The organism is Thermosediminibacter oceani DSM 16646, from assembly GCF_000144645.1.
Classification (GTDB): domain Bacteria; phylum Bacillota; class Thermosediminibacteria; order Thermosediminibacterales; family Thermosediminibacteraceae; genus Thermosediminibacter; species Thermosediminibacter oceani.
Genome location: NC_014377.1, coordinates 2,015,217 through 2,072,314, shown reverse-complemented (window position 1 = coordinate 2,072,314; position 57,098 = coordinate 2,015,217). Strand labels below are relative to the sequence as shown.

Here is a 57,098-nt window from a genome sequence, read left to right as displayed (position 1 = left end):
TGTCGGCAGTTTTTTCTTCGATGATCCTCAAGATCAAGTGGGATCCATTATCTTTGTTTTTACTTTCTTTGCATTTTCAACCTCTTATATGATAGACCAATACCTATAAGCAAAGATGGAATGAAATTCGCAAAGAAAGTTAATGACCGAAAAGGTATACCTAAAAGAAAACAACTCATGAGAATTGGCATGTAGTAAAGATAGAATGGTATCCAGTATTCGTCTATAAATTCCTCAGGTAGTATATTTACTTTTTCGCGGGTTATAGAAAAGGTGTATAACCATAATCCAAGTCCAATAACCGCAATAAGACTCCCTGCAAGAAAGTGGTATTTTTTATCCATTTTAGTATCTAAAAGCGTACCTACATATACATAGGAGAGCATCAGCACTATTGCTAAAGGTACTCTAATTGCTATATGAATTATATATTTCCAAATTATCTGTCCAGTTACAAAAAAAATTATCAGAAGAAGGATGAAAGAGGCCACTACAAGAATAAAATGTGCTATCAGTGCTTTAATATTATTTTCCACTTTCAATCCACTCCATTTCTTAATATTCTAAAAAAAGTAGATTCTCTATCATTATACATTAAAACTCTATTCACAAAATACATTTTTCGCTTCCAACAAAAACCGTTTTTAGGTAGTGCGTCCTAAAAGCGGTTTTGTCTACAAGCTGAGACCATCCTCATTTGATGGTCTTTTTTTCTGTTTATTGCATAATTAAAATGGACAGAGTTGCAAAATAAAATCCCCACTTTTGCAACTCAAAAATCCCCAAATTTGCAAAGGTCATTGCAGGCACCCCTAAAAACCTTTACCCTTGTAGTTAGGGAAATCTTAACTGCAAGGGAGGATTGGAGGATGCTCACAATGACCCATATTGATAATATCAGAAAAGCGTTCTTTATGAAAGGGCAAAATATCAGCGAGATAGCCCGGGAATTCCAAAAAGACCGAAAAACTATACGCAAGTATATTTATCAAGAAGACTGGAACACCAGGGTTAAAGTTGAAGAAGTTAAACATACCTTCCCAAAACTCGACCCTTTCAAGGCGGATATAGATCAGTGGCTTGAAGAAGATAAAAAAGCTCGCAAAAAGCAGAGGCATACCGCCAAAAGGATTTATGACAGGCTCTGTGAAAAATACCAAGATAAGTTTAACTGTTCTTACCGCACCGTAGCAGGCTACGTAGCCATGAGAAAAAAAGAATTGTACCAGGACAACTCATGTCGTCTGCCGCTGGAACATATCCCGGGTGAAGCGCAGGTGGATTTCGGTGAGGCAGACTTTTACGAAAACGGGACGCTGCATCACGGATTTTATCTGAACCTGTCGTTTCCCTACAGTAACGTAGGATATACCCAGCTTTTCAAGGGAGAAAACCAGGAATGCCTGTTTCAGGGACTTAAGGACATATTTGAACACTTGGGGGGAGTACCCCGTAAGCTATGGTTTGATAACGCCAGCACTATCGTGAAACTCTCGAAAAATGGAGAGCGCAAACTAACCGACGCCTTCCTGAGGTTCAAGCAGCACTATGGTTTTGAAGCGGTATTCTGTAACCCTGCTTCCGGCCATGAAAAGGGTAATGTGGAAAACAAGGTGGGATACCACCGGCGCAACTTCCTTGTCCCGGTCCCCAGGTTTGAAAAGCTGGAGGATTTTAACCGCGAACTTTTACGATTGTGCGACCGGGACATGCACCGCGAACACTACCGGAAGGAGGCATCCATAGCCGAACTTTTTAATGAAGACCGTAAGGCTCTGCTTGAGCTGCCTACCGTTCCTTACGAGGTAGCCGGTTACATAACAGTCAAAACCAACGCCTACGCCAAATTCAGCTTGAACGGTGGAAAGCACCTATACTCTACCGCCCCCAAATACGCCAACAGCCGGGTGCTTGTAAAGATAACAGCCCATGAGGTCATACCGCTGGATGAGAGCCACCGGGAAATCGTGCGCCACCGGCGGCTTTACGGGGACAACAAGCAAGAAAGCATGGACTGGCTGCCATATCTTACCCAGCTTTCCCGCTGTCCGGGAGCCCTTAAGTATTCGGGAATATACAGCATGCTGCCGGACCCACTCCGGGAATACCTCGACGGCTTAAGCAAAAGTGAGCGCGGCAAAGCGCTCAAGGCTTTGGCTGTGCTTTGTACCAAAAGCAGTTTTGAACAGGCTGTGAACGCTGTAGCCGAGGCTCTCCTTTACGGAGTGCAGGATTTAGACAGCCTCGTAGCCATCCATAACAGGATAACGGGTATAACCCCGCAGTTGGAGCCGGTAAAGATTCCGGAAGGGGTTCCTGAACTCACTGCATTCCGCTTCAATGCAGAAGACTATGACAAAGCCTTTCTGAAAGGCGGTGCCAATTTATGCTGAAGGACGAAATCGCCGCCTGCTGTAAAGCATTAAAACTCAGCCGCAATCTAGTGGAAAACTGCGACAAGATCGAGGCTCAAAGCCATGAAGAATACCTGCTGAAGCTGCTAAGATTAGAACTGGAGCACAGAGACGCAAGCCGAAAGGACAGGCTTTTGAAAAATGCGGGCTTTTACACGATAAAGACCTTTGCCGGCTACATATTCGATGAAATCAAACTCCCGCAGGGGCTTACACCGCAGGACCTAAAAGATTGCAAATTTCTCGAAGAAAAGAAAAACCTGATCCTTTACGGCAACGTGGGAACCGGCAAAACCCATCTTGCCACCGCCATCGGTGTGGAGGCCTGTAAAAAAGGCTACAACGTAAAGTTTTTCCGCACTGCAGCGCTGGTAAACCGGCTGGTGGAAGCCCGGAAGGGAGGTGAACTTTCCGGGTTACTGAAACAGCTTTCCAAACCAGATCTTCTGATCTGCGACGAATGGGGCTATGTTCCTTTGGACCGCGAAGGAGCGCAGCTACTTTTTCAGGTGATTTCGGACTGCTATGAACGTCGCAGTGTAGTAATTACCACTAACCTGGAATTCAGCCGCTGGGCGAGCATTTTCTACGATGAGCAGATGACAGCAGCAATGATTGACCGGCTAATACACCACAGTTACCTATTGATCTTTGATGGTCAAAGCTACCGGATGAGGCAATCACTCATGAGGCAATTAAGTTAACATAAAAATTCCCCACCGGTGCCTGGGGAAAAACCTTTGCAAAAATGGGGAATTTCCTCTTGCAAAAAACATTTTTTCTTTAAATGAACTATATGGTCTTTCTTTTTATGAAGGAAAAAGAGGAAGCCATATCGAAGATAAGAGAAGAATGTTTGATAAAGGGATGGTATTAGGCGAAAAATATAAGATTTAAACCGAGTTAAACGGCATCATTGTTCATAGCGCGAAGAGATTTGCAGGAAAAATGGTAGAGAAGTTGTGGATACTAGAGGGATGAGGGTGGCTCAACCTCTTTTTTTTTATAACTTCCTTTTTACACAATCATGTGGGGAATTGATAAATAGAATTTTATGATAAATAGGAATTGACAAATAGAAACTAGAGGTATATTTTAATATTAGTTGGAGGTATATTTTTATAAATCAAAATAATTGCGCAGATATACGCTAAAGAATATTCTTGTCGTTGTTGGTATTGGTGCACTTATTCTTGTTTTAGCGTATTTTACCCACGGAAAGTTCCTCAGCGAGAAAGTGTTCGAACTTGACGATGCAAGAGTGGTTCCATCCGTCGAAATAGAAGACGGTGTTGACTACGTTCCCACAGATGCAAAATATTTAGCAAGTCAGCACTTCTCAGCCATCGCCGGTACAGGTCCGGTAACAGGTCCGGTCATCGCAGGTATGACCTATGGTTGGTTCCCAACCTTACTTTGGATTCTTTTTGGTACTATTTTTATCGGCTGTGTGCATGACATGGGCGCTTTGGTCGCTTCGATTCGTCATAAAGCGGCAGGTATCGCAGATACTATGAGAAATTATGTATCTAAGCGAGTCTGGATTCTTTTCAACCTTTTCATTTTCTTTACACTGGTAATGATTATTGTCGCTTTCACGGATATTACAACTTCGTCCTTCGTCAACACAATCGAATTGGCTGACGGTAAAGTCGTCGGTGGAGGCGCAATCACTACTTCTTCTATTCTGTATTTGATCCTACCTGTGATCATGGGCTTATTGCTGAAATACACGAAAAATAGTTACTGTCGAACTAGGGTATGGACATCTTCGCTTTGCGAGGATGAACGGCTATCTTCTGGACTCAATTAAATCACAGGCTATCGACGTAGATAATGACTCAATAATCGATGGTTGGTTTTATTGGTGGGATGCCAGTGGATATGAGCAAGGTAATTTTAGTTATGAAAACACCTCATCAAATTATCCATGGAATAAAATGACCGATTCAATATATATAAAATAACAATCAAGATAGGAGTGAAGAAAAAAATGAGAGTCAACACAAATTATTATCAAACGACGCCATATGTCAGAGCAAATATGAAATCTAATGTACGGAATAATCCGAAAACATATTCCTTGACGCAGGAAAATGTAAAGACGGAGTATAAAACGGAGTATTCTTCAAATATTTGGGAAGAACTTGCTAAAGAATATGACATTAGAAATGCTTCTTTCGAGGAACTTCATGATATAGCCTTTAAGCTATATGATACAGGAGAAATTTCATTTTTTGATTTGGGGGTATTAATTTTTGATCCGAGTAAATCCCCACAAAAAGTAAGACCCAATATATTCTTAACAAAAGCCAACCCAGACGGTAAGAGGGATTGGATAGCAGAATACGAAGCGAGGGCGAACATGGATTTGAAGATAGGAAATATGCTTGGTTATAAAAGTAATCGCCGCATACTTGATATTTTGAGACGCCTTCAGTAAGAAGTAAATCGGCAAGATACCATAACATTAATGCTGGTGGTATACTCACAAGCTGTGGCACATCTACTAGAGCTGGATTATTTTATAGGGAGCTATGGACTATATAGAAAATTATATTAACGGGTATATTCATTAACAAATAATTGTCACAAGGGGCTTGAAATTATATAGGCAAGTCCCATGTGACATAATTTTATACATCGAAATTAAAAATCCAGTTTTATAGGGAGATGTTTTGTTTTATTGATGGTGTCAATAGCGGATTTAAATTGACCGACCCAGGCTTTTTTTAAAATTGAGTATTATTATGTGGGTTACCATACAATCCGGTATTTAATCTGAATCTATACGAGAAATAGGCGTAAAAGAGTAAGTTACTTCTAAGACCTCATGCTTTTGGCCACCCTAATTATATCCTCTCCGTTTCCATATAAAAGCTGCCTTAATACGCCATACACCCCATGAAAAATACAGCAGGACAAAAGCTGCATTGACCATTCTTTTCGCGATGGTAGTTTTTTTATTCTTTTTGGTCTCGGGTTCTTTTTCTATACCGAGCCAGGTTTCATCTTCGATATGTTTCGGAACGGGGACGTCTTCAGCGCATTCCTTTATTTTTTTGGACAGGTAAAGGTCGAAAGCATCCTTATCTTTCTTCATCGTATCCTACCCCTTCATTCTGCTCTTCCATAATATTACTTAAAAACAGACTGGCGCGGTAAAGCCTGCTTTTGACGGTTCCCACGGGCACCCCGAGATACTTCGATATTTCACCTTCGGAAAGGTCGTTGTAGTACTTCAACACCACGATCTGCCTGTAAATTGGGTTCAACTGCTTTAAAGCTTTATCCATATCTATTTTATTTTCAGCATCCATAATCGAATCGAGCGAAACTTCCAGGGCGGTATCATGGAAACTATCTTATCCATAAAGTCCTCATCCGTGAGCACATACTTTGCTTTCTTCCGTATAAGGCCTATGGCTTTTTTGGTTGTGATAGCGCTGACCAGCGCGGGGAACCGGGAAAGGTCTACTGGTTTTTTTCAAAATTTTGTAGGCAGCCCAAAAAGCCTTCTGAACGGAATCCTGGGTAATGTTCTCGTCCTGGGCGACTAGGAAAGCCGTCTTGTAAACTACATACGGTAGAGAATCTCTAAAAGATAAAATCTTCCATTCGATTGCACCTATTAAAAAAATTTTAATTTAACGGGAACTTTTTGTAAGCATAAAACGACGAATGGAAGGATTTCCCCGGCGGTGGATTGACTTTAGCGCCTTTTTCTTCAAAGGCCGTAGCTGTTTTAATGGAATCAAAAAATCCCGGCACAATACGCCCTTAAGCCTAAGATAATATACTCGATCAATGATAAAATCTTTGAGATGCCCGGGGATAAGTATCTCGTCACAATTTCAATGTCAAAAGAAGATATTGTGAAAAAATTAAGGAGATGAATGTTTACTGCATGACAAAAATGATTTGGCGGGAATTAATTTCCCCTTGACAACTTTCTCCGAGGATGGTAATATACAAAGGAAGTGAAAGTGAATATAGTCAGCCTTTAAACTGGTCCTGTGAGGCTAGTAAGGCGAAGGGGTTTGACATAAATATGAAGGAAAGCCTTTCTCCGCCTGACGGGGAAGGGCTTTTTTGATAAAGAAAAAAGCCTCTGCTGTCTATGTCTCACAGCAGGGGCTTAATTTTTGAAAGGAGGAAAATTATGAGAGAACTTACTGCAGGCGCAAGAGAACTGTCGGGTCCGATTAGAGAGGGAGACAGGATTTCACTCATTCAGCTTTTCATCCTGGGACTCCAGCATACTTTTACCATGTTCGGGGCCACGGTGCTGGTGCCGCTGCTTACCGGGCTTGACGTGGGAGTGGCCCTTTTCACGGCGGGGGTGGGCACCCTGTGGTTCCACCTGGTCACGAAAAGAAAGGTTCCGGTTTTCCTTGGTTCTTCCTTCGCGTTCATCGCGCCGGTAGCACTGGTGGTAAAACAGTGGGGGGTTCCGGCGGCCCAGGGCGGCATCATTGTGGCCGGTTTGCTTTACGTGTTGATGGCGGCGCTGGTTTACTTTCTGGGGCGCGAATTTATGGAAAACCTTCTCCCGCCGGTGGTGACCGGCCCGATAATAATGGTCATAGGCCTCAACCTTGCGCCGGTGGCAATTAAAAGCGCCTCTCAGAACTGGACGGTAGCCTTGATAGTGCTTCTTGCGGTAATGATGGTCAGCATGTACGGCAGGGGATTTTTTAAACTGGTACCGGTGCTCGTGGGATTAATTGCAGGTTATGCGGTGTGTTTGATTATGGGCATCGTGGACCTGAAACCCGTACAGGAGGCGGCGCTGTTTGCCATGCCGGCCTTTACAAAACCCGAATTCAACCTAGCGGCGATCGGTCTTATTGCGCCGGTGGCGGTGGCCACTATGGTGGAACACGTGGGCGACGTGCTCGCCGTGGGAGCAACGGTGGAGAAGGACTTCGTAAAAGACCCCGGGCTCCACAGGACGCTCATTGGCGACGGCATAGCCACATCTTTGGCGGGATTATTCGGCGGGCCGGCAAACACCACATATTCCGAAAACACCGGTGTTCTGGCGCTGACCGGGGTATGGAAACCTGAAGTGATGAGGGTTGCGGCGGTGATGGCCATACTACTTTCCTGCTTCCAGAAGCTCACCGCTCTCATAAGGACCGTGCCGGAGCCGGTTATAGGCGGTATCTCCATAATCCTGTTCGGCATGATAGCCAGCATCGGCGTTAGGACCGTTGTCGAGAACGCTGTGGATTTCAAAAAGACAAGGAACCTCATAATATCCAGCGTAATTCTGGTTGTGGGTATAGGCGGCGCCGTAATAAACCTCTGGGGCGGGATTCAGATAGGAGGCATGGGTCTGGCCGCCATACTTGGTGTAATCTTGAACCAGGTACTGCCGGAGGAGTAAGATTTATAGAGGCGGGGATTATTCCCCGCTTCAGACTGTCGACAAAGTAACTGTCGACAGTCTTTTTTTGCAAAAGCTAGTACAAAAATCATCAGCTTTTTAGTAAAATTAAAGAAGATACAAAAATATTGTGGGGCGATGAAATGTTAACGAAGAAAAATCGAGAAATAATAGAGCAGGTAGAATTAGTAAGCATCGATAGCTTAGTACCTCAAGACCATCTCCTTAGGGCAGTAGAAGAAAGCATCGACTTTAATTTCATTTATGATGAAGTAAAAGACCTATATAGCGAAAATACAGGAAGACCTAGTATTGACCCGGTAGTGTTAATTAAGCTACTCATGCTCCAAGCATTGTATGGAATCCGCTCCATGCGCCAAACCATCAGAGAAGTAGAAGTCAATGTAGCTTACCGTTGGTTTTTAGGCTATGGATTACAAGAAAAAATACCTCACTTTTCAACTTTTGGAAAAAACTATGAACGGCGGTTTAAGGAAAGTGATCTATTTGAAAAGATATTCGAGCGGGTGTTGATGGAAGCAATAGAATGCGGGTTTGTTAAAACAGATGCAGTATTTATCGATGCTACTCACATAAAAGCCAGTGCCAATAAGAATAAATATATCGAGAAAGTCGCTAAGCAACGGACTCAAAAATATAAGGAAGAACTTTTAAAAGAAATCAACGCCGAACGGGAAGCAAACGGTAAAAAGCCCTTTGAAGAAGAAGATGATGATGACGATAACAACAAAGGAGAAAATAGCTCTAAAAAAGTCAGGGTAAGCACCACAGATCCTGAAAGTGGGATGTTTCAAAAAGGGGAAAAAGAGCGCTGCTTTGCCTACACAGCTTCTGTAGCCTGTGACCGGAACAACTTTGTCCTTGGTGTCAAAATAGCACCTGGAAATGTTCATGACAGCCAGGTATTCTCCGATTTATTTCAAGAAGTAAACGATAAATTTTCTAAAATAGAGGCGGTAGTGGTTGATGCAGGCTACAAAACCCCCGGGATATGCAGAGAAATCATTGAGGCAGGAGCGCTTCCCGTTATGCCCTACAAGAGGCCGATGACCAAAGATGGCTACTTTAAAAAACGCGAATACGTCTATGACGAATATTATGATTGTTACATATGCCCCAACAACCAAATATTAGAATACAGCACCACCAACCGGGCGGGATACCGGGAATATAGGAGCAACCCCCAAATATGCTGTAAATGTCCCATGCGCCTACAGTGCACCAAAAGTAAAAATTACACAAAAATCATAACTCGGCATATATGGGAGCATTACATAGAAATAGCGGAAGATATAAGACACACCCAATGGGGTAAAGAACTATACAAAATGCGCGGCCAGACCATCGAGCGGGTATTTGCCGATGCGAAGGAAAAGCATGGCATGCGCTATACAAATCTACGAGGCTTGAGGAAAGTTGGACATTACCTCACGCTTCTTTTCGCATGCATGAATTTAAAAAAGCTGGCTTTATGGAAGAAAAGACGGGGAACGTTTCCGCCAACAGTCCCCGCTTTACATTCGTTTTTCTTAAAAATTTTCTTCGCCTTCAACAAAAAGCCGCTTTTAGGTTATGCATCCTAAAAGCGGCTTTGTCTACAAGCTGAGGCGGGGATTATTCCCCGCTTTTTTTATTTGCCTTTACCCTATAACTTTGTGCTATAATGAAAATGGTTCATTATGGTATCTGGAGGTCGCCATGTCGCATCCTTCTATAAACGAAAGGGTCATGATGATAAAGAGTAACAAGGATGAAGTAAACCGGTTAATTGAGGAGTACAGGCCTTTCATTGCTTCGGTTGTAGAAAAGTACCTGGGCCGCCGGGTTGAATACGGAATAGACGACGAGCTGAGCGTAGCCATGATCGCCTTCGACGAAGCCGTTCAGAGATACGACATAAAAAAAGGTAATTTTCTCGCCTTTGCCAGAAACGTGATAAGAAGCCGGCTTGTCGATTACTACCGGCGGGAACGGAAAAACAGGGAAACGGTAATGTACATCGTACAGAATCAGGAGGATGAGGAATACGAGCTGGACATCAGCATTGAGGAATCTATAAAAAAACACAGGGAAGAAGAGATAAGCGAACAAAGAAGGCTGGAAATCCTCGAAATAAAGAAGGAACTGGAAAAATGGGGGCTAACCTTTTCCGATGTGGCCAAAAGTTCCCCCAAACAGGAAGGCACCCGCCGGATTTATCTTCAGGTAATCGACTTCATAATGTCGTCACCGGAAATACTGGATACGATAAAACAGAAAAAATACCTGCCGGTAGATAAAATTGTAAAAGCGACTAAAATACCCCGAAAGAAGATCGAGCGAGGGCGAAATTATATAATAGCAGCGGTGATTATTTTATCGGGGGATTACAGATACATAAAAGAGTACATCAAGTGGGGGTAAAAAGGTGAAGGGTGTAATTGTCGACATCGAGGGAGAACACATCATAGTCGTAACTCCAAGGGGCGATTTTAAAAGAATATACAATGCGTATAAAGGCCGGCAGATCGGCGATGAAGTAGATTTCCCCGAGACCGCCGCAAACCGCCCCGTATTCTGGAAAATAGCGTCCCTGGCCGCAGTATTTGTAATTTTAGCGGTTACGGCGGGATACGGATTTGCCGCGTTTTTCCACCCGGTGACCTATGTGACAATGGACGTGAACCCCAGTGTGGAGATGTCCCTGAACCGGTTCAACCGCGTGATAGATGTCGAAGGCCTTAATGACGACGGTGCCCGCCTTGTGGGAGACCGGACTTCGTTCAGAGCCAAGCCTCCGGAGAAGGTCGTCAGGATGCTGCTTTACCGGGCTAAAGAACAGAACCTCCTCGGGCCGGATTCGGTCGTGATGTTCACCGTATCAAACGTGCACGACAAAAAGATGCCGGAACTCGAAAAAAAGTTAGAGGAGACGGCACGGAAGGAACTGAAGGGAAACACTGGTATTTCCATTCAGCAAAATGACTCGCGAGAAGTAAAAGTACTTGTTCAGGAAGCATCCATAGAAAAACACCAGGAAGCCAAGAAAATGGGGATATCCCAGGGCAAGCTTCTGCTTTTTGAAAAGCTAAAGAAAGCGGATCCGGCGCTGGACGTTGAACGCATAAAAAAGATGCGCGTCAGAGAGATGCTTGATGAACTTAAAGCAAAAACCGGTGAGGATTTGATAGAAGAAAGGGGAAACGATTCGAAAGAACAAGAAAAGCCGGTAAAAGACAGGGTGCGCGGGGAAATCAAAAAAGGAGACTGGAGCGAGTTCCGGGGCAATCCGTCAGGTTTAGTCCGGGACGAAAGGGACAGTGACCATTTCGACAACAGGAGGATCGTGAGTTTATCAGCGAGGGGCGGGAAAGAGCGGGAGAAACTCTTCAGCAAACTCCAGTTTAGGATTCCGGATTCGCAGGAAAAGGAAGGTAAAAAATATGTCCCCGCCGGCCACCGCAAAAACGACGATAATGATAAAAAAGACAGGTCAGCCGGAAGATACCGGAGGCCCCGGCCTGGCCGAGGACGCTGAGTTCAACCCGCTTAACAGGCGGGTTCTTTTTTGCCCGCCTGGATAAAGGATGCCGGTTACAATAGGCATTAATCAAAGGGCCGTTAATATAACGTATGGTGAGTTATTATAGAGATGGTAGACTGGCATGATTTTATGTGATATAATTCACAAAAGGCATAACCGAGAGATAGACGGAGGAAATGTGAGAAATTGAAAAATAAACAGCGAATATGTGGTTTGAATTTTATGAATTAATATAGTATAATGACCTATATGAAAGACATCAAAATATTACAATATGCTGTACTTTTAACACAAATAGGATTGAATATAGCACTGCCTATAATGGGCGGTGTTTATACTGGAGCCTATCTGGACAGAAGGTTTTCAACCGGTAGCGCTTTTTTGATATTGGGGGTAATACTTGGATTACTTTCAGGGGTAGCAGGTGTATACCGGTTGGTAAGCATTGAATTCAAAAAAAAGAAATAAATATTTTTTAGGGGAGGTGGAGGACGGTTGAAGGAAATCCTGAATGATATCAAAGATGCGGAGAACAGGGCCAGAGCAATGGTGGAAGAAGCTGAGAGGGAAGCAAAGTTGATACTCGCTGAAGCCAACCGCGAAGCCGAGGAACTGATTTCAAAGGCCCGCAAAAAGGGCGAAGAGACCTCTAAAAATATTATAGAAGCTGCAAAAAAAGAGGCGCAAAAAGAAGCTCTGGTTTTGAGGGAGCAGTATGAAGACAAAATTAAAAAACTTCGGGGAAAGGCGGAAGGCCGCATTCAAAAAGCTGTAGACTTAATTTTGGAGAGGATAGTGACTTCCTATGGCAATTGTTAAGATGAAAAAAATGTACCTCTTTGGCCTGCACAAAGAGCGGGATCAGATACTGAGCGCCTTGCAGAAACTGGGAGCGGCCGAAATCATAGATTTGAAAGGGGAAAATATAGACATTAATGCCACCAACGAAAAGCTCCCGGAGCAAGTAGGTAAAGAGCTATCGAAGCTCGAACTGAAGCTCGGCAGGCTGAAATTCGCCATCGATTTCCTGAAGCCTTACGGCCGGGAGCCAAACCCTCTTATCCACGGCAGGCCAAGGGTCGATGTGAAAAAGCTGGAGGGCCTCCTGAAGAGAGAGAGCGAGATTTTAACGCTCGTAGATTCGCTTTCCGACCTTGATCAGAAGCTTTCCAGGCTTAAGACGGAAGAATCCAGAATAAAAAATCAGATTGAATCAATGAAACCCTGGGAGCGGCTCGACGTCCCCGTAGAGGAACTGGGTTCCACCGGCAAGGTGGAAGTAAGGGCTCTAGCGGTCCCCAAGAAAAACCTCATGTCTTTCAGGGATAAAGCAGCTGAAAAAGACCTTCCCGCGGAAATAATCCCGGTGGGAGAAGGCCGGGAAGACAGCCTTTTATTAATGGTCTATCACCATTCGGCTAAATCCGAAATACAGGAATTGTTTAAGGAATTTTCAGTAAATATAGAAGAATTTTCGGGGTTTACGGGGACTCCGGCACGGATAGTCGAACAGCTTCAGGAGAGGTTAAAAGCCATCGAAGCTGAAAGGCAGAAAATAAAGACGGAGATTTCCGCTCTGGCGGACCGGCTCCTGGACTTTGAAACCCTCTACGATTACTGGTTCCTGGGAAAACAGAAAAAGGAGAACTTTCTGAAGATGGTGGGTACCGAAAAAGTCTTCCTTATGAAAGCCTGGGTTCCCGAGCCTTCGGTGGAAACCGTAAAAAAGGCGGTCACCTCAGTCACCGACGCCGTCCATATAGTTTTAGCCGAACCGTCGGAAGAAGACGACATTCCGGTGGTCCTGTCCAACCCGAGGATATTGCAGCCTTTCGAGCTTGTGACCGAGCTTTACAGCCTTCCCAACCCCAGAGAAATAGACCCGAATGCATTCATGGCACTCTTTTACTTCGTATTTTTCGGCATGATGGTCAGCGATGCGGCTTACGGACTGGTGCTGTCGCTGATGACAGGCCTTGCCCTCTGGAAACTCAAACTGAAAGGAATGGGCAAGAAACTGGCTGGGCTGCTGTTCCTGGGCGGGATATCGACTTTTATCTGGGGGATTTTGTTCGGCAGCTGGTTCGGTGACCTTATAAAAATAAAACCCCTCTGGATGAATCCCTTAGATGATCCCATGACGGTGCTGTTTTTAAGCTTTGCCCTGGGCATCATACAGATATATGTCGGGATAATTCTAAGCGCTTGTAAAAATATAAGAAGCGGAAATATTGCTGACGCCCTCATGGACCAGGGGCTGTGGCTGGTGCTGCTAACGGGGCTCATTATGATGGCGTTTCCCGGTTTGGCCGGGACGGCAAAATACGTAGCTCTCGTCGGCGCCGTGGGTCTAGTGCTTACGCAGGGCAGGTCTGAAAAGAGCATCGTAAAAAAGTTCACTTCGGGGCTTTTGAGCCTCTATAACGTGACCGGTTACCTAAGCGACGTGCTCTCCTATTCCCGACTGCTGGCGCTGGGCCTGGCGACGGGCGTTATAGCCACGGTCATCAATACCATGGCGAGAATGCTCGGAGTAAATATATTCGGTTATATCGCTATGGTACTGGTGATGGTAGGGGGGCACATATTCAACATTGCGGTAAACGTCCTGGGCGCTTACGTCCACGACAGCCGTCTGCAGTATATAGAATTCTTCGGCAAGTTTTACGACGGCGGGGGCAGACCCTTTGACCCCCTGAGGATGGAGACGAAGTATGTGGATCTGGAAGACGCTTGAAATAATTGATTTTATTTTAATAATTTAATTTTTTAAAGGAGGAGTTTAAAAATGGAAATCACACTCGGACAGGTTCTTGCACTCTTAGGAGCTGCCACGGCGGTTTTCATGCCGGGAGTAGGTTCAGCTAAAGGAGTCGGTCTGGTCGGTGAGGCTGCTGCCGGAGCAGTCAGCGAGGATCCAGGCAAATTCAGCCAGACCCTGATACTGCAGGCACTGCCCGGAACCCAGGGTATATACGGCCTACTCACCGGGTTCGTGGTGATGCAGAGGATAGGAATCTTGGGAGGAAATCTGCTACCTCTTACCACCCATCAGGGACTTTTGGTTTTAGCGGCATGTCTTCCCATAGCAGTAGTAGGACTACTTTCTGCAATCTCCCAGGGCAGGGCTGCGGCCGCCGGTGTAGGGATAATAGTCAAGAGGCCCGAAGAACTGGCCAAAGCTATAACCTATGCCGCCATGGTGGAAACCTATGCGGTGTTGGCACTGCTCGCTTCGATACTGATGTTATTCGGCATAAAGCTGGCTTAAGGAGTGCTTATAATGCAGGGCATTGCAAAGATAAAAGAAAAGATCCTGGAGGAAGCCGCAGAGGGAAAAAACCGAATAATTGAAAATGCGAAAAAGGAAGCGGCCGAAATCCTGGAAAAGGCCAAGAAAAAAGCCGCAGAACTGGAAGCCCATACCGAGGGGAGGGCCAGAAAGGCGGCCGGGGAGGAAAAGAGGAAAATCCTGTCCATGGCCGAATTGGAAGAGAGAAAGCGGTATCTGGAAGCCAAACAGGCCCTGATAGACCAGGCCTTTGCCGGGGCAGAAGATAAGCTTTTGAATCTGGATGCCGAAAGGTACCAAGACCTGGTCTACCGCCTTATACTGACCTCCGCCATTGACGGCAATGAGGAGATCGTAGTCTCCGAGGCTGATAAGAAGAGGATAACTCCGGAGCTGCTAGAAAAGGTTAACAACGCCCTGAAAAAGCAGGGCAAAGCAGGCAATATCAGGCTTTCGGGAGAGAAAAGACCTATAAAAGGCGGATTTATATTAAAATCGGCGACGGTGGAGATCAATTGCACCTTCGATTACCTGCTCAAGATCCAGAGGGAAGAGCTGGAGACCGAAGTGGCCCGAATACTTTTTGAGGAGTGATGGCGATGGCCCGGGATGAGGATTTCCTATACGCATCGGGCAGGATAAAGGCCCTGGAGACCAGGCTCTTGAGCAGGAACATCGTCCAGAGGGTCCTTGAGGCGCAGGACCTGGACGCTGCCCTCAGGGTCCTCGGCGAGACCGATTATGCCCAGGATTTCGAGGAACTGGAAAGTGTGTACGATTTCGAAAAAGCGCTGGAAAACAGCATGAAAAGGACTTTGGGCGTAATAAGAGAATCGCTCAAAGACCATAGAGTGGTGAGGTTTTTCACCCTCAAGTACGATTACCATAATCTAAAGGTCGTTTTAAAAAGCAGGATACTCGGCGTTGAGGCGCCGGAAAAACTCTCGACCCTGGGAGAAGTCCCGGCCGAGGAACTTTTCAAGCTGAGCAAGGGTGAAAGCGATGCGGCCGTTCCGAAACGCATGCGGGCTGCTTTTGAGAAGGCCGCTGAAGCCTACGAAGAAACCCGGGACCCGCAGCAGGTGGACCTCGTACTGGACAGGGCCTTATACGATGAACTCAATATGCTCGTCCGGGAGATCGGCCACGATTTTCTTAAAAGTTACCTGGACGCATTGGTGGACCTCACCAATATAAAAACGCTGGTCAGGTTAAAGTATATGCAGGCCGATCTCAGAACCCTGGAAAAATCCCTCCTGCCGGGGGGCAGCATCGATACCGGGTTTTTCAAGAAGATGTTCCAGGAACCGGTGTCAGCCGTAATCGATGCCCTGGCCTTTTCCAGGTACTCCGAGGTTGTTAGGGAAGGCCTAGAAAGCTGGGTCTCCACGAACAGCCCGGCGGTCTACGAGAGATTGTCCGACGATTTCCTGCTCAGCATGCTGCGGAAGGGGCTTTATAAGCCCTTCGGGCTGGAAACAGTCGTGGGATATCTCGGAGCCAGGGAGAACGAGCTCAAAATCCTGCGGGTCCTGATGGTGGGGAAGATTAACGGTATTTCTGAAGATATGATAAGGGAAAGGTTGAGGGATGTATATGTATAAGATCGGAGTTATCGGAGACCACGATACGGTGCTTTCATTTAAGTCAACGGGTATTGAAACCTTCCCCGCCGTCGACGAGAAAGAAGCCGCGGACAGACTCATGAAACTTGTTCGCGAGAATTACGCCGTTATCTTTATAACCGAACAGTTGGCCGAAAAGGTAAGGGAGAGAATCGACCTTTACAGGGATAAAATGTTGCCTATCATTACGTTGATTCCCAGCAACCGCGGTACTCTGGGAATCGGTATAAGTGATGTAAGAAAATCTGTTGAAAAAGCCATTGGAGTGGATATCATTTTTGAAAGAGAGGGAAGGGAATGAGCCAAGGTGTAATAGCCAAGGTTTCCGGTCCCCTCGTGGTGGCGACAGGCCTCCCCGAAGCCAAGATGTTCGACGTGGTAAAGGTGGGCACTCAGGGCCTTATAGGTGAAATTATAGAAATACGCAATGATAAAGTATCCATTCAGGTATACGAAGAGACTTCCGGACTGGGTCCCGGGGATCCGGTGGTATCCACGGGAGAACCCCTCAGCGTCGAACTGGGACCGGGAATGATTGAAGGTATTTTCGATGGAATCCAGAGACCTCTTGATGTTATCGAGAAAAAAGTTGGAAGCTTTATAACAAGAGGTATAGACGTCCCCGCATTGAACCGCGAGAAAAAGTGGGGATTTACACCCAGAGTAAGACCCGGGGACAGGGTTACCGGCGGCGATATTATCGGCACGGTGCAGGAGACCGTTATAGTCGAGCACCGCATCATGGTACCCCCCGGAGTTTCGGGCGTCGTCGAGGACATTAAGGAAGGCGAATTTACCGTAACAGAACCCGTTGCCAGGATAAAGACCGATTCCGGGCAGGTAGTGAAAGTTACGATGATGCAGAAGTGGCCGGTACGAAAGACCAGGCCGTACAAGGAGAAACTGCCGCCTGAAATTCCGATGTCTACGGGCCAGAGGGTCATCGATACCCTTTTCCCGGTCACCAAGGGCGGCACCGCGTGCATACCCGGACCTTTCGGCAGCGGTAAAACTGTAGTCCAGCACCAGTTGGCCAAGTGGGCCGACGCCGAGATAGTCGTATATATCGGGTGCGGCGAGCGCGGCAACGAGATGACCGACGTGCTTTTAGAGTTCCCGGAACTCAAGGACCCGAAGACCGGGGAACCGCTCATGAAGCGCACGGTGCTGATCGCCAATACGTCCAACATGCCTGTGGCGGCCCGTGAAGCTTCGATATACACCGGCATAACAATAGCCGAGTACTTCAGGGACATGGGCTACAGCGTGGCCTTGATGGCCGATTCCACGTCCCGGTGGGCCGAGGCCCTGCGAGAGATGTCCGGAAGGCTCGAAGAAATGCCGGGTGAAGAAGGTTATCCGGCCTACCTCGCGAGGAGGCTTGCGGAGTTCTACGAGAGAGCCGGCAGGGTCATATGCCTGGGCAGCGACAACCGCGAAGGTGCCCTTACGGTAGTAGGCGCCGTGTCTCCGCCGGGCGGCGACCTGTCGGAGCCGGTTACCCAGGCTACCCTTCGCGTAGTGAAAGTGTTCTGGGCTCTGGACTCTCAACTGGCCTACGCACGCCACTTCCCGGCCATTAACTGGCTGACGAGCTATTCGCTGTATTCCGACGTCGTGGAAAACTACATGAACAAAAACGTGAGTAGCGATTGGGGAGAGCTTCGCAGCGAGGCTATGAAGCTATTGCAGGAAGAGGCCAGTCTCCAGGAGATCGTAAGGCTGGTAGGTATCGACGCCCTTTCCACTAGGGACCGCCTCGTGCTGGAAGTCGCAAGATCCATCAGGGAAGACTTCCTGCACCAGAACGCTTTCCACGAGGTCGATACCTACTCTTCGATGAATAAACAGTACAGGATGCTCAAGCTGATACTGATGTTCTACGAAGAAGCCCAGAAAGCGCTTGAAAAAGGCGCTCTGTTCTCGGAAATAGAAAAGCACCCGGTGCGCGAGAGAATCGCCCGTGCTAAATTTATCGAGGAATCGAATCTCGCCGAATTCGATGAAATAGAGAAGGAGATAAAGAAGGCTATGCAGGACCTCGCCGAAGGAGGTGGAGCCGATGCTTAGGGAGTATAAAACCGCCCGGGAAATCGTAGGACCGCTGATGCTGGTCGAAAACGTGGAAGGCGTCAAGTACAACGAGCTCGTGGAAATCGAGACCGGGGACGGAGAAATCCGCCGGGGACAGGTGCTGGAGGTCAACGGCGACAAAGCGCTGGTTCAGCTGTTTGAAGGTTCCACGGGGCTTAATATAAACGACTGCAAGGTAAGGTTTGTCGGAAAGAGCATCGAACTCGGAGTTTCAACCGACATGCTGGGCAGGGTTTTCGATGGCTTCGGCCGTCCAAGGGACAAAGGACCCATGATCATACCGGAAAAACGGCTGGATATAAACGGAAGCCCCATCAACCCGACGGCCCGCGACTATCCTTCCGAGTTCATCCAGACGGGAATATCCGCCATCGACGGGCTGAACACCCTGGTAAGGGGGCAGAAGCTCCCGATATTCTCGGGTTCCGGTCTGCCCCACGCCCAGCTGGCAGCGCAGATAGCAAGGCAGGCCAAGGTGCTCGGCACCGATAGCAAGTTCGCCGTAGTGTTTGCGGCGATGGGTATAACCTTCGAGGAAGCCGACTATTTCATTTCGGATTTCAGGCGCACCGGCGCCATCGACCGAACGGTGCTGTTCATTAACCTGGCCAACGATCCGGCCATCGAGCGTATAGCAACCCCGCGTATGGCCTTGACCTGTGCGGAATTCCTGGCATTCGAGAAAGACATGCACGTGCTCGTCATCCTGACGGACATGACAAACTACTGCGAGGCCCTGCGCGAAGTATCGGCAGCCAGGAAGGAAGTTCCCGGCCGCAGGGGCTATCCCGGTTACCTCTACACCGACCTTTCGACCATATACGAGAGGGCGGGTCGAATAAGGGGCAGGAAGGGGTCCATCACCCAGATACCCATTTTGACCATGCCCGAAGACGACAAGACCCACCCGATACCCGACCTCACCGGGTATATTACAGAAGGGCAGATAATCTTAAGCCGCGAACTCCACAGGAAGGGCATCTATCCTCCGATAGACGTGCTTCCGTCCCTGTCGCGACTTAAGGATAAGGGTATCGGCCGCGGCAAGACCCGGGAAGACCATGCGGACACCATGAACCAGCTGTTTGCATCGTACGCCCGCGGTAAGCAGGCGAAGGAGCTGGCGGTAATCCTGGGAGAGGCCGCCCTTTCCGATACGGATAAGCTTTATGCAAAATTCGCCGACGAGTTCGAGGCAAGATACGTGGCCCAGAGGGAAGACGAGGACAGGAGCATTGAGGAAACGTTGACGATAGGGTGGGAGCTCCTGACGATCCTGCCGAAGGCCGAGCTCAAGAGGGTACGGGACGAATATATCGAAAAATACCTTCCAGAAAAAGGAGAAGAATAGATATGGAAATACGGGTAAATCCTACCCGGATGGAGCTTACAAGGTTGAAAAAGAGGCTTGTGACCGCAAAACGCGGCCACAAGCTCCTGAAAGACAAGCAGGATGAGCTCATAAAGAAGTTTATGGACATGGTCAAGCAGAATAAGGCCCTGCGCGAGGAGGTCGAGCGCGAGCTTGCCGGTGCTTTCAAAAGTTTCACCATGGCAAGAAGCCAGATGCCCGCCAACGTGGTGGAAGAAAGTCTCATGATTCCCTCGGCCAGGGTCAGCATAGACGTCAAAAAGGAAAACATTATGAGCGTCAACGTGCCCAGGATAGAGATATCCCGGGAAGAGGGGAAAAACCTTTTCCCTTACGGCCTGGCGAGCACTTCGGCGGAAATGGACTCGGCCATCCGCACCCTGTCGGCCATGCTGCCGAAGATGTTGAAGCTGGCGGAAATCGAGAAGGCTTGCCAGCTCATGGCCGATGAGATAGAAAAGACCCGCCGCAGGGTAAACGCCCTGGAATACGTCCTGATACCGCAGCTCGAAAATACCATAAAATACATCACCATGAAGCTGGACGAAAACGAACGTTCCAGCCGCACAAGGCTGATGAAGATAAAGGAAATGGTGATGCAGGGATAACAACATCAAGCAGGCTAGACGGCAATATAGCTGTCTAGCCTGTTTTTTTATGACCGAAGTTATTCTAACGAGTATAGAATTTGTTTTGTACTGAAGATTCTGGCCGGGTAATACTTTTCTCCGCGCTTTTGAATTAAGTATTGTAAGTGCTTCAAACCCCTGCGAAGTATGGCGCAAGAAAACTTGGGTGATATCAGAAACCAGCCTAAAACATTTGCCTAGCAATCTGTGGGTTTATCCCCTTCTTCTTCAAAATAGTAAAAAGTGAAGTTTTCATTCCAGTTTTCAAGATATTTTTCTTCGTATAGATTTAATACTGATTAAACCTTCTTGTTTATTTATTTATTTTTTTAAAATTGTATATTGACAGTTAATTTATTTTTTATTACAATTTTAATAGATAAAAAATTCTGTATTAAAAAGGAGGGAAAAATTATGAGAAAAATTTCGGTATTTATATTAATTTTCTCGTTTATTTTTAATTTTTCTAATTTGAGTTTTGCCAGTGATGCGGTTGATAAGTATTATTTTTCTGTTGAAAAAGAATATGCTGAACTATTTTTATCTAAAATTGGTCATCCATCTACTGTAAGTAATCCAATTCAATTAAAAAATATTGATGGTAAATTAGAAGCACTTTGTTTTACTATTGATAACGGGGGATATCTTATTATTAATATTAATGACTTATCTATCCCAGAATTATCGTTTAAAAATCAAAGTCCATTTAAAAATTTGAATGGTACATATATATATAATGGTCCACTTGCATACTTTGAAAAAGTCGGTGAAGATTTAATTTCATTAAAAAGCGGCCAAGTAGTAAAAAATAAATTCAAATTTAAGTATTACAAAGACAAAATTGATAAAATAAAAAAATTGAATGATTTAAAACAGGAAATATCCATTCAAGGCATAACAATTGAAAAATATCTTAGCATTCCATTACATACGTGGTATAAGCCAGGGGGATACTGTGGTTCTATAGCAGGGGCTATTGTAATGATGTTTTATGATGAAGCTGTAAATGATAATTATGTTGATTCTAATTTGGAAAACGAAAATTTGATTGATTTCATGATTCCGTATATAGATGGAAGTGAACCTGGAAGTTCTACTTCTGACCTTACCAATGGTCTTACAGCTTACTTGCGTGTTAGGAATTTTTCAAATACGGCTATCAGTACATCTTCTTACAGTTTTTCAACTATAAAAACCAAAATTAACAATAATAGACCGATAATTATTGATACTGATAACGATCCGACTTATAATGAACATTGGATAATAGCTCACGGATATTATGTTCATGGCAATAATATTGATAAATATGTTATAGTAAATGACGGATGGGGAAATAATGATGTTTGGTTAGAAGCAGATAGATCATCATTAGATGATATGGTATATTTACAGTATTAAATTAATTTATAGGATGGATATATCAAATGATTAAAAAAATTTTTATATATTTACTTGCATTTTTTGTAACTACTAGTTTATCTTTATCGGGGTGCACTAAAGAAAAACAAATATTTTTTATTACAAATGCTAAAAAAATTGAAATACGGAAAGGGCCAGAATTAAAAGTTGTTGAGGATAAGGAAGATATAGTCAAGATATTAAATTTTTTAAATACCATAAAAGCTAAAGAATTTGAGACAAAAGAGGATATAAATGGCTGGATTTATTCTTTGAAAATTTACCTTGAAAATGATATCAAAAATTCGGATGATTATATATCAATCACTTTTAATAAGACTTATTTTATTTATAATAATAAATATTACGAAGGAAATTATGAAATAGTAAAAACGCTTGATGATATATTTGAAAATGTAAATAAGTAAGTTGGACAGGGGACGGCTTCTTGTCCAACTTGTTTATTGCATAATTAAAATGGACAGAGTTGCAAAATAAAATCGCCACTTTTGATATGCTCCCCTTGTAGTAGACAATTGAAATAATAAAAACTGTTACTTCAAGGGGGGCTTAGTTTATGAGTCGAAAACCAAAAGTTTCTTTTGAGCAAAAATTATCTGCTGTAAAAGATTATCTAAAAGGCAGGAAAACCTAAAGGCAGATAGCAAAAGAATATAATGTTGACCATTCTTCAGTACGGCGATGGATTTCTAACTATCAAGCAATGGGAGAATCGGGATTAATTACTTCCTCAAAAAATACAAGCTATTCCCAAGAACTGAAATATACAGCCGTTAAGGAATATCTTTCAGGTAATGCTTCAAAACTAGATATATGCAAGAAATATAAAATTCGCTCAACAAAGCAACTATCCGATTGGGTTTTGAAGTATAATGGTCATGAGAGGCTAAAATCTTCGGGATCAGGAGGAAAACCAATCATGACCAAAGGACGTAATACCACATTGGAAGAACGTATACAAATCGTAAAATACTGTTTAGAGCATAACAGAAACTACATTGAAACCGCCGAGAAATATCAGGTTTCCTATCAACAGGTTCGCAGTTGGGTAATAAAATACGATAAATCCGGTGTAGACGCCCTAATTGATAGAAGGGGCAAACGCAAATCTGAAGATGAATTTACAGAGATACATAGGTTAAAAGCCCAGAACAAGCTTCTGGAAGCAAGGAATAGGTGGCTTGAAATGGAGAACGAAGTCCTAAAAAAACTCCAAGAAATAGAAGGGGGGCGGTATTAAGCCTGGTTAAGCATGAAGAAATATACCTGGTTATCCAGATGCTTTTAGAACAAAAACACTACCCTGTTTCAGCTCTATGTAAAATCACAGGAATCAGCAGATCTGCCTACTACAAGTGGAGACATAGGGAAAAAAGCCAAAATGAACTTCAAAATGAGAAGCTGCTTGTTCTTATCAGGGAAGCATACGAGGAAAGAGATGGTATACTAGGTTACAGGCAAATGACAATCAAGCTTCGCCGTGAACATCAACTTAAGGTTAATCATAAACGAATTTATCGACTGATGAAAGTAATGGGTTTAAAATCAGTATGCAGGAAAAAGAAATATAACTACATAAAGTCAACTCCAGAAGTTATCGCAGAGAATGTACTAAATCGGGATTTCAAGGCAGAACATACATGTGAGAAATGGCTTACGGATGTAACGGAATTCAAATATGGTAATGGCCAGAAAGCATATCTTAGCGCAATTCTTGACCTTGCAGATAGAAGCATAGTATCTTACGTTATTGGCCATTCAAACAACAATGCACTTGTGTTTGAGACTTTTGATTTGGCAGTTGCTAGCCATCCTGATGCAAAACCCATCTTCCATAGTGACCGTGGCTTCCAATATACCAATAAAACCTTTAAGTCAAAACTGGATAAGGCAGGAATGACCCAGAGTATGTCTAGGGTAGGCCGCTGCATAGATAATGGCCCTATGGAGGGATTCTGGGGAATTCTGAAATCGGAGATGTATTACTTACATAAGTTTGATGACTATGATAGCTTGAAAAAAGCGATTGAGGAATACATAGATTACTACAATACAAGGAGATATCAGAAACGTTTAAAATGCATGACGCCAATTGAGTATCGCAACTATCTTGCCGGTATGCAGCATAAAGAAAGCACCAACCATTTTTGATTGGTGCTTTAAATAGATTTTATATTATTTCCACTGTCTACTTGACAGGGGGCAGTTCATTTTGCAACTCAAAAATCCCCAAATTTGTAAAGGTCATTGCAGGCACCCCTAAAAACCTTTACCCTTGTAGTTAGGGACAACTTAACTGCAAGGGAGGAATGGAGGATGCTCACAATGACCCAAATTGATAATATCAGAAAAGCATTCTTTGTCAAAGGGCAAAATATCAGTGAGATAGCCCGGGAGTTCCAAAAAGCCCGAAAAACGATACGCGAGTGTATCTATCAAGAGGACTGGAACACCAGGGTTAAAGTTGAAGAAGTTAAAAATACCTTCCCAAAACTCGACCCTTTCAAGGCGGATATAGACCAATGGCTTGAAGAAGATAAAAAAAGCCCGCAAAAAGCAGCGGCATACCGCCAAAAGGATTTACGACAGGCTCTGTGAAAAATACCAAGATCAGTTTAACTGTTCTTACCGCACCGTAGCAGGTTACGTAACCATGAGAAAAAAAGAATTGTATCAGGACAACTCCTGCCGTCTGCCGCTAGAACATATCCCCGGTGAAGCACAGGTAGATTTCGGCGAAGCCGATTTTTACGAAAATGGAATGCTGTTGTACCACGGCTTTTATCTGAACCTGCCGTTTCCCTACAGTAACGCGGGCTATACCCAGCTTTTCAAGGGAAAAAATCAGGAATGCCTGTTTCAGGGGCTGAAGGACATATTTGAACATATTGGTGGAGTGCCTCATAAGCTATGGTTCGATAACGCCAGCACTATTGTGAAACTCTTGAAAAATGGCGAGCGCAAACTAACCGACGCCTTCCTGAGATTCAAGCAGCACTATGGTTTTGAGGCGGTATTCTGTAACCCTGCTTCCGGCCACGAAAAGGGAAATGTGGAAAACAAGGTCGGATACCACCGGCGCAACCTTCTGGTCCCGGTCTCCAGGTTTGAAAGGCTGGAGGATTTTAACCTGGGACTTTTACGATTATGCCACCAGGACATGCACCTTACATAACAGTCAAAACCAACGCCTACGCCAAATTCGGTTTAAATGGCGGAAAGCACCTCTACTCTACCGCCCCCAAATACGCCAACAGCCGGGTGCTGGTAAAGATAACAGCCCATGAGGTCATACCGCTGGATGAAAGCCACCGGGAAATCGTACGCCACCAGCGGCTTTACGGGGACAACAAGCAAGAAAGCATGGATTGGCTACCCTACCTCACTCAGCTTTCCCGCTGTCCTGGAGCCCTTAAGTATTCGGGAATATACAGCATGCTGCCGGATCCACTCCGGGAATACCTGGACGGCTTAGGCAAAAGCGAACGCGGCAAAGCGCTCAAGGGCTATTGCTCTGAAAGGCGGTGTCAATGTATGCTGAAGAACGAAATCGCCGCCTGCTGTAAAGCATTAAAACTCAGCCGCAATCTAGTGGAAAACTGCGACAAGATCGAAGCTCAAAGCCATGAAGAATACCTGCTAAAGCTGCTAAGATTAGAACTGGAGCATAGAGACGCAAGCCGAAAGGACAGGCTTTTGAAAAGCAGGCTTTTACACGATAAAGACCTTTGCCGACTACATATTCGATGAAATCAAGCTGCCGCAGGGGCTTACACCGCAGGACCTAAAAGAATGCAAATTTTTCGAAGAAAAGAAAAACCTGATCCTTTACGGCAACGTGGGAACCGGCAAAACCCATCTTGCCACCGCCATCGGTGTGGAGGCCTGTAAAAAAGGATTCAGCGTAAAGTTTTTCCGCACTGCAGCACTGGTAAACCGGCTGGTAGAAGCCAGGAAGGGAGGTGAACTTTCCGGGTTACTGAAACAGCTTTCCAAACCGGATCTTCTAATTTGCGACGAATGGGGCTATGTTCCTTTGGACCGCGAAGGGGCGCAGCTACTGTTTCAGGTGATTTTGGACTGCTATGAACGTCGCAGTGTAGTAATTACCACTAACCTGGAATTCAGCCGCTGGGCGGGCATTTTCTACGATGAGCAGATGACAGCAGCAATGATTGACCGGCTGATACATCACAGTTACCTGTTGATCTTTGATGGTCAAAGTTACCGGATGAGGCAATCACTCATGAGGCAATTAAGTTAACATAAAAATTCCCCACCGGTGCCTGGGGAAAAATCTTCGCAAAAATGGGGAATTTCCCCTTGTAAAAAATAGTCAGTTCGAATCTATTTGAAAAACATTTCGTTTACAAGACAAAATATGGCACGAAAAGTTAAGATTACAGTAAATTAATGAGATAGATATATAAGATACGGCGCCTCATAAAGAGGTGAATGTTTTGGAAAATTACCTGAAATTTATTAAAAAGGCCTGGAGAGATTTCGTAGAAAACGGAAATCTGAATCCATTTATAAAACCAATAATTGCAGAATCGTGGAAAAGATGCAAAAAATTTGGAGTAGATCCCATGGGAGGAGTTGGAAAGGTTTTAAGTAATGATTTACTAGAGCTCCGGACAAAGGAGAACGAGGAATTGATTTATATAGCCCATCCAATAATGGAAAACATTTATAGTATGGTGGCTGGTTCGGGTTTCGTAATAATTCTTGTAGATAAAGATGGTTACCTGATAGATGTCATTGGAGACGAAGAGGTTATGGAAAGGGCCGTTGAACTAAACTTCGTAAAGGGTGCGCTGTGGACGGAAAAAGCAGTTGGGACAAATGCCATAGGAACTTCTTTATTTACAGATAAACCTGTACAGGTTATAGGTGCGGAACACTACTGTATAACGCATCATTCCTGGACATGCTCTGCGGCGCCCATCCATGATGAGGATGGCAATATCATAGGATGCCTGGATATGTCGGGGAGCTGTTATAAAGCTCATTCTCATACCCTAGGTATAGTTCTGGCTGGTGCTTATTCCATAGAAAAACAGCTGGCTTTAATGAGATCGCATAAACTTATAAATGCTACTTTTGACTCAATATCCGAAGGCATGATAATAACGGATGAAAATTTACAGGTGAAAAAGGCAAATGATATGGCGGCAAATATTTTAGGTCTTGCGTTAGAGGAAATCTTAAGAGCAGATATTAAAGATTTGCTGCGGGATGTGAATCTCGTTAATGCCGTTTTAAAATCAGGGAAACCTTATTATGACATAGATTGCAATTTTTATGTGAAAAATAAAAGAATAGCGTGCAGCGTAAATGCGGTTCCTGTGATAGCTAATAAAAGAACTATAGGGATGGTCATAACCTTTAGAGAAACCAAGTATATTCACAACGTTGTGAATAGGGTAGTAGGATATAAAGCAACTTACAGATTTGAGGATATTATGACAAGGAATGAAGAGATGAAGAGGATTATAGAATCGGCGAAAAGAGCCGCACTGAGTGACTGTAATATCCTTATTGAAGGAGAGAGCGGGACGGGGAAGGAGTTGTTTGCCCAGGCAATACATAATTACAGTAAACGTGCCAAAGGGCCGTTTGTTGCAGTTAATTGCGCTTCTCTCCCAAGAGAGCTGGTTGAAAGCGAACTTTTCGGGTATGAAAAGGGAGCCTTTACAGGAGCATTGAAGGAGGGGCATCCGGGCAAATTTGAATTGGCCGATGGCGGTACGATATTCCTCGATGAGATCGGAGAGCTGCCCCTGGACCTGCAGTCTAAACTATTAAGAGTTCTGGATAATAAGAGGATTACCAGAATTGGAGGGACGCATGAAAAAAGGCTCAATGTGAGGATAATAGCTGCCACGAACAGGAACCTAAGGGAAGAGGTGGAAAGGAAAAATTTTAGAGGGGATCTTTATTACAGGCTTAATGTTATAAACATAAAACTGCCGCGCCTGGTGGACAGAAAAGAGGACATAGAATTGCTGGCCCATTATTTTATAGACAGGCTAAACCACAAAAATGCGGCTCATCCCAAGATGTTAAGCAAGGAATATATTAAAAAATTAAAAAATTACGACTGGCCAGGAAATGTAAGAGAGCTTCAGAACGCGATAGAAAGGTCGTATTATTTGTGTGAAGGTGATGTCATTACAGAAGAATATTTACCGGATAACATACTTCGAAGTGCGAAAATGGGCAAAATTAATTTAGATGCGATTCTTCCTTTTGAGACTCTAGAAAGAGAAAATGTAAAAAATGCTCTTTTAAATTGCAAAGGCAACGTGAAGAGAGCAGCTGAACTTCTTAATATAAGCAGGGCTACGATGTATCGAAAGATTAGAAAATATAATATAGACTTGAAATCCATAAAAATGAATCAAAATGAGATTTTTGATTAGGTTTATATGGTTTGGAAATCTGCATTATATTGTACAATATTATCAATAATGAGAAATTGCACTGTATCACAATTGAGACACGTGGACCTAAAGCCCGAGGAAATACGGGCTTTTTTGTTTGGCACGAACTTTGCGTATATTATATCCCAAGAAAAGAAAGCAACATATAAAAAGTTTTTAACGTGAAAAAATATGAGTATGAGAAAGGAGGTAGTTTTATAAGAAGATTTGTGATCGAATTTGGATATGGGGTTGACCTCCATGGACAGGATGTGAACAACGCAGCTAAAAAAGCTGTGAAAGATGCAATTTCTCACAGTTGCCTGTGTGGGCTTGCTGAAATTCTAAATCTTGATAATCTGGACGATGTGATCGTAGAAGTTACGGTAGCGGTATCGAGGCCCGAGGAGATTGATGAAGACGCCATAAAGGAATTATTGCCGATAGGGAAAAAGTCTGTAAAAGCGGTGGAAGGTGGAATGAGGGTTTCGGGTCTCAATCTGGCTCAATTTGGAGACATAAATGACAGTATAGAAGTTGCCGTTGCCTGTGTAACGGTTGGTATAGAATGAGGAAGGAGGGATATTTGTGGATTTAACAAAAGAATTGCTTCTGGATATGTACACCAAAATGAATAAGATCAGAAAGTTCGAGGAAAAGGTGTCGGAATTATTCGCCCGGGGAAAGATTCTCGGTTTTGTCCATTTGTACATAGGTGAGGAAGCCACGGCTGTAGGAGTTTGTGAAAATTTAACAGATAAAGACTATATAACCAGTACTCATAGAGGGCACGGACACCTGATCGCCAAGGGTGGAGACCTCAAATTTATGATGGCCGAGCTCTTCGGCAAGGCGACGGGATACTGTAAAGGCAAGGGAGGCTCAATGCATATTGCCGATGTCCAGAAAGGAATCTTAGGAGCCAATGGCATAGTAGGCGGGGGCCTGCCTATAGCCGTGGGTGCCGGACTGTCGGCAAAATTAAGACGCACCGACCAGGTGGCGGTGTGCTTCTTTGGCGATGGAGCTTCAAACGAGGGAACTTTTCATGAGGCATTAAATATGGCTTCCATATGGAAATTGCCTGTTGTGTTTGTATGTGAGAATAACCTTTATGGAATATCCATGAGGCAGGACAGGCACCAGGCAATAGCCGATATTGCGGACAGGGCGATAGCTTACGGCTTCCCCGGTGTTACTGTAGACGGCAATGATGTGCTGGCCGTATATGAAGCAGCCCGGGAAGCTGTGAAAAGGGCAAGAGAGGGTGCTGGGCCAACACTTATCGAGTGCAAGACGTACAGGTGGAGAGGTCACTTTGAAGGGGATCCGACGGTGTACAGGCCAAAGGAAGAAGTAGAAGAATGGGTGGCAAGGGATCCGATTCCCAGGCTGGCCCGGTATATATTGGATAATAATATTGTTACAGAAGAGGAATTAAAGGAAATTGAATGCAACATAATTAGAGAACTGGAAGAAGCTGTGAGGTTTGCAGAAGAGAGCCCCTACCCAGAGGAGACCTCTGCTGTAGAAGATATCTATACAGACCTTGTGGAGGAAGGGAGAATAAGATGAGACAATTAACGTATGCTGAAGCCTTAAGAGAAGCTATAAGGAATGAGATGAGAAGGGACCCGCGGGTATTCATATTGGGTGAAGATGTGGGGAAATTCGGTGGGTGCTTCGGCGTCACCCAGGGTCTTATAGATGAGTTTGGAGAGGAATTGGTAAGGGATACTCCGATATCGGAAGAGGCTATAGCCGGCGTCGCAGTAGGCGCTGCGGCAACGGGTATGAGACCGATAGCGGAGATAATGTTTATGGATTTTGTGACCGTTGCTATGGATCAGCTGGTAAACCAGGCAGCGAAGATGAGATACATGTTTGGCGGCAAAATCTCTATGCCGATGGTTATAAGACTTCCCGAAGGCGGTGGGCTGCAGGCGGCGGCTCAGCATTCGCAATGCCTGGAAGCCTGGTTAACCCATGTTCCGGGTCTGAAAGTAGTATATCCCTCGACTCCCAAAGATGCCCTGGGGTTGCTAATTTCCTCCATAAGAGATGATAATCCCGTTGCATTTATAGAGCACAAGCTCCTGTATAATTTAAAAGGAGAGGTCCCGGATGAGAATGAACCGATCCCTCTGGGAGTTGCCGATGTAAAAAGGCCCGGTAGGGATGTAACTATAGTAGCTACCGGTTTAATGGTTCACAAGGCGTTAAATGCGGCAAATGAGCTCGCCAAAGAGGGTATAGAAGCGGAAATCGTTGATCCCCGGACACTTTTCCCGTTGGACAAGGAGACGATCTTTAACTCCGTAAAGAAGACCCATAAGGTAGTTATAGTTACGGAAGAGGTTAAAAGAGGTGGATGGGGAGGAGAACTGGCTGCTCTAATTGCCGAAGAGATTTTTGATTATCTGGACGCTCAAATAGTGAGAATAGGGGCATTGAACGTGCCCATACCGTTCACCACTGTGCTTGAAAACTATGTAATACCCAATGAAATCGACATAATAAATGGGGTTAAGTCAATTTTATAGAGTAAAAAAAAGGGGGTAACTTCAGTTACCCCCTCACCTTGATGGAGGATGGCATGAGTAAAATTGGAATAATAGCAAATCCCGCCTCAGGTAAGGATATAAGAAGGTTGGTAGCTCATGCGACGATAATAGATAACAACGAAAAAGTAAATATCGTAAAAAGAATAATACTGGCATCCCAGGAGCTGGGAGTCGAGAAGATTTATATAATGGCTGATACTTTTAATATCGGTTACAAGGCGGTGAACGACCTCGTTTATTTAAAACAATTGAAAGCTAATGTGGAAATACTCGACATGCCTCTAACTGCCGGATTCAAGGATTCTATGGTTGCTACCAGTATGATGGAGGAGAAGGGCGTCGGCTGCATAGTGTCTTTGGGCGGGGACGGAACCAACAGGGCCATTGCCAAGGTTATTAAAGATACGCCACTGATTTCGATTTCAACCGGCACCAATAACGTCTATCCATCGATGATCGAGGGTACAGTGGCCGGCATAGCCGCGGCTGTTGTAGCTTCGGGACTGTTCGACAAAGCGGCTACATGCAATAAAAACAAACGGATAGAAATATATAAAGGAAGGGAATTGGTAGATATTGCCCTAATAGATGCCGTCGTTTCCAGGGAGAGCTTTGTCGGCGCAAAAGCTATATGGGACCAGGAAAGTATAACCGATATATTTGTGACCAGAGCTCATCCGGCTTCAATAGGGTTTTCTTCAATAGTGGGCTATAAGGAAATAATTGATGACGGGGATGACGTTGGGGCTCACGTGCAATTGGGGGCAGGGGGTGAAACCATCCTGGCGCCTATAGCTCCGGGGATTGTGAGAAAGATAAGCATAAAGAAATTTAACCCCTTAAAGCTGGATGAAGATTATATTTATAATGCCGAGAATCGAGGTATTATAGCCCTTGATGGTGAAAGAGAAATACCCGTCAGAGCAGGTGACTGTATTTTATTCAGGATTTCAAGGAACGGACCTTATCAAGTAGATATCAGGAGGACTTTAGAAATAGCTCAAAAATCTAATTTTTTTAGAAAGGTGTGATGGCGTATATGGCGGTTTATATAGTAATGCCAAAACTTGGTCTCACAATGAAAGAAGGAACTTTAACCAAATGGTTGAAAAAAGTTGGGGATAAAGTATCAAAAGGAGAAGAGGTGGCTGAAGTTTCCACCGAAAAGATCACCAATGTGGTTGAATCTCCTGCAGATGGGATTGTGGGAAAAATTTTGGTGAGTGAAGGCGCTGTTGTACCTGTAGCTACTCCGATCGGCATTATCCTGGCTGAAGGCGAAAAACTCCCAGTAGAAGATGAGGCTGGTCCCGCAAATACTTCTCCTTCTACCGTGGCTGTGCAGGCTGACCGGCTTGAGACACCGGCGGTGGAAAAGAATCAGGAAAAGTTTATAAAAGCTACGCCTTTAGCTAGAAAGATTGCAAAAGAAAACAATGTGGATCTCTCCCTGATTGCCGGTACCGGACCTGGTGGCAGAATTACCGAAGAAGACGTAAGGAAATACATAGAAAATAAATTGAATGTAAAGAAAGACAGCCCTGCTGTGGTTGAGGAAGACACGGGATCTGTAAAGAAAGTGCCGATGGACAATATGAGAAGGGTCATCGCCGAAAGGATGAAAAATAGCTGGAACAGCGCTCCCCATGTTACGGAGAATATTAAAGTTGATGTTACCGAACTTGTTAAGTTTAGAGAAGAACTTAATAAATTTGCTGATGAGAAATTTACCTACACCGACTTAATAGCTAAAGCATGTGTGCTTGCAATCAAAAGAAATCCCGTAATCAATTGGTCTATTGAAGGAGAGTATATAATCCAGCACGAAAAGATAAATCTCGGAATAGCAGTCGCTCTAGAAAATGGGTTAATAGTTCCGGTGATAAAGGATGCCGGGTCAAAATCCCTCACGGAGATCTCTAAGATGATAAAAGACCTGAGTGCTAGGGCCAGGGAAAACAGATTATCTCCCGAGGAAATAAAAGATGGCACGTTTACCATAACGAATCTCGGCATGTACGGTATAGATAGCTTTACACCTATTATAAATCCGCCGGAAAGCGCTATATTGGGAGTTAACACAATATACAAAGAACCTGCAGTGGTCGAAGATAGTATCTCTATAAGACAGGTTATGATGCTGAGCCTGTCCTTCGACCACAGGCTTATTGATGGCGCGACCGCTGCTAAATTCCTGATGGATCTTAAGCGCATACTAGAAAATCCTGTAATGCTAGCTTTATAGCGTGTAATGCTAGCTTTATAGCGATTTACATTATACGGGACGAGGGGGTAAAGCATGGACTATAACGTAATAGTAATAGGAGGCGGACCCGGCGGCTATACGGCAGCAATAAGAGCCAGTGAACTCGGAGCAAGGGTTGCCCTGGTAGAGGAAGATTCATTAGGGGGTACATGCCTGAACAGGGGCTGTATCCCGACTAAGGTTTATGCGCACGCCGCATCGATAATAAATGAAATAAAAAAGGCCGGGGATTTCGGTATAGCGGCCCAGTACACTATCGATGTGGATAAGCTGAGGGCGAAAAAAGAGAAGGTGGTAGAAAGGCTTGTAGGCGGCGTGGGCTACCTGATGAAAGCGCACAAGGTGGACGTCATAAAGGGCAGGGCCAAATTCCTCGACAGAAATACAATAAAGGTGGATAGGAAATACACGGCGGAAAAATTCATCATAGCTACAGGTTCCAAGACGCTAATTCCACCGGTGCCGGGTATGGGCCTTCCCGGGGTTATGACCAGTGACAGGGCCCTCGAGCTGGAAAGGGTACCGGAAAGAATCGCAATAATAGGAGCGGGGATAATAGGGCTGGAGTTTGCCAATATATATAGTTCGCTGGGAAGCCAGGTCATTATAATAGAAATGCTGCCGGAGTTGTTGCCCATGGTAGACAGGGACATAGCCGGTATATTGCAGAGCGCCCTTGAAAATAGGGGAATTGAGCTACATCTCAACAGTAGGGTTGAGAAGATAGAAGAGGGCCCGATAGTGGTGTTCACAAAAAGCGGGAATACCGAACGGTTGGAGTGCGATGCGGTACTGGTGGCGGTAGGAAGGGTAGCAAACGTGAACGGTGTTGAAGCGCTCAACCTGCGGTTGGAAGGAAAAGGAATAAAAGTGGATGACTTTATGAGAACAAATATAGACAATATATACGCCGTGGGAGATGTAACGGGAGGAATACAACTTGCCCATGTGGCAGCCTATCAGGGGATAATTGCAGCTCACAATGCCGTTGGAGAAAAAAGGAAGGCCGACATGAAAGTCGTGCCGAGCTGCGTATACACGGAACCGGAGATTGCATGGGTAGGGCTGAATGAGGCTCTTGCCAGAGAAAAATACGGGGATATTAAAGTGGGAACCTTTACCTATTCAGCTTCAGGCAGAGCACTGACTATGGGGGAGGATCACGGCTTAATAAAGATAATAGCCGAAGCAAAATACAACCAGATAGTTGGAATGGAAATTATCGGGAGGGATGCTACAGAGATAATACACGAAGGCGCGCTGGCTATAAAGGAGGAGTTTACAGCAGAGGAAATAGCAGAAACAATACATGCGCACCCGACAATATCGGAGTGTATAAAGGAAGCGTGTGAAGATATATTGGGGTTACCTATTAACAAGGTAAGTTTAAAAAAATAATCACGAATCTAATGGAAAGGGCAGCGACAAGCTGCCTTTTCCATTTCAAGCGACTCCCGCATGTATTAAATAAAGCGGGTTTTTTTGTTATAAAAAAAGCTCCATGGAGCAAGATAAAAATATGAACCATAATACATACGAACCGGGGTGAAAAAATGGACGAACTTAGGAACACTTTTGCGGGAGTAGTGAAGAAAAGCGTCGCACTTGCTGTAGCTGCCGCCGTGCTGGCCCTGGTTTTCGACAGGACCGGCAGGTGGGCCGGAGGGCTGATTTTGGGATCTTTCATTGCAATTTTAAACTTTTTTCTGCACTATATATTCCTCACAGGGCTCGCCGGTAAAAGTCCAGGAATGGCGGCCTTTATCGGTATCAGCGGCTTTACCCTGAGATTCTCATTGATCCTGAGCGCCCTTGCTTTTGCCATCTCGTTAAGTATGGAGTTGTTTATTGCGACAACACTGGGGTTAATGGTGATAAAAATCTCCATTTTGTCAAATACTATCCTGCGAGGTCGGGGAAAATGGAGTTCTTCCCAAAGGTAGTTTTTCACTGGCGCATATACAACCTTTCCGTGCCCGTCACCGAAACGGTAGTGGTGACGTGGTTTATCATGGCCATACTGATAGCTGTATCCTATTACGCCGGAAAAAGCATAGGGAAAAAATCCAGCACCTTCCAGAAACTCGCAGAGGTTTTTTACGAAATCGTGGATAAGCTCGTCGGGGAGACCATGGGCAGCGAGCGAAAGGGATTTGTCCCCTATATAGGTACACTGGCGGCCTTTCTCCTGCTGTCGAATCTGGCTGGACTTTTTACCCTCAGGCCTCCCACGGCGGATCTTTCCACAACCTTGACGCTGGCCGCCATAACCTTTGTGTTAACCCAGCAGGAGAGCATCAGGCGAAAGGGCCTTGCGGGATACCTGAAGAGCTTTTTTGAACCGCAGCCCCTGATGGCGCCGCTGAATATAATAGGAACTCTTGCCAACCCGGTTTCAATGGCGTTCAGGCTTTTCGGTAACATTCTGGGGGGGATGATTATAATCGGGCTTATATACTCGGCCGTCCCCCTGCTGGTGCCGGTGCCTCTCCACTTTTACTTTGACGTCTTCGCCGGGGTGCTTCAAGCCTTCATATTCGTTATGCTCACCATGGTATTTGTCGCGATGTCCGATTAAAATTCAGAGAGGAGGTCTCTTATGCCTGGAATTGACGGAAAGGCGCTGATACTTGCTTTTTCGGCTCTGGGAGCTGGGTTGGCAATGATAGGAGGGTTGGGAACCGGTATCGGCCAGGGAATAGCCGCCGGCAAGGCTGCCGAAGCTGTAGCGCGCCAGCCCGAAGCCCAGGGTGACATCATCAGGACGCTGCTTTTAGGCGATGCCATAGCCGAGACCAGCGCAATATATTGCCTCATAATAGCCCTCATTTTAATCTTCGCAAATCCGCTGCTTAGGCTGCTTTAAAAATACTCCAGGGGGGATTTTACCGTGCTCCTCAACCCATTTACGGTTATTCTTCAACTGATAAACGTGGCCATCCTGTTTTACTTTATGAACAGATTTTTTTTCAGGCCCGTCCGCGAATTTCTGGAAAAGAGGGATGAATCAATTAAAAGAAAGTTCGATGAGGCGGAGGAACGACTGAAGGAAGCACGGCAGCTCTACGAAAATTACAGGGAAAAGCTGGACAGGGCCGGGGAGGAAGTCCGGGCGATGGTCGAAGTGGCCCGGGAGCAGGCGAGGGCCATTAAGGAAGAGGCCGAACGGGAAGCGAAAGAAAGGTCTTCCATGCTCCTTGCCCGAGCCCGGGAGGAAATAGAGAGGGAAAAAGAAAGAGCTATTTCCGAAGTAAAGTCGAGGGTGGCCGAACTTTCGGTGATGCTGGCTGCAAAGATTATAGAGGAGCGGCTGAATCCCCAGGAACACCGTTATCTCATCAGAAGGGCTATTGAGAGAATGGGTGACGAAAAGTGGGTGCAGTAGGCAGGGTTTACGCCGGTGCCCTTTTTTCGGTGGCAAAGGAAACCGGAAAGGTGGAAGAATTTAAAGACCAGCTTTATCTTATGAGATACGCAGTCAAAAATTCTACCGCCTTTCGGGATTTTCTACATCACCCCGGGATCAAAAGGCAGGAAAAGAAAAGGGTAATCTCGGATGTCTTTTCGGGAATTCTAGCACCGGAGATGATGAACTTTTTCGGCCTGGTGATAGACGATGGCAGGCAGAACTTTCTGGATGACATCTACCGGGAGTACATGGAATTTTACCGAAGGTATAAAGATTACCGCATAGCCAGGGTGATCACCGCAGTAGAGCTTACCTCCGACGAAGAAAAGGATCTAAAGGCAACCCTCGAGAAGGTATTCGGTAAAGAGGTAGTTTTGAAAAAAGAAGTTGACCCGTCGATAATAGGCGGAATGGTCGTAAGGATAGGTTTTCAGGTAATCGACGACAGTATCAAGTCAAGGCTTGAGGAATTAAGGACAATAATAGAAGGGTAATGGATATGAGTCCGGAACTTTCTGGTAACGAAATAATATCCATAATCGAAGACAGAATCCGTGGTTACGGAAAAAAATTGAATATAGAGGAAACGGGCTACGTAGTCAGCGTCGGCGACGGAATAGCCAGGGTATACGGGCTAAAAAGGGCCATGGCGGGCGAACTGTTGGAGTTCCCCGGCGGTGTCCACGGCATAGCGATGAACCTGGAAGAAGATTCGGTGGGGTGCGTGCTGCTCGGCCCCGACTCGATGATCAAGGAGGGTGACGAAGTCCGCCTAACGGGCAGGGTAGTGGAAGTGCCCGTGGGTGAAGAACTGCTGGGGCGGGTGGTAAGCGCCCTGGGAGAGCCTATAGACGGCAAGGGACCGATAAATTCGAAAAAGAAAAGGCCCATAGAATATCCGGCGCCGGGGGTTACCGAACGCAGGCCTGTAAATACGCCGCTAATGACCGGGATCAAGGCTATCGATGCTATGATTCCGATAGGTCGCGGTCAGCGGGAGCTCATAATAGGCGACAGGCAGACCGGCAAGACCGCCATAGCATTAGACACCATATTGAACCAGAAGGGAAAAGGGGTCTTGTGCGTGTATGTGGCCATCGGCCAGAAGAGCTCTACGGTGGCTCGGATCGTCGAGAGCCTGAGGGAAAACGGGGCTATGGACTATACCATAGTTGTGGCGGCCACCGCTAGCGAATCAGCTCCCATACAGTATATTGCTCCCTTTGCAGGCTGCGCCATGGCCGAGGAATTTATGTACAACGGTAAGGACGCCCTCATAGTGTACGACGATCTTTCAAAGCATGCCATTGCTTACAGGGCCATGTCGCTGCTTTTAAGGAGGCCGCCGGGGCGGGAAGCCTTCCCTGGCGACATATTTTACCTTCACTCACGGCTGCTCGAAAGGTCCGCCTGCCTGAGTAAAAAAATGGGCGGCGGGTCCATGACAACCCTGCCCATAGTGGAGACCCAGGCCGGGGACGTTTCGGCATACATCCCTACCAACATAATTTCGATCACCGACGGGCAGATATATCTGGAGCCCGAACTTTTCCACGCCGGTGTAAGACCTGCTATCAACGCAGGGCTTTCCGTATCGAGGGTTGGGGGTGCGGCCCAGTTCAAGATTATGAAACAGGTGGCCGGCAGGGTGAGGCTGGACCTGGCCCAGTACAGGGAACTGGCTGCGTTTGCCGAGTTCGGCATGGAACTGGACAGCGAGACCCGGGCAAGGCTCGCCCGAGGAGAGCGCATCGTAGAAATTTTAAAGCAGGACCAGTATGAGCCTCAAGAGCTGGAAAGCCAGATACTTTCCCTGTACTCGGTGACCCACGGATTCCTCGACGACGTGCCAGTAGCTGATGTGAAGCGCTGGGAGAAGGAAATGCTGGAATACGCAAGATCGGCCCATCCCGAAGTCCTGCAGGAGATAAGGGAAAAAAAGGCTATGGACGACGGGCTGGAAGATAAGATCCGGGCTTTCCTTGAGGAATTTAAGAAACGATTCAGCCCCTCCGCCGGGGAATCCCGGGGGCAACTTTCCGGGAAAGATCCCATAAAAAACGATGGTGAGCGCCGGCGTAACTGACGGGAGGAGTCATCAATGGCGGGACTTAGGGAAATAAGGAGAAGGCTGGGGAGTATAAAGAATATGCGCAAAATTACTCAGGCCTTTCACCTTATCTCTTCTGCACGCCTGAAAACCGTGCAGAAAAAGCTGGAGGACTACGGAGCCCTCTACGAGAGCATGAAGGAAATCGTAGCCCGTATACCAGTTGAAGAAAAGGATGGTAAGGGTAAGCCCCTTCTGATAGTAATGGCGGGGGACAGAGGTCTTGCCGGCGGCTACAACGCGGCGGTGCTGCAGGAAGCGGAAAAAACACTTCGGAAATTCAAAGAGCCCGTCCTGGTAACCGTGGGCAGGAAGGCGGGGGATTTTTTTTCAAAGCAGGGTTTAAAGCCTGCCGTGCGTCTGGTTGACGTGGCCAAAAACTTAAGCCCCGGGTGCTTTGACGGCGTTATCGGGCTTGCACTTGACCATTACAGGCAGGGAGGCAGTGTTTTTGTCACATACACCAGGTTCAAAAACCCCTTTTCCATGAAACCTGTAACCGAGCGCCTCCTGCCTTCCGAAAAGGCAGAAGATAAGAATATCGATTTTGCCTTCGAGCCAGCACCCAGAGAGCTTATGGATTACGTCGCGGGGCTTTACCTTAAGCTGAGCCTGTACGGCCTTTACCTCCACTCATACGCCAGCGAGCTCGCCTCCAGGATGAGGGCTACGGAGACCGCCACCGAGAACGCCGATGACCTCATAGAGAAGCTTACCCTGCAGTTCCACCGGGAGAGGAAGGCCGTGATAACCAGGGAAATAACCGAGATCGTGAGCGGAGCCGAAAATTACCAGCACTAGCGGGTTAGGGGGGGAAAAGCTTTGGAAGAACAAAAGCCGCGAGAATTTTACGGAGAAATCGTATCGATCGTGGGGCCTGTGGTAGATGTGCGTTTTCCCGAAGGCGAGCTGCCCGCCATCTATACCGCTCTGGAGGTGGAGGATGAATCTTTAGGCAGGCCTCAGGAGGGCCCCAGGAACAACGACGTATCGAAACCTCTGAAGGTGGTGCTTGAGGTCATGCACCACCTGGGGGACGACACGGTGAGGGCAATAGCCATGTCCTCCACCGACGGCCTCGTGAGAGGTATGAAGGTGAAGAATACCGGCAGGCCGATAGAGGTGCCCGTGGGTGAAGGTGTACTGGGAAGGGTATTCAACGTCCTGGGCGAACCCATCGACGATATACGGGGTGTCGAGGTCAGGGAGCGTTGGCCTATTCACCGGCCGGCACCGCCTTTCGAGGAGCAGGAAACCGGCGAAGAGATCTTCGAGACCGGAATAAAGGTGCTGGACCTGCTGGCCCCGTATCCCAGAGGCGGGAAGATTGGGCTCTTTGGCGGAGCCGGCGTAGGAAAGACCGTATTGATAATGGAGCTCATAAGGAATATAGCTACCGAGCACAGGGGGTACTCAGTATTTGCAGGCGTCGGGGAAAGGACCCGGGAAGGCAACGAGCTGTGGCTGGGAATGAAGGCTTCGGGCGTTCTCGAAAAGACGGTGCTGGTCTTCGGACAGATGAACGAGCCTCCGGGAGCCAGGATGCGGGTAGCCCTGACGGCCCTCACCATGGCCGAGTACTTCAGGGATGAGCTGGGCCAGGACGTGCTGCTGTTCATCGACAACATATTCAGATACATTCAGGCGGGATCCGAGGTTTCGGCGCTTCTGGGTCGCATCCCTTCGGCAGTAGGCTATCAGCCAACGTTGGCGGTGGACGTGGGCATGCTTCAGGAGCGGATCACCTCCACCAAAAAGGGGGCCATTACCTCGGTCCAGGCGGTGTACGTGCCGGCCGATGACCTGACGGATCCGGCGCCGGCTACCGCCTTCGCCCACCTGGATGCCACCACCGTTCTTTCAAGGCAGGTGGCGGAGATGGGACTTTATCCTGCGGTAGACCCGCTGGATTCCACCTCCAGAATCCTTGACCCCAGGATTGTAGGGGAAAAACACTACGCCGTGGCCATGGGGGTCCAGAAAATCCTGCAGCGCTACAGGGAACTTCAAGACATAATAGCGATACTGGGGATGGACGAGCTCTCCGAAGAAGATAAATTGACGGTTTCCAGGGCTCGCAAAATCCAGAGGTTCCTCACCCAGCCGTTTTTCGTAGCCGAGGCGTTCACTGGGACTCCCGGCAGATACGTAAAGCTGGAGGACACGATAGAGGGTTTTGCCGGCATCATTGAGGGCAAGTACGACGACCTGCCGGAGTCTGCCTTCTACATGGTGGGGACCATAGAGGAGGCCCTGGAAAAGGCGGAAAAAATTAGGGGGAGGAAAAAGTGACCTTCCGGCTTACGGTACTGTCTCCCGAAAATTCTCTAGGGCTTGAAGTTTTAAAGCTGATTTTGCCCGGACTCGAAGGCAACTACGGCGTACTCCCCCGCCATGCCCCGGAAATCATAGCCCTCAGGGAAGGTGTGATGATGGTGGTCGGAGAGGGTTTCGAAGAATATTACACCTTGGGGCCGGGACTGGCGGAGGTGCTGCCGGAAAAAACCACTGTAATAACCGAATATTTTAAACGGGAAGTATAGGAGGAGCGATTGGGGGCAATAATCTTAATGAATACTTATGAGGAGGAGATATTTATGAAATTTATGAAAATAGCCCTCATAGGACTCATTTTTCTAACAGTCCCCGTCGTCTCCCTCAGTATGGCACAGGAAGACCTTTTGTTGGAGGCCTTTACTGCTACCGGCGCCCGTCCGGAAGCTTTCGATGTGACAGACTGGTCGGTAATTAATAGAAAATTTATGGATTTTTCAGATATGAAGCATATCGCGGAAAATGTACTCCGTATATTCGGCGCAAGTAGGAAGAATTTCACTTCAACGCAGGAATCCGACGATATGTACAGAATAATAAACCTTAAAGGTATGCTGGATGACGATACCCACCTGCAGGTAATAGTGCAGTCGGTAAAACTTCCCGAGGAATACGAAAAGGAACCGCAGACTTATCTAGTGGTAAACGTCACCGGTGGGGATGTTGAAAAAATCAAGGTCATAAAAAAGAAGGTTATGGAAGCGGTGAACTCGAGCGGCGGGCATTCAAGAATTTCCACTTGCTTTACCGGGTCATTTTATGGTAAACTTAGTCAGATAGAGCAGGAAGAGATTATCGATAAGATACGGGAAAAGCTCGATATAAAGGAATTCGAAAAGATGCAGGATCTCGAGATGCAAAGTTTCGTAGGATACAGCCCGCTCATTTCCGACGGCATTGAAATCATGGGCAAGAATTACAACGTAAATGTCGCTATGAGGTACAGCGCCGTTGACGGCAAAACCTATATCTGGATGGGGGTACCCGTTATTTCGATCGAATATTAGAATTTTCGGGGGGAAACGGATTGTCGAGCTTTATTATAGAAGGTGGAGAGTGCCTTAAGGGGACCGTCCGGACCAGCAGTGCCAAAAACGCCGTGCTTCCCGTAATGGCTGCTTCTCTGCTGGCGGAGGGCGAGTGCGTGATCGAAGACGTCCCCGAGCTTGAAGATGTCAGGGTGATGAGGGAAGTGCTTTCGGCCCTCGGAGCCAGGTGTGAAACAAAAGAGGGTTCGTTAAGAATAATTCCCGATAATATAGATACCTGTGAGGCCCCTTACGAACTTGTGAGGAAAATGAGGGCTTCTTTTTTGGTGATGGGTCCGCTGCTGGCCAAATACGGCTGGGCCAAGATATCGTTGCCCGGCGGCTGTGCCATCGGTAGCCGGCCTATTGACCTGCACCTGAAAGGCTTTACCGCCCTGGGGGCCGAGATAAACCTGGGGCACGGTTCCGTAGAAGCCAGGTGCGAAAAGTTGAAGGGCAGCGTAATATACCTGGACTTCCCCAGCGTCGGGGCCACCGAGAATATAATGATGGCAGCCGCTCTGGCCGAAGGGCAGACCGTCATAGAAAATGCGGCCAAGGAGCCGGAAATAGTGGACCTGGCCAATTTCCTCAATTCCATGGGGGCTTACATAAGGGGTGCAGGTACCGATGTAATAAAGATCGAAGGCGTCAGGAACCTGAAGGGGATTTCGTATACGGTTATACCGGACCGGATTGAGGCGGGTACTTTCCTGATCGCCGGAGCCATTACCAACGGAGACGTGCTGGTGGAGAACGTGGTGTCCGAACACCTGAAGCCCCTTATTGCCAAGCTCATCGAGTGCGGAGCTGAGGTGATCGAGGGCGAGGACGGCATAAGGGTTGTGGGAAGGGGTAGACCCAATCCCGTAGATGTGAAGACAATGCCCTATCCCGGCTTTCCTACCGACATGCAGGCGCAGATGATGGCTTATCTAAGCCTGTGCACCGGCACCAGCATGGTAACCGAGACCGTTTTTGAAAACCGCTTCATGCACGTGGAGGAATTAAAGCGCATGGGCGCGAAAATAAAGATAGAGGGCAAGAGCGCTATAGTAGAAGGGGTTGAAAAACTTTCCGGTGCTCCGGTGAAAGCCACAGACCTTCGAGCCGGAGCCGCCCTTATTCTGGCAGGCCTGGCGGCTGAAGGGACCACCGAGGTCATGAACGCCTATCACGTGGACAGAGGCTACGAAAACATAGTGGAAAAATTCCAAGCTTTAGGAGCGAAAATAAAGAGAGCCGAATAAGGCTCTTTTTTTATTATTCATATCCTGGGCCCCGCGAAAATAAAATTTTATAAGACAAAAAAGGGGCTGGGATATGATGAGAAACGCCGCATATTACCTCATTTTTTTTATATTCTTCGTCGTAATTATCCTCCCGGCTTTTGTAGCGAAGAGCTGCAACGTCCTTCTACCGGAAAGACCCGGGGAGCGCGAAAAAGTGGAAAAGCCCGGTGAACTGATGGTCTCACTCTACGTGACCTCCCAAAAGAAGATAGAGAAGATTCCCCTCGAGGAGTACGTGAAGGGAGTGGTGGCGGCCGAAATGCCGGCCGGATTTAAAATGGAAGCCCTGAAGGCTCAGGCCGTTGCTGCCAGGACCTACGCGTATAAAAGGTTAAGATCGCTAGGAGGGAGCGGGTGCAGCCTGCACCCGGAAGCAGATATATGCGATGACCCCACCCACTGTCAGGCCTGGATAACAAAGACAGAGATGCTGAGAAAATGGGGGATTTTCGCTTTCTACCACTACTACAGCAAGATCTCGCAGGCGGTAAACAGTACCGCCGGCATGGTGATTCTTTACCAGGGCAACCCCATCGATCCCCTTTTTTTCTCCACCAGTAACGGAAAGACCGAAAACTCCGAAGACGTGTGGGGTAAATACGTGCCCTATCTCAGGAGCGTGACAAGTCCCGGCGAGGAGATCTCGCCACGGTTCGTATCGGTAAAAGAGATCCCGGTGGAGGAAGTGGTGAGCAAGCTGCAGGCAAAATGGCCTGATATTGTAATCGACCCAAAACACCCCGAACGCCAGTGGAAGGTACTGGAAGTGAGTGAAGGCGGCCGGATAAAAACCATGCAGGTTGGAAACAAAGTAATAAAAGGCACGGAATTCCGCATGCTTTTCGAACTTAATTCAACGGATATAAAGTGGGAACGATCGGGCAACAACATTAAATTCACCTGCAAAGGATACGGCCATGGAGTGGGCATGAGCCAGTACGGCGCCAACGCCATGGCCGATAAGGGATCGAACTATGTGGATATTCTCAAGCATTATTACAGCGGAGTGGAGATTCAGAAAATAAATGCCGGTTCGAATTAGTAAATCTCAAGTCCTACAAAATTTACCATGAATTTACCAGATCTTTCTTAAAAGGCCTTTCCTATACGGAGGGGCCTTTTATTTATTTTATGGAAAAATAATCATTTTTTATCAACACTTTCTAAGACGCATGTATAATGGAGGAAAATTATGGTCATAATATTAACGAGGTGATGCAGATGTTCCGCATCCGGCAGTCCATCATAGAATTTTTCTCCAAGATGCAAAAAATGTGGAAGAAAATATCCTTAAAAAGGTTTTTACTCGTGGCATTTCTGGCGGTGCTTTTTACTGTTAACGGAGCCTTCTGGTATATTAGGTTTTTCGACAAAGGCCAACAGCAGCCGGAAGATTACGCTGTTCCTAAGGAATGGGAAATCGATCTTAATGAAGTAAAAATACCTGATAAGGCCGAAGGTGAACAGGAAGTTGAACAGGAGCCGGCGGTGGAACCCGGTAGGGGAGAGCCGGTTGAACCGGCTCCCGGTTCTCAGGATATCCCGCCCGCGAATACCGCTGAGGAAAAGGAAAGCGAAAAAACCGCCGAAGCCGGTATTGCTAAAGAAGTTTTTGCCGCAAATCCCGCGACAATGACCATGCCGGTGGTGGGAAAAATCATAACGGAGTATTCTTCCGACGGACTGGTATATTCAAAGACCCTGGAGCAGTGGTGTGCCCATAAGGGTTTGGATATTGCGGCGGATGAGGGCACGCCGGTCAAAGCGGCAATGGATGGAACGGTAGTCGAGGTGCGAAACTCCGATCCAAAGCTGGGTGTGGTCGTTGTATTAGACCATGGAAACGGCATCAAGACTCTCTACGGCAATCTGATGTCTGACAACTTAGTGCAGAAAGGAAAGCGAGTTAAAAAAGGCGACATCATAGGGGGCGTCGGTAAGACGGCACCCTATGAGATAGAAGATCCTCCCCACCTTCACTTCGAGGTTCTGAAAGGAACCGAGAGCGTTGATCCAAGGCACTTTCTCCCCGATATTTAAAGAGCCCCCCTTAAAAAAGCACGGCCCTATAATGGTCGTGCTTTATTTTTTTCTTCTAATAACGCAAATAGCGACATATATATTTAGTAAAAACGGGCTGAGGGGGAGTACATGTGAGGGATTACATGAGGGAAAGGATTCTAGAAATTGCGGCGTATATAATCGAAACCAAGGCCACCGTAAGGCAGGCCGCTAAAATATTCGGTGTCAGCAAGAGCACGGTGCATAAGGACATGACCGAAAGACTTCCGGAGATAAACCCCGAAAAGGCGAAATTAGTAAAGGAGGTGCTGGAATTCAATAAGGCTGAAAGGCACATCAGGGGAGGAAGGGCTACCAGGAGGAAGTATCTAAATATTAACAAATAATTAGTGAAAAAGAAGGAATTTCTGTATAAATGTAGAAATTATACTAAAATATCTGCTAAGTTTTGACAGGAGGTTACATAAATTTCATGGATATTGGTATAGACCTGGGAACAGCATCCATACTGGTGTACGTGCGGGGGAAGGGCATCGTCCTCCAGGAACCTTCTGTGGTAGCTTTGGACAAGGATACGGGCGAAGTACTGGCTGTCGGGGAACAGGCAAGAAAGATGATCGGCAGGACTCCCGGCAATATTGTGGCCATAAGGCCCCTGCGGGCGGGAGTAATTGCCGATTATACTGTAACGGAGCTGATGCTCAAGCATTTTCTGAAAAAGGTCATCCAGCGGAAACTGTTCCGCCCCAGGGTTATGGTGTGCGTGCCAGCGGTGATAACCGAAGTGGAAAAGAGGGCGGTTATCGAAGCAGCTACTGCTGCCGGAGCAAGGCAGACCTTTCTCATCGAGGAGCCTATAGCGGCGGCGATAGGGGCGGGTCTTGATATATCCAAACCGGTGGGCAGCATGGTCGTCGACATCGGCGGCGGGACCACCGACATCGCCGTACTTTCCTTAGGGGGCATCGTGTGCGGGACCTCCATCAGGGTAGCCGGGGATATGTTCGACGAAGCCATAGTGAAGTATGTAAAAAAGGAGTTTAATCTCGCTATCGGCGAGCGCACCGCCGAGGAAGTGAAAATCTCCTTAGCCACAGTATTTCCCGATGCCGATTCATCGAAGTCTCTGGAGATCAGGGGCAGGAGCCTCATAAGCGGGCTCCCCCAGACCGTAACGATCACCGCCCGGCAGACGTGCGAAGCTCTACAGGAGCCTGTAGAAAGGATAATCGAGGCTATATTCAGCGTGCTGGAAAAGACGCCTCCGGAACTGGCGGCGGATATCAGCGAACGCGGAATAGTCATGACCGGAGGCGGTTCTCTGCTTAACGGTCTGGACAAGCTCATAGCTCAAAGGACCAACATGCCGGTTTACGTGGCGGAAGACGCCGTTTCATGTGTCGCCCTTGGGGCCGGCAAGGCGTTGGAATGCCTCGACATGCTGGGACCCAACGCTGTCTATAAAAAGTGAGCGGGGAGGTGATAAAGCGATATGATAAGGGGACTTTATACTTCCGCCTCGGGCATGCTGGCGGAGATGGCAAGGACCGATGTCATCTCTAACAACCTGGCAAACATAAACACCACGGGGTTTAAGAAGGACAGGGCCGTGTTCAGGGCTTTTCCGGAGATGAACATCCACCGCTATGACGACCCTCAGCCGGTAGGGGCCGGATTCGTAATCGATCCGGTGCCGTATATAGGCGTTCTCGGGACGGGCGCCGGGCTGGACGAAATCCGCGTGGATTTCACCCAGGGCCGGATAGAAATGACCTCCAACCCCCTGGACCTGGCCATAGAGGATACTGCCGCAGGAGAGACATCTTTTTTTGAAATCCAGACCCCGGCGGGGATCCGTTACACCAGGGACGGCAGTTTTACCATCAATGCTGATGGATTCCTGGTAACCCGGGAAGGTTATTACGTAATGGGCGAAAACGGCCCGATAAACTTGAGGAACGGCAGTAAGGTCGAGATAAATACCGAGGGAGAGGTGTATCTCGACGGCTTAATGGTGGACAGGCTCCGAATTGCGGCTTTTCCGGCGGGCTTGTCTTTAGAAAAACAGGGCGACAACCTTTACAGGGCTCAGGGCGTGCCTTTACCGGCCAATGCGCGGATAATTCAGGGGGCCCTGGAGCGTGCCAACGTAAACGCCGTTTCCGAGATGGTAAACCTCATATCGGCCTTCAGGGCGTACGAAGCAAACCAGAGAATGGTGAGAGCCCACGATGACACGCTGGCCGGTGCTGTAAACGAAATCGCGAAGATATAAAATAATAGGGCCGGACTGCATTGCAGGGGCCCTCCGCTGCTGAACGACCGAGGCAGCTAGATTAAATAGGGAGGGATTTGTCATGATGCGAGCGCTCTGGAGCGCGAGCTCGGGTATGCTTGCCCAGCAGCTCAACGTCGACGTGATTTCAAATAACCTGGCAAACGTAAACACCACCGGCTACAAGAAAAGCAGGGTGGAGTTTAAAGATCTGCTATACGAAACTTTACGGAGGCCCGACGTTTTTCAACCCGGACAGGGAAATCCGGTGGGACTGCAGGTGGGACACGGTGTAAGGCCCGCCTCGACTACCCGCTTTTTTACCGAGGGCAACCTCCAGCAGACTGGAAACACCTTCGATCTGGCCATCGAGGGAGAAGGTTTCTTCGTGGTGGAAAGGCCCGACGGAAGCAGGGCTTTTACCAGGGATGGATCCTTTAAAGTATCCATAGACGGTGACGACAGGTACCTGGTCACGTCGGAAGGGTATTACGTGCTCGACACCGATGAGGATTACATATCGATACCCGAAGACCTTACGGATATAAACATATCGGCCAACGGCACCATTACGGGCCGCGATGCGGACGGTAATATTGAGGAAATCGGAACTATCGCACTGGCCAGGTTTTTAAACCCCGAAGGCCTGCTGGCCGTGGGGAACAACCTTTTTGAGCAGACGGCCGCATCGGGAGAATACCAGCTGAAAGAGGACCCAAACGAACCCGGATTCGGCACCATACTGCAGGGCTTCCTGGAGATGTCCAACGTGCAGGTTGTGGATGAGATGGTGAATCTAATCGTAGCCCAGAGGGCTTATGAAATAAATACTAAGGCCATCCAGACCGCCGACGAAATGCTGGGCCAAGCCAATAATCTTAGGAGATAGGAGGCCTTGAGGCTTGAAAGTTGAACCTTTAAACTCCGCCGCTATGTCCGTTGAAGCCGAAAGACAGAAAGCCGAACTGAAAAAGGCGTGCAAACAATTCGAGGCAATCTTTTTGAGATACCTCTTAAAAGAGATGCGACAAACCGTGCCGAAGACGGGATTTTTTGAACAGGGCTTGGCCTTCGATATAGTTCAGTCCATGCATGATGATGCCCTGGCCGAGCAACTTTCCGGGAATAACGGGATAGGAATTGCGGAACAATTGTACAGGCAGCTCTCCAAATACGTATAACAACGGCAAGTAACGGAGGTTTTTTATGCTGGGAGTCGAAGAAATTCAAAAGATAATACCCCACAGATATCCCTTTTTGCTGGTGGACAGGATCCTTGAAATGGAGCCCGGCAGGAAAGCCGTCGGGGTTAAAAATGTAACCGCCAACGAGCACTTTTTTGCCGGGCATTTCCCCGGTAGGCCCATCATGCCGGGAGTGCTAATAGTAGAAGCTCTGGCTCAGGTGGGCGCCTGCGCCATACTGAGCGCCGAAGAGAACAAAGGGAAACTCGCGCTGTTTGCCGGTATCGACGGCATGAGGTTTAAAAGACAGGTGGTACCGGGGGATGTACTCACCCTGGAAGTGGAGATAATAAAGCTCAAGGGCCCCGTAGGCAAGGGAAAGGCAAGAGCCACCGTCAACGGTGAAACCGCCGCCGAAGGGGAGCTCATGTTCGCCCTGGTTTAAATAAAAAAGGCAAAGACCGGGAAAAATACTCTTAAGGTGAAAGAGGTGGTTTGGACGTGAAACACCCCAGAACCTTAAGAGTATTTTTATTGCTCCTCTTGCTGTGCCTGGCCTTAGCGGCTGGCTGCTCCAGAGGGTCCGCCAGGTCTTCCCCTGAGAGCTCAGGTCAGGATAAAAAGGGGATGTTCGCGCTAAAAAACCTGGAGGAAGATGTAGAAAAACTCATCAAAGAGTTTGAAAAAGATTACCTGGCCATCCAGGCCCCACCGGGAGGAACTCAAGGAGGTTCCGGAGGTCAGAGCGGCCAGGGAGAACAGAAAGGCGGTAGCCAAGAGGGAGGACAGCAAAGGCAGGGCAGCCAGGGAGGCCAGCAGGGGTGCGGGCAGCAGGAGGGGAGTCAGCAACAGGGAGGCAGCCAGCAAAAGCCCGACTGGTCTAAATACGAAAAGATGGTATTTCTCATCCATTCCCATTGGAACGAATTCCGGGAAGAAGCACTGAAAAAAGGGGCGGGAATGGAGATGATCACTGCCTTTAACGGCAAACTGAACGAACTGACCCAAATGCTTACAAGGCAGGACCTTTACGGCGGCCTGCTGGCAGCCAACGACCTTTACGATAGAACCGTGGCTTTCGGAAGGCTGTTTCAGGGCGGACCGGCGATGGGTGCAAAAAGAACATTGTATTACACAAGGGATGCGGCGTACAGGGCTCTAAACAATCAGGGTCAGGAAGCGGCAGCCTCGATGAGCAAAGCCCTGCAGGAGTGGGAAACGGGCAAATCGCAGTTGAAAGACACCATGGTGGCCAGCAAGGTCGAATTCTCGCTGAAGGAGCTGTCCGAAGCTATTGATGCAAAGGATCCCAACCTCATCAAGATGAAGTACCAGATAGCCGAAAAAAATATAAAGGAGGCGGAAAAAAGCGTACAGCAAAAGTAATCAGAGGAGAGCCCCCAGCCGGAAAACCGGGGTGGGGCCCTTTATTTCCGGCGCCTTAGGCGCGGTAAAAACGACACACGTAGCAGGTCCCGCCGATTTTTCCGTATTTACGGGTAAACGAGCCTCCCACTGCACCGAAAGCCCAGACACCCGCGCCAGGTGTTCCACCTCACCTTTGATCCCTCTTGAGCCCACCGGAATTATATCGTGCACTTCCGAAAGGCCTAAAAGCCGCTTCACAGCACCGGTATCGGCTATTTCGGGGTCATCGAGGCTGACCTCGTTTCCCACCTTCGGAACGCCGAGGCAGTAAATCCCGTCCCCCGATTTTGTCCTCCCCATGCGCAGCCCCTTTTCTTTAACGAGGCCGACGGCAGTTACGCCCAGCCCGGTCTGGCAGGTAGGGATGTTCTTTTCGGTGCTGATGGTGACGGGTATATTAAGGCAGGACGCGGAAAGTTCGTCGGTGATGCCCTTCAGCAGCCCTTCGCCCGTTGGCGACGGTTCGCTGCATATAGTTGCGGTGACGGCCAGGGGGTCCGCACCTATTGCCAGCAGTTCCATCAGCGCCACACGGCAGGTGAACCTGCCGGTGATGTAAGGCGGCACCTTCACCACATCCCTTTCCTTCTCCCCGATGCCTCCCGCGGAATCGCAGGCAACGGCAAGATATATCCCGGGCTGAATCTCCACCAGGGCCACGTCCCTATTCGGTGCGGCTGCGTTTTTATAGGGCATTGTATTCACCCTTTGACCGCCGTATAATAGAGTAAAGCACTGCGGAGGCAGCCACGTTCAGCGCTGAAACTACTATGAGGTAAAGCACCATCGCTGCGAAAAAGCCGGTCCCAAGGAAAGGGATTAAACTTGCCGGCGCCAGGATACCATTCATCAGCCAGGCGACGACCACCGCAAGTATAAGGTTCTTTTGGCCCACGAGACCGAATACCCAAGCGAAAAATGCCATTTCCGCCGCTACTAAAAGGTGTATCGGCATCGACAGCGGAAAGCCCACGTTCATGCTGGTGAATATATGCCCCAGAGCGGCGGTCATGGCTCCGTAACCGGGACCGAGAAAGAGAGCGGCCATGTATCCCGGTGCCGAGTCGAAGGCCACGGTTCCCGTGGGGCTGGGCACCTTTATGGCGGCCCCTACGAAGCTAAGGGCTATAAACATGGCGGTTAAGGTTAGATTTTTTGTTTTTTGATTGATCATGGATAATACCTCCTGTCCGGAATTATGAGTTAACTGGTAAACAAAAAAGTCCACAGTCTAATTTACAAATTAGACCGTGGACTTTACCATCATCCCCGGACACTACCTTTCAAGGCAGGTCTCCTGGCTCCGGTTCATCGCCGCCTTATGCCTTCCCGGTTTCCCAGTGGCATCTTATAAGGCGGCTTCCCGTTACAGTGGCGGGACCGCGCCGGACTTTCACCGGACTTCCCTATTCTCCCCAAAAAGGGGCACCTTGAAGGTTTCAAATTTCCAGTTTTAAAATAATTATAAAACTTGTGAAGATGATTGTCAAGTTGCTGAAGGTATGAAAAAGCTGAAAACCGAACCCTCGCCTTCGCGGCTCTCCACCCAGATCCTGCCGCCATGGGCTTCCACCAGTCCTTTGGTGATGGCAAGACCCAATCCCGTACCCCCGGTCTTGCGGGAGCGGGATTTTTCTGCCCTGTAGAACCTCTCGAAAATGTAAGGCAGGTCTTCTTTTTTTATACCGCTGCCGGTGTCTTGTACCTTGAAAACTACCCCTCCTTCGGCCTTCTCTGCGGAGAGTTCTATCCTGCCGGAAGACGTGTGCTTCAGGGCATTGGACAGCAGGTTAGTTATTATCTGCACGAGACGGGTCGGGTCCGCGTATACGGCCGGCAGGTTCCGCGGGAAGTTGATGTCGAACCGTATACCTTTAGCCTCTGCCTCAGCTTTGAAATGGATGAATTTACCCGCAAGTTCAGCGGGGAAGATCTTGATTCTATTCAATTCCAGCTTGCCTGCCTCGACGAGGCTTAAGTCCGACAGGTCTTTAATGAGGCGGGTCATCCGCGAGACCTCTTCTTGCAAGGATAGCATCAGGGCCGGCGTGGGTTCCAGCACTCCTTCCTGGATGGACTCAAGGGTGCCCTGAATTATGGCTATGGGGGTCCTTAGTTCGTGGGCTATGTCCGCAGTCAGGTTCCTGCGCAGTTCCTCGCTTTTTCTTATTTTTTCGGCCATGGCGTTGAAGTCCTCGGCAAGACTGGACAGCTCGTCTCCGGTTTCCAGCGTGATCTTTACGTCTCTTTCGCCCTTGGAAAAGCGCTTTACGGCTGCTGAAAGCTGTTTTATCGGTTCCGTCAATCGCCTGGAGACCAGCGCTCCTATTAAGAGGGCCAGGCCGAGGCCGAAGGCCACTGAAAAGAGGGAATAGGAGGACAAAGTCCTGTAGAAAACGAATTCCAGGCTTCTCTCGGCGGGCTTAAGGGGGGATCTCACGGTGACGAAGCCCACGATTTCACCTCCGGAATGCACCGGTGCCGTGATGCTGGCGGTGCGTGCCTGCCCGTTGAAGCCGCGCGTGGATGCTACTACCCTGCCGGATGCATCGGTTACTATTATATCGTTCTGCATTAAAAATATCAGCCCCATACCGCCCATGGAGCCCGGCCCCATCCCCATGTGGGAGCTGTGCATTCTTCTCATGTAGGATATGCCCTCCAGCAATTGCTGAACACCCACCCAACCTGCCTGGTCGTATATATCGCCCACGATCCTGCTCACCTGAAGGACTATCTGGGTCCGGTTTTCTCGCACATAATCGTTGAACGCCTTTCTGGTCAGGGAATAAAAGAACAGGATGGAGAGCACCGACGTCAGGAGGGATACGGCTACCAGGCTAGCAGTCACGCGAAATCCTATTCCTCTCTTTTTCATGACAAACCTCCCAGCTTATAACCCGTGCCGTAGACGGTTTTTATATAACGGGGATTTAAAGGGTTATCCCCCAGTTTTTTCCTAAGGTTGCTGATATGCGTATCCAGGTTTCTCTCGTACCCTTCGTAGTAACCGCCGAAAACCTCTTCCAATATCCGCAGCCTGGAGACTATCGTTCCCGGGTGGGCCATTAAAATCGCCAGTATCCTGAATTCCGTGGGTGTCAGGAAGAGAGGCCGGCCGTTAAGGGATGCGGTTTTTTCGTTGAGGTCCAGCCTGATGCCGCCGTATTCCAGGATGGTATTTGCAGCCTCCGAGGGTTTCGCCCTCCTAAGGACCGCGCGAATCCGGGCGGCCAGCTCCCTGAGGCTGAAGGGTTTCGTTATGTAGTCATCGCCTCCCAGCTCCAGGCCCAGCAGCTTGTCCGGTTCTTCGGCCCTGGCGGTCAGGAATATGACGGGGATTTGAATTTTTTCCCTGATGCGCCTCAGGACGTCAAACCCGGAAACTTCCGGCATCATTATGTCAAGGACTACCAAGTCGAACTTCCGCTTTTCCAGAAGTTTTAGGGCTTCAACTCCGCTGTCAGCGCAAGTAACGGCAAAGCCCTCCTTTTCCAGGAAATTTTTAATCAAGTCCAAGAGCTTATCCTCATCGTCTACAACCAGTATCCTGTAACCGCTCACGGCTTGCCTCCTACGCGTAGATCAATAGTGCAATTAATCGTGCCATAAATTTAGTATAACATAAATAAAATCAATTTACGAAAAAATAAACAGAAAAACCCGGGGCGGCCTGTGAAGCTCGGCCGCCCCGGGCTGAAAAAGTAGAGCTTATTATTGAGTTGTACCGGGGTCGTATCCCGGGCCGAAAAACCCGCCCATCATCCCGCGCCCGTAGCCGTGGCAGAATCCGGGTCCCATACCGAAGGCCGGACCCCGGAACTCACGAAGCTTTGAAAGCTGCTCCTCGGTTAGAGCTCCGCGCATTTTGCTGAAGTATTCCTGTTTGAGGTCAAACATCCGGTTCCTGAGGTCGTTTATCTCCTTGAGCTTTGCGTCTATGGCTTTCTGGTCGGGGTTTTTAGAAAAGTATAGGTCCTGCAGTTCAAAGTTCTTTTTCGCCATTTCGTTTCTGAGTTCGGTCATTTTCTGGAAGAACTCCGCTCTAATATCTTTTAGTTTGCTGTATTGGTCATCGGTCAGGTTCAACTGCGAGAGGATCGGTAGATTTCCACCGGCGGCTCTGAGGCTTTCCGGCACTGCGGCTATAGCGACGGCGGCTGTTCCAAGGATGATTACCGCCATCACTCCGAGAGCTATAATTTTTTTTGTCATGCGTATCCCTCCCTCATTTGTTTTATTGATTCCTAAGCTTATTTTAGCCTGCAAATTTTAGAGACTTTTGAGGAGAATCTAAAGAAATTCTTAAGATTAACCTTAATTTTTCCGGAAAACGTATTTATGAAAGGTAATGGGGGATGTACCGCAATCCGGGATCGACAGTAGATAAAGTTTTATATTTTAAGGCAAAAATGCAAAAATTATTAGCGCAGGCAAAAAACTTTTGCGGTGCTTGGAGGGAAATTGGGTTTCAACGCCCCGTTATAGGTTGGCACAATTTTTGCTTTTTATGACGTATGAAACACAAAATAAAGGGAGGGTATGCGGGTGAAACGGATCAGGACCATAATAATGGGAGCTGCAGGACGGGACTTTCACGTTTTCAATACCTACTTCAGGGACAACGAGTTATACGAAGTTGTGGCATTCACGGCCACCCAGATACCGAATATCGAGGGAAGGAAATATCCGGCCGACCTGGCGGGGAGGCTGTATCCCGACGGTATTCCCATATATCCCGAAAGCCGGCTGGAAGAGCTGATAAAGGAACTGGGAGCCGACCAGGTAATTTTTGCTTACAGCGATGTATCCCATGAAGAAGTGATGCACAAGGCTTCCCGGGTGCTCAGCGCCGGGGCGGATTTCAGGCTCATGGGGCCGAAGAGCACCATGATCAAATCCACGAAACCAGTGGTATCGATTTGCGCCGTCAGGACGGGTGTTGGAAAGAGCCAGACCACGAGAAGGGTATGTCAGATACTGAAGGATATGGGGAAGAAAGTGGTAGCAATTAGACATCCCATGCCTTACGGAGACCTCAGCCAGCAGGTATGCCAGAGGTTCGCCACCTACGAAGACCTGGACCGCCATAAATGCACAATAGAAGAAAGGGAAGAATACGAACCCCACATCGACATGGGCATAGTGGTGTACGCGGGCGTGGATTACGGTGTGATCCTAAAGGAGGCGGAGAAGGAAGCCGACATAATAGTGTGGGATGGCGGAAACAACGACTTCCCCTTCTACAACACCGACCTGCACATTGTCCTTGTAGACCCCCACAGGCCTGGCCATGAAGTAAAATATCACCCGGGAGAGACCAACCTCAGGATGGCCGACGTGGTGGTGATCAACAAGATTGACACTGCTTCTTCCGAGGGAATTGACGCTGTCCGCAGGAGTATCGAAGAGGTAAACCCGGGGGCTCAGGTGGTAGAGGCCGCTTCTCCGATATTTGTGGAAGATCCGGCCAAGATCAAGGGCAAGAGAGTGCTGGTGGTGGAGGATGGCCCAACGCTCACCCACGGCGAGATGACCTACGGGGCGGGTTACGTGGCTGCCAAGAAGTACGGCGCTGCCGAAATAGTGGATCCCAGGCCGTACGCCGTAGGGAGCATAAAGGATACCTACGCCAAATACAACCACCTTTCGGTGATCCTGCCGGCCATGGGGTACGGAGACGTACAGGTGAAGGAACTGGAGGAAACTATCAACAGGGCCGACTGTGACACGGTTATAATTGGGACACCCATAGACCTTTCCAGGATCACGAAACTCAACAAACCCACGGTAAGGGTCAGGTACAAATTGCAGGAAATCGGCACCCCCACTCTGGAGGATGTGCTCAGGAGGTTCCGGTAAGTGAAAAAGGGCTGTCACCGTAAAGGGACAGCCCTTTTTGGCCTTAAAGCTCTTTTGTTATGCCGTATTTTTTCATACGGTACTGCAGCGACTGCCTTTTTATTCCCAGCTTTTGGGCGGCCCTGGTTATGTTGCCGCCGGTGCTTCTTAAAGCATTGAGTATCAAATCTTTTTCGTATTCGTCCACCCTGGATTTCACGCCTATTGCAGGGTCGGGCTTTTTCTCTATGTAGTCCCTAAAACTTCCGAAACTGAGGTACTTCAGGTCCCCCGTCAAGATATAGCCACCGTCCACGTAATTCATCACGCCCTCGATCACGTGTTCCAGCTCCCGCACGTTTCCCGGCCAGGGGTATTCCCTGAATATGTTCAGTACCTGCCGGTCCACGCCTTTTACGTCCTTGCCGAATTTGGCGTTGTACTTTTTTATGAAAAAACTTACAAGCTCTTCGATGTCTTCCGGGCGTTCCCTCAGCGGTGGAATCTCTACGTAGATTACGCTCAGCCTGTAGAAAAGGTCGCTTCTGAGCCTACCGCTTTTTAAAAGCTCCGATGGTTTTTCGTTGGTGGTGGCTATTATCCTTACGTCCACGGGGATGTCGAAGGTCGCCCCTATCCTCCTGACGACCCCTTCCTGCAGCACTCTTAAAAGCTTGCTCTGCAGCGAAAGCCCCATGCAGTTGATTTCGTCCAGGAGCAGCGTGCCGCCGTCGGCCTGTTCGAACAGGCCGGGTTTGTCTTCGGCGCCGGTAAAACTGCCCTTTGTGGTGCCGAAGAGCAACGATTCCAGCAGGGTTTCGGGTAAGGCGGCGCAGTTCTGGGCAATGAAAGGCCTGTTCTTTCTCGGGCTTTCGGAATGTATGCTCTGGGCGAAAAGTTCCTTCCCGGTGCCGGTCTCGCCGTATATCAGTACCGAGGAGGTGGTTCCGGCCACCTTTTTCAGGACTTCTACTATTTCCCTTATCTTTTTACTGCTGCCAACTATGCTGTCGAAGGAGTATTTCAGCCCTACGTTTATGGACCGGGGCTTCTTGCCTATGAGTTTTTGCTGGAGTTCCAGCACCTTCTGGGAAAGGGCATATACCTCCGACACATCCCTGGAAATCTCCAGCGCT

At 47.6% G+C, this 57,098-nt stretch carries 61 protein-coding genes, 2 pseudogenes and 1 riboswitch (1 of these 64 only partly in view); of the genes and pseudogenes, 54 read left to right on the top strand and 9 right to left on the bottom strand.

The window, feature by feature from the left end; translation table 11 throughout:
- Positions 1-59 precede the first annotated feature (59 nt).
- A complete protein-coding gene (locus TOCE_RS10350; protein WP_013276787.1) occupies positions 60-536 on the bottom strand; it encodes a hypothetical protein in 477 nt (158 codons plus the stop codon).
- Positions 537-878: 342 nt separating this feature from the next.
- Between TOCE_RS10350 and istA (TOCE_RS10345) the strand changes: the two genes are divergently transcribed.
- The 5 genes from istA (TOCE_RS10345) to TOCE_RS10330 all read left to right on the top strand — a co-directional run bounded on the left by istA (TOCE_RS10345) (position 879) and on the right by TOCE_RS10330 (position 4,857).
- Entirely contained in the window at positions 879-2,393 is a 1,515-nt protein-coding gene (istA, locus tag TOCE_RS10345) for an IS21 family transposase (RefSeq protein ID WP_083768520.1), read from the top strand.
- Positions 2,387-3,118, top strand: a complete 732-nt coding sequence (istB, locus tag TOCE_RS10340) for an IS21-like element helper ATPase IstB (RefSeq protein ID WP_013275115.1) — start codon at positions 2,387-2,389, stop codon at positions 3,116-3,118. Before istA (TOCE_RS10345) ends, istB (TOCE_RS10340) begins: the two co-directional genes overlap by 7 nt.
- A gap of 431 nt (positions 3,119-3,549) precedes the next feature.
- Positions 3,550-4,227: a carbon starvation CstA family protein gene (locus tag TOCE_RS10335; RefSeq protein ID WP_013276786.1), complete on the top strand. Its 678-nt coding sequence runs from the start codon at positions 3,550-3,552 to the stop codon at positions 4,225-4,227.
- Positions 4,199-4,381 carry a DUF4879 domain-containing protein gene (locus TOCE_RS12980; RefSeq protein ID WP_223156874.1) on the top strand — a complete coding sequence of 61 codons (183 nt, stop codon included), beginning with the start codon at positions 4,199-4,201 and terminating at the stop codon, positions 4,379-4,381. The genes TOCE_RS10335 and TOCE_RS12980 overlap by 29 nt, the downstream gene beginning before the upstream one ends.
- A 26-nt stretch (positions 4,382-4,407) precedes the next feature.
- Positions 4,408-4,857 (top strand): hypothetical protein, encoded by a 450-nt coding sequence (locus tag TOCE_RS10330; protein WP_013276785.1) that lies wholly within the window; start codon positions 4,408-4,410, stop codon positions 4,855-4,857.
- 405 nt (positions 4,858-5,262) lie between these two features.
- On the opposite strand, the gene TOCE_RS10325 is transcribed toward TOCE_RS10330, so the two are convergent.
- Both TOCE_RS10325 and TOCE_RS10320 read right to left on the bottom strand, forming a co-directional pair.
- Positions 5,263-5,517 (bottom strand): hypothetical protein, encoded by a 255-nt coding sequence (locus TOCE_RS10325; protein WP_013276784.1) that lies wholly within the window; start codon positions 5,515-5,517, stop codon positions 5,263-5,265.
- Positions 5,504-5,734: an RNA polymerase sigma factor gene (locus TOCE_RS10320; protein WP_049817923.1), complete on the bottom strand. Its 231-nt coding sequence runs from the start codon at positions 5,732-5,734 to the stop codon at positions 5,504-5,506. The genes TOCE_RS10325 and TOCE_RS10320 overlap by 14 nt, the downstream gene beginning before the upstream one ends.
- A gap of 33 nt (positions 5,735-5,767) precedes the next feature.
- Between TOCE_RS10320 and TOCE_RS10315 the strand changes: the two genes are divergently transcribed.
- From TOCE_RS10315 to TOCE_RS12000, 48 genes and pseudogenes are all read left to right on the top strand, one after another.
- Entirely contained in the window at positions 5,768-5,974 is a 207-nt protein-coding gene (locus TOCE_RS10315; RefSeq protein WP_041423940.1) for a hypothetical protein, read from the top strand.
- Positions 5,975-6,576: 602 nt separating this feature from the next.
- Positions 6,577-7,806, top strand: coding sequence for a uracil-xanthine permease family protein (locus tag TOCE_RS10310; RefSeq protein ID WP_013276783.1), 1,230 nt, complete (start codon positions 6,577-6,579; stop codon positions 7,804-7,806).
- Between the two features lie 143 nt (positions 7,807-7,949).
- Positions 7,950-9,410: an IS1182 family transposase gene (locus TOCE_RS10305; protein WP_425358462.1), complete on the top strand. Its 1,461-nt coding sequence runs from the start codon at positions 7,950-7,952 to the stop codon at positions 9,408-9,410.
- A gap of 115 nt (positions 9,411-9,525) precedes the next feature.
- On the top strand, positions 9,526-10,230 hold the full coding sequence (gene sigI, locus TOCE_RS10300; protein ID WP_013276782.1) for an RNA polymerase sigma factor SigI: 705 nt from the start codon (positions 9,526-9,528) through the stop codon (positions 10,228-10,230).
- A 4-nt stretch (positions 10,231-10,234) separates the two neighbouring features.
- A complete protein-coding gene (locus TOCE_RS10295; RefSeq protein WP_013276781.1) occupies positions 10,235-11,344 on the top strand; it encodes an anti-sigma factor domain-containing protein in 1,110 nt (369 codons plus the stop codon).
- 255 nt (positions 11,345-11,599) lie between these two features.
- Positions 11,600-11,818, top strand: a complete 219-nt coding sequence (locus tag TOCE_RS10290; protein WP_041424250.1) for an AtpZ/AtpI family protein — start codon at positions 11,600-11,602, stop codon at positions 11,816-11,818.
- A gap of 27 nt (positions 11,819-11,845) precedes the next feature.
- On the top strand, positions 11,846-12,169 hold the full coding sequence (locus tag TOCE_RS10285; RefSeq protein ID WP_013276780.1) for a V-type ATPase subunit subunit G family protein: 324 nt from the start codon (positions 11,846-11,848) through the stop codon (positions 12,167-12,169).
- Entirely contained in the window at positions 12,156-14,087 is a 1,932-nt protein-coding gene (locus TOCE_RS10280) for a V-type ATP synthase subunit I (protein WP_013276779.1), read from the top strand. The genes TOCE_RS10285 and TOCE_RS10280 overlap by 14 nt, the downstream gene beginning before the upstream one ends.
- A gap of 51 nt (positions 14,088-14,138) precedes the next feature.
- Positions 14,139-14,621: a V-type ATP synthase subunit K gene (locus TOCE_RS10275; RefSeq protein WP_013276778.1), complete on the top strand. Its 483-nt coding sequence runs from the start codon at positions 14,139-14,141 to the stop codon at positions 14,619-14,621.
- 12 nt (positions 14,622-14,633) lie between these two features.
- Positions 14,634-15,236 carry a V-type ATP synthase subunit E gene (locus tag TOCE_RS10270; protein WP_013276777.1) on the top strand — a complete coding sequence of 201 codons (603 nt, stop codon included), beginning with the start codon at positions 14,634-14,636 and terminating at the stop codon, positions 15,234-15,236.
- Positions 15,237-15,241: 5 nt separating this feature from the next.
- The gene (locus TOCE_RS10265; protein WP_013276776.1) at positions 15,242-16,246 is read left to right on the top strand and encodes a V-type ATP synthase subunit C; all 1,005 of its coding nucleotides are present in this window, start codon (positions 15,242-15,244) and stop codon (positions 16,244-16,246) included.
- Positions 16,239-16,568, top strand: a complete 330-nt coding sequence (locus TOCE_RS10260) for a V-type ATP synthase subunit F (RefSeq protein WP_013276775.1) — start codon at positions 16,239-16,241, stop codon at positions 16,566-16,568. Before TOCE_RS10265 ends, TOCE_RS10260 begins: the two co-directional genes overlap by 8 nt.
- Positions 16,565-18,337 carry an ATP synthase subunit A gene (locus TOCE_RS10255; protein ID WP_013276774.1) on the top strand — a complete coding sequence of 591 codons (1,773 nt, stop codon included), beginning with the start codon at positions 16,565-16,567 and terminating at the stop codon, positions 18,335-18,337. Before TOCE_RS10260 ends, TOCE_RS10255 begins: the two co-directional genes overlap by 4 nt.
- Positions 18,330-19,712 carry a V-type ATP synthase subunit B gene (locus tag TOCE_RS10250; RefSeq protein WP_013276773.1) on the top strand — a complete coding sequence of 461 codons (1,383 nt, stop codon included), beginning with the start codon at positions 18,330-18,332 and terminating at the stop codon, positions 19,710-19,712. The genes TOCE_RS10255 and TOCE_RS10250 overlap by 8 nt, the downstream gene beginning before the upstream one ends.
- Before the next feature lie 2 nt (positions 19,713-19,714).
- On the top strand, positions 19,715-20,341 hold the full coding sequence (locus TOCE_RS10245) for a V-type ATP synthase subunit D (protein ID WP_013276772.1): 627 nt from the start codon (positions 19,715-19,717) through the stop codon (positions 20,339-20,341).
- Positions 20,342-20,776: 435 nt separating this feature from the next.
- Complete coding sequence (locus TOCE_RS10240) at positions 20,777-21,763, top strand: C39 family peptidase (RefSeq protein ID WP_013276771.1); 987 nt, start codon at positions 20,777-20,779, stop codon at positions 21,761-21,763.
- 26 nt (positions 21,764-21,789) lie between these two features.
- A complete protein-coding gene (locus TOCE_RS10235) occupies positions 21,790-22,191 on the top strand; it encodes a hypothetical protein (protein WP_013276770.1) in 402 nt (133 codons plus the stop codon).
- A gap of 512 nt (positions 22,192-22,703) precedes the next feature.
- Positions 22,704-23,024, top strand: a complete 321-nt coding sequence (locus TOCE_RS12510; RefSeq protein WP_223156823.1) for a helix-turn-helix domain-containing protein — start codon at positions 22,704-22,706, stop codon at positions 23,022-23,024.
- A gap of 2 nt (positions 23,025-23,026) precedes the next feature.
- The gene (locus tag TOCE_RS10225; RefSeq protein WP_342606913.1) at positions 23,027-23,935 is read left to right on the top strand and encodes an IS3 family transposase; all 909 of its coding nucleotides are present in this window, start codon (positions 23,027-23,029) and stop codon (positions 23,933-23,935) included.
- A 174-nt stretch (positions 23,936-24,109) separates the two neighbouring features.
- A pseudogene (gene istA, locus TOCE_RS10220) lies at positions 24,110-25,288 on the top strand (IS21 family transposase); the annotation flags it as partial.
- A gap of 30 nt (positions 25,289-25,318) precedes the next feature.
- Positions 25,319-26,048: pseudogene (gene istB, locus TOCE_RS11765) on the top strand (IS21-like element helper ATPase IstB).
- 196 nt (positions 26,049-26,244) lie between these two features.
- Positions 26,245-28,209 (top strand): sigma-54-dependent Fis family transcriptional regulator, encoded by a 1,965-nt coding sequence (locus TOCE_RS10210; protein WP_013276768.1) that lies wholly within the window; start codon positions 26,245-26,247, stop codon positions 28,207-28,209.
- Between the two features lie 182 nt (positions 28,210-28,391).
- Entirely contained in the window at positions 28,392-28,781 is a 390-nt protein-coding gene (locus TOCE_RS10205; protein WP_013276767.1) for a Lin0512 family protein, read from the top strand.
- A 16-nt stretch (positions 28,782-28,797) separates the two neighbouring features.
- A complete protein-coding gene (gene pdhA, locus TOCE_RS10200) occupies positions 28,798-29,784 on the top strand; it encodes a pyruvate dehydrogenase (acetyl-transferring) E1 component subunit alpha (protein WP_013276766.1) in 987 nt (328 codons plus the stop codon).
- Positions 29,781-30,752, top strand: coding sequence for an alpha-ketoacid dehydrogenase subunit beta (locus TOCE_RS10195; RefSeq protein ID WP_013276765.1), 972 nt, complete (start codon positions 29,781-29,783; stop codon positions 30,750-30,752). Before pdhA ends, TOCE_RS10195 begins: the two co-directional genes overlap by 4 nt.
- Positions 30,753-30,805: 53 nt before the next feature.
- Complete coding sequence (locus TOCE_RS10190) at positions 30,806-31,804, top strand: ATP-NAD kinase family protein (protein WP_013276764.1); 999 nt, start codon at positions 30,806-30,808, stop codon at positions 31,802-31,804.
- A gap of 8 nt (positions 31,805-31,812) precedes the next feature.
- The gene (locus tag TOCE_RS10185) at positions 31,813-33,018 is read left to right on the top strand and encodes a dihydrolipoamide acetyltransferase family protein (protein ID WP_041424248.1); all 1,206 of its coding nucleotides are present in this window, start codon (positions 31,813-31,815) and stop codon (positions 33,016-33,018) included.
- 54 nt (positions 33,019-33,072) lie between these two features.
- Positions 33,073-34,437: a dihydrolipoyl dehydrogenase gene (gene lpdA, locus TOCE_RS10180; protein ID WP_013276762.1), complete on the top strand. Its 1,365-nt coding sequence runs from the start codon at positions 33,073-33,075 to the stop codon at positions 34,435-34,437.
- 155 nt (positions 34,438-34,592) lie between these two features.
- Positions 34,593-34,982 (top strand): hypothetical protein, encoded by a 390-nt coding sequence (locus TOCE_RS10175; protein ID WP_013276761.1) that lies wholly within the window; start codon positions 34,593-34,595, stop codon positions 34,980-34,982.
- Positions 34,961-35,617 carry a F0F1 ATP synthase subunit A gene (gene atpB / locus TOCE_RS10170; RefSeq protein WP_013276760.1) on the top strand — a complete coding sequence of 219 codons (657 nt, stop codon included), beginning with the start codon at positions 34,961-34,963 and terminating at the stop codon, positions 35,615-35,617. Before TOCE_RS10175 ends, atpB begins: the two co-directional genes overlap by 22 nt.
- Before the next feature lie 21 nt (positions 35,618-35,638).
- The gene (gene atpE, locus TOCE_RS10165; protein WP_013276759.1) at positions 35,639-35,905 is read left to right on the top strand and encodes an ATP synthase F0 subunit C; all 267 of its coding nucleotides are present in this window, start codon (positions 35,639-35,641) and stop codon (positions 35,903-35,905) included.
- A gap of 24 nt (positions 35,906-35,929) precedes the next feature.
- The gene (gene atpF, locus TOCE_RS10160) at positions 35,930-36,424 is read left to right on the top strand and encodes a F0F1 ATP synthase subunit B (RefSeq protein WP_013276758.1); all 495 of its coding nucleotides are present in this window, start codon (positions 35,930-35,932) and stop codon (positions 36,422-36,424) included.
- Entirely contained in the window at positions 36,412-36,942 is a 531-nt protein-coding gene (atpH, locus tag TOCE_RS10155; RefSeq protein WP_013276757.1) for an ATP synthase F1 subunit delta, read from the top strand. Before atpF ends, atpH begins: the two co-directional genes overlap by 13 nt.
- 5 nt (positions 36,943-36,947) lie before the next feature.
- Positions 36,948-38,534, top strand: coding sequence for a F0F1 ATP synthase subunit alpha (gene atpA / locus TOCE_RS10150; RefSeq protein ID WP_013276756.1), 1,587 nt, complete (start codon positions 36,948-36,950; stop codon positions 38,532-38,534).
- Between the two features lie 15 nt (positions 38,535-38,549).
- The gene (gene atpG, locus TOCE_RS10145; RefSeq protein WP_013276755.1) at positions 38,550-39,359 is read left to right on the top strand and encodes an ATP synthase F1 subunit gamma; all 810 of its coding nucleotides are present in this window, start codon (positions 38,550-38,552) and stop codon (positions 39,357-39,359) included.
- A 21-nt stretch (positions 39,360-39,380) separates the two neighbouring features.
- Positions 39,381-40,850, top strand: coding sequence for a F0F1 ATP synthase subunit beta (gene atpD / locus TOCE_RS10140; RefSeq protein ID WP_013276754.1), 1,470 nt, complete (start codon positions 39,381-39,383; stop codon positions 40,848-40,850).
- Positions 40,847-41,101 (top strand): F0F1 ATP synthase subunit delta/epsilon, encoded by a 255-nt coding sequence (locus TOCE_RS10135; protein WP_013276753.1) that lies wholly within the window; start codon positions 40,847-40,849, stop codon positions 41,099-41,101. Before atpD ends, TOCE_RS10135 begins: the two co-directional genes overlap by 4 nt.
- Positions 41,102-41,155: 54 nt before the next feature.
- Positions 41,156-41,899, top strand: coding sequence for a YwmB family TATA-box binding protein (locus TOCE_RS10130; RefSeq protein ID WP_041424246.1), 744 nt, complete (start codon positions 41,156-41,158; stop codon positions 41,897-41,899).
- A 20-nt stretch (positions 41,900-41,919) separates the two neighbouring features.
- The gene (gene murA, locus TOCE_RS10125) at positions 41,920-43,170 is read left to right on the top strand and encodes a UDP-N-acetylglucosamine 1-carboxyvinyltransferase (protein ID WP_013276751.1); all 1,251 of its coding nucleotides are present in this window, start codon (positions 41,920-41,922) and stop codon (positions 43,168-43,170) included.
- Positions 43,171-43,246: 76 nt separating this feature from the next.
- Complete coding sequence (gene spoIID / locus TOCE_RS10120) at positions 43,247-44,254, top strand: stage II sporulation protein D (RefSeq protein WP_013276750.1); 1,008 nt, start codon at positions 43,247-43,249, stop codon at positions 44,252-44,254.
- Positions 44,255-44,433: 179 nt separating this feature from the next.
- Complete coding sequence (locus TOCE_RS11760; protein WP_013276749.1) at positions 44,434-45,252, top strand: M23 family metallopeptidase; 819 nt, start codon at positions 44,434-44,436, stop codon at positions 45,250-45,252.
- A gap of 113 nt (positions 45,253-45,365) precedes the next feature.
- The gene (spoIIID, locus tag TOCE_RS10110; RefSeq protein WP_041423938.1) at positions 45,366-45,620 is read left to right on the top strand and encodes a sporulation transcriptional regulator SpoIIID; all 255 of its coding nucleotides are present in this window, start codon (positions 45,366-45,368) and stop codon (positions 45,618-45,620) included.
- Positions 45,621-45,706: 86 nt separating this feature from the next.
- A complete protein-coding gene (gene mreB / locus TOCE_RS10105) occupies positions 45,707-46,705 on the top strand; it encodes a rod shape-determining protein MreB (RefSeq protein ID WP_013276747.1) in 999 nt (332 codons plus the stop codon).
- Positions 46,706-46,726: 21 nt separating this feature from the next.
- Positions 46,727-47,509 (top strand): flagellar basal-body rod protein FlgF, encoded by a 783-nt coding sequence (gene flgF, locus TOCE_RS10100; RefSeq protein ID WP_013276746.1) that lies wholly within the window; start codon positions 46,727-46,729, stop codon positions 47,507-47,509.
- A gap of 82 nt (positions 47,510-47,591) precedes the next feature.
- Positions 47,592-48,398, top strand: coding sequence for a flagellar basal-body rod protein FlgG (gene flgG / locus TOCE_RS10095; RefSeq protein WP_013276745.1), 807 nt, complete (start codon positions 47,592-47,594; stop codon positions 48,396-48,398).
- 13 nt (positions 48,399-48,411) lie between these two features.
- Positions 48,412-48,690, top strand: a complete 279-nt coding sequence (locus tag TOCE_RS10090; protein WP_013276744.1) for a rod-binding protein — start codon at positions 48,412-48,414, stop codon at positions 48,688-48,690.
- Between the two features lie 25 nt (positions 48,691-48,715).
- Positions 48,716-49,138, top strand: coding sequence for a 3-hydroxyacyl-ACP dehydratase FabZ (gene fabZ, locus TOCE_RS10085; RefSeq protein WP_013276743.1), 423 nt, complete (start codon positions 48,716-48,718; stop codon positions 49,136-49,138).
- Positions 49,139-49,194: 56 nt separating this feature from the next.
- On the top strand, positions 49,195-50,079 hold the full coding sequence (locus tag TOCE_RS12000) for a hypothetical protein (protein WP_013276742.1): 885 nt from the start codon (positions 49,195-49,197) through the stop codon (positions 50,077-50,079).
- On the opposite strand, the gene TOCE_RS10075 is transcribed toward TOCE_RS12000, so the two are convergent.
- From TOCE_RS10075 to TOCE_RS10055, 5 genes are all read right to left on the bottom strand, one after another.
- Positions 50,080-50,817 (bottom strand): AIR synthase related protein, encoded by a 738-nt coding sequence (locus TOCE_RS10075; RefSeq protein WP_041423937.1) that lies wholly within the window; start codon positions 50,815-50,817, stop codon positions 50,080-50,082. It abuts the gene before it with no gap.
- Positions 50,807-51,295 (bottom strand): ECF transporter S component, encoded by a 489-nt coding sequence (locus tag TOCE_RS10070; protein ID WP_013276740.1) that lies wholly within the window; start codon positions 51,293-51,295, stop codon positions 50,807-50,809. Before TOCE_RS10070 ends, TOCE_RS10075 begins: the two co-directional genes overlap by 11 nt.
- A 96-nt stretch (positions 51,296-51,391) precedes the next feature.
- Positions 51,392-51,569, bottom strand: a riboswitch (cobalamin riboswitch).
- Between the two features lie 38 nt (positions 51,570-51,607).
- On the bottom strand, positions 51,608-52,999 hold the full coding sequence (locus tag TOCE_RS11750) for a sensor histidine kinase (RefSeq protein ID WP_013276739.1): 1,392 nt from the start codon (positions 52,997-52,999) through the stop codon (positions 51,608-51,610).
- Positions 52,996-53,685 (bottom strand): response regulator transcription factor, encoded by a 690-nt coding sequence (locus TOCE_RS10060; protein ID WP_013276738.1) that lies wholly within the window; start codon positions 53,683-53,685, stop codon positions 52,996-52,998. The genes TOCE_RS11750 and TOCE_RS10060 overlap by 4 nt, the downstream gene beginning before the upstream one ends.
- A 150-nt stretch (positions 53,686-53,835) precedes the next feature.
- On the bottom strand, positions 53,836-54,336 hold the full coding sequence (locus tag TOCE_RS10055; RefSeq protein WP_013276737.1) for a Spy/CpxP family protein refolding chaperone: 501 nt from the start codon (positions 54,334-54,336) through the stop codon (positions 53,836-53,838).
- A gap of 357 nt (positions 54,337-54,693) precedes the next feature.
- Here TOCE_RS10055 and TOCE_RS10050 point away from each other — a divergent pair, with 357 nt between their 5' ends.
- Complete coding sequence (locus TOCE_RS10050; RefSeq protein ID WP_425358483.1) at positions 54,694-55,983, top strand: cyclic 2,3-diphosphoglycerate synthase; 1,290 nt, start codon at positions 54,694-54,696, stop codon at positions 55,981-55,983.
- A 43-nt stretch (positions 55,984-56,026) separates the two neighbouring features.
- On the opposite strand, the gene TOCE_RS10045 is transcribed toward TOCE_RS10050, so the two are convergent.
- Positions 56,027-57,098, bottom strand: the 3' portion of a protein-coding gene (locus TOCE_RS10045) for a sigma-54 interaction domain-containing protein (RefSeq protein WP_013276735.1). 347 nt of this gene lie beyond the right edge of the window; 1,072 of the gene's 1,419 nt are visible here — the last part of the coding sequence; its start codon lies beyond the right edge, outside the window — the gene reads right to left on this strand; its stop codon occupies positions 56,027-56,029.

What these genes read in the sequence shown, in the direction of transcription:
- istA (WP_083768520.1), top strand. Translation starts at nt 879, where the DNA reads ATGACCCATATTGATAATATCAGAAAAGCGTTCTTTATGAAAGGGCAA.
- istB (WP_013275115.1), top strand. Translation starts at nt 2,387, where the DNA reads ATGCTGAAGGACGAAATCGCCGCCTGCTGTAAAGCATTAAAACTCAGC.
- TOCE_RS12980 (WP_223156874.1), top strand. Translation starts at nt 4,199, where the DNA reads ATGAACGGCTATCTTCTGGACTCAATTAAATCACAGGCTATCGACGTA.
- TOCE_RS10330 (WP_013276785.1), top strand. Translation starts at nt 4,408, where the DNA reads ATGAGAGTCAACACAAATTATTATCAAACGACGCCATATGTCAGAGCA.
- TOCE_RS10325 (WP_013276784.1), bottom strand. Translation starts at nt 5,517, where the DNA reads ATGAAGAAAGATAAGGATGCTTTCGACCTTTACCTGTCCAAAAAAATA.
- TOCE_RS10320 (WP_049817923.1), bottom strand. Translation starts at nt 5,734, where the DNA reads ATGGATGCTGAAAATAAAATAGATATGGATAAAGCTTTAAAGCAGTTG.
- TOCE_RS10315 (WP_041423940.1), top strand. Translation starts at nt 5,768, where the DNA reads ATGGAAACTATCTTATCCATAAAGTCCTCATCCGTGAGCACATACTTT.
- TOCE_RS10310 (WP_013276783.1), top strand. Translation starts at nt 6,577, where the DNA reads ATGAGAGAACTTACTGCAGGCGCAAGAGAACTGTCGGGTCCGATTAGA.
- TOCE_RS10305 (WP_425358462.1), top strand. Translation starts at nt 7,950, where the DNA reads ATGTTAACGAAGAAAAATCGAGAAATAATAGAGCAGGTAGAATTAGTA.
- sigI (WP_013276782.1), top strand. Translation starts at nt 9,526, where the DNA reads ATGTCGCATCCTTCTATAAACGAAAGGGTCATGATGATAAAGAGTAAC.
- TOCE_RS10290 (WP_041424250.1), top strand. Translation starts at nt 11,600, where the DNA reads ATGAAAGACATCAAAATATTACAATATGCTGTACTTTTAACACAAATA.
- TOCE_RS10280 (WP_013276779.1), top strand. Translation starts at nt 12,156, where the DNA reads ATGGCAATTGTTAAGATGAAAAAAATGTACCTCTTTGGCCTGCACAAA.
- TOCE_RS10275 (WP_013276778.1), top strand. Translation starts at nt 14,139, where the DNA reads ATGGAAATCACACTCGGACAGGTTCTTGCACTCTTAGGAGCTGCCACG.
- TOCE_RS10270 (WP_013276777.1), top strand. Translation starts at nt 14,634, where the DNA reads ATGCAGGGCATTGCAAAGATAAAAGAAAAGATCCTGGAGGAAGCCGCA.
- TOCE_RS10265 (WP_013276776.1), top strand. Translation starts at nt 15,242, where the DNA reads ATGGCCCGGGATGAGGATTTCCTATACGCATCGGGCAGGATAAAGGCC.
- TOCE_RS10260 (WP_013276775.1), top strand. Translation starts at nt 16,239, where the DNA reads ATGTATAAGATCGGAGTTATCGGAGACCACGATACGGTGCTTTCATTT.
- TOCE_RS10255 (WP_013276774.1), top strand. Translation starts at nt 16,565, where the DNA reads ATGAGCCAAGGTGTAATAGCCAAGGTTTCCGGTCCCCTCGTGGTGGCG.
- TOCE_RS10250 (WP_013276773.1), top strand. Translation starts at nt 18,330, where the DNA reads ATGCTTAGGGAGTATAAAACCGCCCGGGAAATCGTAGGACCGCTGATG.
- TOCE_RS10245 (WP_013276772.1), top strand. Translation starts at nt 19,715, where the DNA reads ATGGAAATACGGGTAAATCCTACCCGGATGGAGCTTACAAGGTTGAAA.
- TOCE_RS10240 (WP_013276771.1), top strand. Translation starts at nt 20,777, where the DNA reads ATGAGAAAAATTTCGGTATTTATATTAATTTTCTCGTTTATTTTTAAT.
- TOCE_RS10235 (WP_013276770.1), top strand. Translation starts at nt 21,790, where the DNA reads ATGATTAAAAAAATTTTTATATATTTACTTGCATTTTTTGTAACTACT.
- TOCE_RS12510 (WP_223156823.1), top strand. Translation starts at nt 22,704, where the DNA reads ATGACCAAAGGACGTAATACCACATTGGAAGAACGTATACAAATCGTA.
- TOCE_RS10195 (WP_013276765.1), top strand. Translation starts at nt 29,781, where the DNA reads ATGAGACAATTAACGTATGCTGAAGCCTTAAGAGAAGCTATAAGGAAT.
- TOCE_RS10190 (WP_013276764.1), top strand. Translation starts at nt 30,806, where the DNA reads ATGAGTAAAATTGGAATAATAGCAAATCCCGCCTCAGGTAAGGATATA.
- TOCE_RS10185 (WP_041424248.1), top strand. Translation starts at nt 31,813, where the DNA reads ATGGCGGTTTATATAGTAATGCCAAAACTTGGTCTCACAATGAAAGAA.
- lpdA (WP_013276762.1), top strand. Translation starts at nt 33,073, where the DNA reads ATGGACTATAACGTAATAGTAATAGGAGGCGGACCCGGCGGCTATACG.
- TOCE_RS10175 (WP_013276761.1), top strand. Translation starts at nt 34,593, where the DNA reads ATGGACGAACTTAGGAACACTTTTGCGGGAGTAGTGAAGAAAAGCGTC.
- atpB (WP_013276760.1), top strand. Translation starts at nt 34,961, where the DNA reads ATGGAGTTCTTCCCAAAGGTAGTTTTTCACTGGCGCATATACAACCTT.
- atpE (WP_013276759.1), top strand. Translation starts at nt 35,639, where the DNA reads ATGCCTGGAATTGACGGAAAGGCGCTGATACTTGCTTTTTCGGCTCTG.
- atpA (WP_013276756.1), top strand. Translation starts at nt 36,948, where the DNA reads ATGAGTCCGGAACTTTCTGGTAACGAAATAATATCCATAATCGAAGAC.
- atpG (WP_013276755.1), top strand. Translation starts at nt 38,550, where the DNA reads ATGGCGGGACTTAGGGAAATAAGGAGAAGGCTGGGGAGTATAAAGAAT.
- TOCE_RS10130 (WP_041424246.1), top strand. Translation starts at nt 41,156, where the DNA reads ATGAAATTTATGAAAATAGCCCTCATAGGACTCATTTTTCTAACAGTC.
- spoIID (WP_013276750.1), top strand. Translation starts at nt 43,247, where the DNA reads ATGAGAAACGCCGCATATTACCTCATTTTTTTTATATTCTTCGTCGTA.
- TOCE_RS11760 (WP_013276749.1), top strand. Translation starts at nt 44,434, where the DNA reads ATGTTCCGCATCCGGCAGTCCATCATAGAATTTTTCTCCAAGATGCAA.
- mreB (WP_013276747.1), top strand. Translation starts at nt 45,707, where the DNA reads ATGGATATTGGTATAGACCTGGGAACAGCATCCATACTGGTGTACGTG.
- flgF (WP_013276746.1), top strand. Translation starts at nt 46,727, where the DNA reads ATGATAAGGGGACTTTATACTTCCGCCTCGGGCATGCTGGCGGAGATG.
- flgG (WP_013276745.1), top strand. Translation starts at nt 47,592, where the DNA reads ATGATGCGAGCGCTCTGGAGCGCGAGCTCGGGTATGCTTGCCCAGCAG.
- fabZ (WP_013276743.1), top strand. Translation starts at nt 48,716, where the DNA reads ATGCTGGGAGTCGAAGAAATTCAAAAGATAATACCCCACAGATATCCC.
- TOCE_RS10075 (WP_041423937.1), bottom strand. Translation starts at nt 50,817, where the DNA reads ATGCCCTATAAAAACGCAGCCGCACCGAATAGGGACGTGGCCCTGGTG.
- TOCE_RS10070 (WP_013276740.1), bottom strand. Translation starts at nt 51,295, where the DNA reads ATGATCAATCAAAAAACAAAAAATCTAACCTTAACCGCCATGTTTATA.
- TOCE_RS11750 (WP_013276739.1), bottom strand. Translation starts at nt 52,999, where the DNA reads ATGAAAAAGAGAGGAATAGGATTTCGCGTGACTGCTAGCCTGGTAGCC.
- TOCE_RS10055 (WP_013276737.1), bottom strand. Translation starts at nt 54,336, where the DNA reads ATGACAAAAAAAATTATAGCTCTCGGAGTGATGGCGGTAATCATCCTT.
- TOCE_RS10050 (WP_425358483.1), top strand. Translation starts at nt 54,694, where the DNA reads ATGGGAGCTGCAGGACGGGACTTTCACGTTTTCAATACCTACTTCAGG.